Origin of the sequence: Sphingobacterium wenxiniae (genome assembly GCF_900116225.1) — a bacterium.
Lineage (GTDB): Bacteria > Bacteroidota > Bacteroidia > Sphingobacteriales > Sphingobacteriaceae > Sphingobacterium > Sphingobacterium wenxiniae.
In genome coordinates this window covers 1-43656 of the sequence record NZ_FOZZ01000009.1, presented here as the reverse complement: position 1 = coordinate 43656, position 43656 = coordinate 1, and the positions used below count along the sequence as shown (strand labels likewise).

Below are 43656 nucleotides of genomic sequence, written 5' to 3'. Positions count from 1 at the left end.
CAAAACCTACAGGATTCAAGCCAAGGTTCAAGGCTGGCGTCACCAAAACTAAACCATCTGGAGATAACCCTTCAGAATAAACATCATATACATTAATCAATTGACTCATGTTAAAGGAAGAAAGACAAGCCTATATCATTCATCAAATCAATCTGCACAACAAAGTATTATCCTCTGATTTGAGTGTGCAATTGAATGTTTCAGAAGATACCATTCGCCGGGACTTGAACGAACTGGCTGAAAATGGTCAGGTATTAAAAGTTTACGGAGGAGCATTATCCAAGTCCTTTCAATTCCCTTTTCAAGACGGGAACGTGTATGCAAAAGAATCTAAAAAGGAAATTGCGAAGAAAGCCGTATCGCTCATACAAAACGGCATGACTGTACTGGTTGGCGGCGGAACAACGATGATTGAACTAGCACGCCATGTACCCAATGATTTACAATGTACCTTTTTTACTATCAGCCCTTTAGTTGCTTTAGAGCTGGCCGAAAAAGACAATATCGAAGTTGTCCTTATTGGTGGGAAACTCTCCCGAAACACCAATATTGTGATGGGTTCTCAAGTCATCAATGAGCTATCTGATATTCTTGTAGATCTTTGCCTGCTCGGAACAAACAGCATTTCGGTGGAGGAAGGTGTGACCGATTCCGATTGGGAAGTTGTACAGATTAAACGCGCAATGATTAAGGCCTCCCAAAAAGTCGGCTTACTTAGTATTGCGGAAAAACTGAACTCCAATCAAAAGATGCGTGTAACGCCACTACGGGATATTTCTTATTTGATTACTGACCTCGTGCCAACACATCAGCGATTAAAGGAATTTTCCAAACACCTAACGGTTATTTAATCCATTTTCCAAACCTATCTCAGAAAATGAGTAGGTTTGCATACACATGAAGATACCGTCTTTACCCGGCTTTACGCCGGAGGCTTTTGATAAATATTTTAAAAACACAGGCTGGCTAATGCTCGCCCGTGTTGGTTCTCTATTTGTCAAAATGTTGGTTACGGCGATTCTTTTGCCCAATTACTTAGGTTCTGAACTTGCCGGAGCACTGAACTACCCCCTTATCATTCTCTTTACAGGTATATGCACCTTAGGAACCGACTCCTTGGTTACCAGACAGCTATTACAAAATCCCGAAAAAGAGAACGAACTATTAGGCTCTGCTCTCCGTATCCGCCTAATTGGCGGATTAGTTGCTATACCTTTGGTTTTCATCGCATATTATGCCATTAGCCATATCGGTACCAATGCCCCTGCAGCTTCGCCCAAACAGATTGCGATCATGTCCTTAATCTGTATCGTACAGCCTCTGCAGATTATTGATAGTTATTTCCAGGCCAAAACCCAGGGGAAATACATCATGTATGTACAGGTTACGGCAAATATCCTTTCAGCATTTTTCAAATTAGGACTTATCCTCCTAAAAGCGCCAGTCGATGCTTTTATCGTGATGCTCGTTATAGATGTATTGCTTCTACAAATCGGCTATATCCGCTACTATAAGAAACAAGGCCGGTCTATCCTTAACTGGAAATATAACCCTACTGTTGCCAAAAACCTGCTAAAATTAGGTTGGCCCTTAGCCTTCGCAGCCATCTTCATAAGCTTATACATGAAAATAGGGCAGCTCATGGTCGATATGTTTGTGGGGAACAAGGAGTCTGGCGTATATTTTACAGTAACGCAGCTTACTGAAAGTTGGTTTTTCATCGCCGTCGCCATCACGACCTCCCTCTTCCCGGCGATTATGAACTTCCGTAAAAATCAGCCCGCACTGTACCAAAAGCGGATGAGCAACCTGTACGATTTAATGACACTGCTCAGTGTGTCGATCGCCACACTCATTACTCTTTTTGCACCATTCTTCTACACGCACTTCCTAAAACCCGAATATATATCGGGAGCAAAAGCTTTACAGGTGAATGCCTGGGCAGGTGTTTTTGCTTTTTTAGGTACGGCAAGCGGGCAGTACTTAATTGCCGAGGGGTTTACAAAGATCAGCTTAGCACGCACGATGTTTGGAGCAATAGCCATTATCATACTCAATCTTCTGTTTATTCCTGCTTACGGAATCATGGGAGCTGCTTATGCAAATGTCGCCGCCCAAGCTGTAGCAACATTTTCCATTTTATTGTTTCCACAAACCAGACAACAGGGGCTTGTCCTGCTTAAATCATTGTTTTTCATCAACCTTTTAACAGTGATATTTAAACGGTATTCAAAATAATTCATTAGATTAGTTGTTCAATCACTCATCGGATGCAAAAACAAGGCTCATATACATCGCTCCTCAAACCCAGATTATTACGTGGTCTGCTTTCGCTGAGCGTGAAAGGATATTTTGTGCAAAAGGGCTGGATCAACTCCTACCTAAAAAAACAGGCACTTTCTCCGCAAGCAGAGCCTATTCCTTGGCTTACTTATTCTTTTTTGGATTTCATTGATGGACGATTGAACAAATCGCAGACCCTATTTGAATTTGGTGCAGGCAATTCCACCTTATTTTTTGCCGAACAGGTACAACGTGTCCGTTCCATCGAACATAATAAAGAATGGTATGACAAGGTTAGAAGTACTTTGCCCGATAATGTAGAAATCAGCTATATCCCATTAGATGGTGAGCAATACCAAGACACCATATTAGCTGAACAAAAAGATTATGACATTATTTTGGTAGATGGTCGCAGAAGAATCGACTGCATTAAAAACGCTGTCCAAAGATTATCCCCACAAGGGGTTATTATTTTGGACGATGCTGAGCGTCCGAAATATCAAGAAGCTTTTTCTTTCCTAAAAGCACAGGGATTTAAGTGCATTCCGTTTTCTGGCATAGCAATTGGGGCTATTCACGACAAACAAACTGTTGTATTTTATAAAGAACAAAACTGTTTAGGAATTTAGATGCCAAATTTAGCACCTATCGTACTTTTTGTGTACAACCGTCCCAAGCATACACGTAGGACATTGGCTGCCTTGGAGAAGAACCTCTTGGCTAAGGATTCCCTATTGTATATCTTTTCGGATGCTGCCAAAAATGCGGATGCCGTAGAGGATGTCAACAAAGTGCGTGCGATCATTCGTGAGCCTTGGGATTTTAAGCATATTACCATCATCGAGCGCCATAAAAACTGGGGGTTGGCCAACAATGTAATTGATGGTGTAAGTAAAGTTATCCAAGAGCACGGTTCCGTGATTGTTTTAGAGGATGATTTAGAAACTTCTCCCTATGCCCTGACCTATTTCAACGACGGTCTTACCCGATATGCTGCGGAAGAGCGTGTTATGGAAATCAGCGGTTATATGTATCCTGTGCAGCATCCTCGACGCTTACCAAAAAGCTTTTTCTTTCGCGTTGCCAACAGCTGGGGTTGGGCGACCTGGAAGAGAGCTTGGGATCATTTCAATCCCGACATCGAAGAACTCACCAAAAACTTCAAGCGTAGAGATATCAAACGCTTCAGTATTGATGGGAAAGAGAATTTCTGGAAACAGGTAAAAGAATTCAAAGCCGGAAAAATCAACTCATGGGCAATTCGTTGGTATCTATCTGTTTTCAAGCAAAATGGTTTGGTACTGTATCCACGGCATTCCATGATACAGAACATCGGAACGGATGGTTCAGGCACACATTCCGATCTGGACAATGTCTACAAAGTAGAATTAGCCACCGCAAAGGTTAAATATTTCCCGACAGAAATCGAGGAGAACAAAAAAGCCTATGATGCTATCAAATATTTCTACGCACATAGGAAGGGTAATATCGCCGAACGTATTGTTCGTTATCTCATCAAAAGATTCAGTAAAAAATAAGCTGTGCTAACACCGAAAATATCCATTATCACCATCGTCTACAACAATGTTCGCGACATTGAATATACCATACGTTCCGTTATGAAGCAGACCTACGCCAATATTGAATATATTATTGTCGATGGTTTTTCCACGGACGGCACCTTAGATGTGATTGAAAAGTATCGGGAGGAAATCGCTATCCTCATATCCGAAAAGGACAACGGCATTTACGACGCCATGAACAAAGGGTTGAACGTAGCGACTGGCGACTATGTGCTTTTCCTAAACTCCGGAGATGAGCTCTACGAAGACATGACCTTGGAAAAAGTTTTCTCTTCCGCCGACAATGCGGATATTTATTATGGCGAAACCAAGCTTGTCGACGAAGAACGCAATATCTTGGGCGATCGCCGACATAAAGCCCCGAAGCGTTTTAATTGGAAATCTTTCCGCTACGGCATGAGCATTTGCCATCAGGCAATTTATGTTAAAAGAAGCATAGCAGAGCCGTATGATCTGCAATATAAGCTCAGCGCAGATATCGACTGGGTAATACGAGCCGCAAAAAAAGCAGACAAAATTGTCAATGTCAATCAATATGTCGCTAAATATCTGGTAGGAGGTATGTCTCAACAGCGGCATAAACAGAGTTTACAGGAGCGTTTCCAGATTTTCAAAAAACACTATGGCACCCTTCCTAATCTTATCAACCACGGAGTCATCGCTGGAAAATTCTTATTGCACAGGCTAAAAAATGGTAAAACAAGAGATTAAAGAGAGATAGGGATGGAAGAACAAGTAGGAAAGAAGAAAGAAAAGATGGATAAGAACGCGGGACTGCTTGATCCAAATATATTGGTTGAGCTGGCCAATACCGAAATGCCTTTCGGGAAATACAAAGGCTGGTTACTCTGTAATCTCCCCGAGCCATATCTGGTCTGGTTCCATAATAAAGGCTTTCCAGCTGGCAAGTTGGGCATACAGCTCGCTACGCTTTATGAAATCAAACTGAACGGATTGGAGTATCTACTAAAACCTTTGATAAAGAGGTAAGGTCGGAATACAATGTTCATTAAAAGGGACTGGCCGAAAAGTTGGACATCATCGTCCTTTAGTCTCCAATTTTGAAATTCGTGTGGATAAGTTGCCACCACCAATATCAGAACACTTCTTTAACCTTTTTTATTCGGGTCGGCTGTATACTTTCTCCGTACTTTGTTCGCCCCTTGTTCGCCTGTTTACCGTGTTTTTTCTGACCTTTTACCGTGAAGTTACCGTACAACCCCCGGTAATTTCACGGTAAATCCCCGGTAAATGGCCGAAGAGTGACCGAACAAAGGGCGAAGCAGATCCGCAGAAGGTATAGTAGCTGTACTAAAAGTGACCTCTATCAATTCTTGATTAATTTTTATTATTAACTTTGCAAAAAATTAATTTTAAACATTAAACGCCGTTTGCAGCGGTATCAATGAATATGGCACAATATCAAACCCTGCTGTACTATTGTTACAGCCCTATCGAAAATGCAGAACAATTTGCTGCAGATCATTTAGAATTTTGTAGATCTCTTGGCTTATTTGGTCGTATCATCGTTGCCGACGAGGGGTTAAACGGTACCGTTTCCGGTACACCCGAAGCCTGTAAAGCTTACATGGAAGCGGTATATGCTGACGGTCGGTTCAACCATACCGAATTCAAGATTGATGATGTCGAAGAACCTTCTTTCATCAAAATGCACTGTCGTTACAAGCCCGAAATCGTACACTCCGGTTTGCGCGACCCTAAGATTATCAATCCAAATGAAAGAACCGGTGTACACTTGGAGCCTACAGAATTCATGGAGATGAAAGACCGTGATGATGTGGTCATTTTAGATGTACGTTCAAACTATGAGCACAGCGTTGGCCGATTTAAGAACGCGGTTACACTGGACATTGAAAACTTCCGGGAATTTCCTGAAAAGATAAAAGAGCTGGAGCAATACAAAGACAAAAAAATCCTTACCTATTGTACTGGAGGTATAAAGTGTGAGAAAGCATCGGCTCTATTGTTAAAAGAAGGGTTCGAAGATGTATACCAGTTACATGGCGGGATCATTAAATATGGCAAAGAAGCCGGAGGTAAAGATTTCGAAGGTCAATGTTATGTCTTTGATAATCGGGTGACAGTCGATGTGAACGCGGTTAATCCTTCGGTTATTTCTACGTGTAAAAACTGTGGCACAACGACATCAAAGATGATTAACTGTGCCAACCCGGATTGTAACGAGCATTTCACCCAATGTGATGCCTGTGGCTGGGAAATGGACGGTTGCTGCTCCGATACGTGTAAAGAACATCCCCGCAAGCGTGAATATGATGGCACAGGCTATTATGTAAAAGTACCGCAGCCAGTTAACGTAGAAAAAATCAGCAAGAGAAAACATAAGAATTTTCCTCCTAAGGAAAATGTAGAAGCATAAAAAAAGCGCCTTAGGCGCTTTTTTTTATGCTTCTAAGTTTGCTGCCGAAGTCTGTGCCGAACGGTCAACTTTTTTCACCAGGCCTTGCAATACATTACCAGGACCAACTTCCACAAATGCCTCTGCGCCATCTGCCAACATATTTTGTACAGTTTGCGTCCACCGAACCGCTCCCGTTAATTGTGCAATAAGGTTTGCTTTAATAGCTGTAGGATCTGTATATGCTTTGGCATCCACATTTTGATAGATAGGACAAACTGGCGCTTTGATTTCGGTTGCTTCAATTGCTGCCTGCAATTCTACTTTTGCCGGCTCCATCAATGGTGAGTGGAAAGCACCTCCTACATTCAGTTTCAATGCACGTTTTGCTCCCGCTTCGGTCAACAAAGCACAAGCCTTGTCAATTCCTTCGATAGAACCAGAGATAACCAGTTGTCCTGGACAATTATAGTTCGCTGCGACAACGACATCTTCAACCTGTGCACACACTTTTTCTACCGTTTCGTCATCTAATCCTAAAATAGCTGCCATCGTAGACGGCTGTGCTTCACAGGCTTTCTGCATAGCATTCGCGCGTTGCGACACTAACTTTAAACCATCCTCAAAAGACAAAGCTCCTGCAGAAACTAAAGCAGAGAACTCGCCCAAAGAGTGTCCTGCTACCATCGATGGTTGGAACTTATCTCCTAAAGCTTTCGCTAAAATGACCGAATGCAGGAAAATCGCCGGTTGTGTTACCTTAGTTTGCTTCAAATCTTCATCCGTTCCGGAAAACATAATATCCGTAATCCGAAACCCTAAAATATCATTAGCTTGTTCAAATAAAGCTTTTGTCTCTTCATTCAATGCGTACAAGTCCTGCCCCATTCCCACGAATTGAGCACCCTGTCCTGGAAAAATATATGCTGTTTTCATATTGCAAATTAAAAAGTAAAAATTAAAAAGCCAAAAACTGAAGAAGACTAATCTTCCTCAGGCACAAACGTCAACGACGTCAGCTTCTTATCGTCAAAGATATCCTGCGCAATATGCAGCATCTCTTCTTTCGTCAGCACATCGATCCGTTCAAATACATCTTCCAAAGTAATAATCCGATCATAATCGATGATATTCTTCGCCACAGCTATAATCATACTCATACGATTCTCTTCTGCCAGTGCAATCTGCCCCTTGAATTTGTTCTTCGCACGTTGTAGCTGCTGATCCGAAACACCCTTCTCCCGAAGTTTATCCAATTCTTTGAAAACAAGTTTTTTCGCCTTCTTCACCTTCTCCACGTCTGTGCCCAGATAAATCGAGAACAAGCCTGTATCTGAAAAGAGTGTATAGTTAGATTCAATCGTATACGCTATACCGTGCTTTTCACGAACGGATAAATTGAGGATTGAGCTCATTCCAATGCCTCCCAGCATATTGTTGAGCAAAAGCAAGCCGGTTTTCCTATCGTCATGTATACCATAGGCTTGTGCACCCAACATATAATGTACCTGATTGATAGGTTTAGCGATCTCGACATGAGCCGACGAGTTCAGCGTGACTTGTGTTCTTTGATGTAAAGGCGTATGCCGTTGAATCGGTTCAAAATATCGGCGCAAAAGCCTTTCTACCGTCCGCAGATCATAATCCCCTGTAATGCCGATAATAATCTCTTCCGTATTGTAGTTCTTGATCAGAAAATCCTGCAAATCATCTTTTTTAAAACCTATCAAATCCTGTTCAAGCCCAAGAATATTATGCCCCAAACCAGAATTTTGAAAGATTAGGTCTTCATAATCGTCTACAATGGAATCCTCTGGACTATCCAGATAGGACGCCATTTCATCAGCAATCACGCCTTTTTCCTTTTCCATTTCGTCTTCCGGAAAAGTTGAGTGGAAAATAATATCTTCAAAAAGATCTAAAGCACGACTTAAATGGGGTTTTAATACCGATGCATGGATACAGGTATATTCCTTAGTTGTGTAGGCATTCAAATCTCCGCCGACAGCTTCCAGATAATTTAAAATCTGTTGTGTAGAGCGGCGCTCTGTCTCTTTAAATAAAAGATGCTCTATAAAATGTGCTACCCCGAATTTCCCCGATTCCTCATCCCTTGCCCCAGCATTTACAACCAGACAAGTGTGTGTAATCTGTGAAGCCTGACGGTGTAATACCGCACGTATACCATTATCCAATCGGATAATTTCATATTCCATATTATGAATTGTCAAATTTTACTAAACCGCCCACAAAGTTACACAATTAAAAACGAAACGGCTGTAGTGAGACTACAGCCGTTATACTATCTACAAACAGGATTTATATACTACATTCGTGGTCTTCGCATTCCTCCCGGACCACCTTCATCAGACTGGAAAGGATTTAATCCCGAGAACTTTTGGAAACGAAATGTAAACGTCAACATAAAATAACGTCCTAAACGATTCGTTTGGGAGTCTGTTAAAATATCCCCTACGGTTCTGTTGATATTCGTCTGCTCATCCAACAGGTCGAATGCCTGCAGGCGAATTGTTCCACGTTGACCCTTCATCAAGCGTTGCTCAATATACGTGTTGATGATAAAAGGATCTGCCTGATTACGATAACCGCGGTTGAACGTTTTTGACACATCTGCCCCAAAAATAGTTGTTGGCGTGATATTCACCGAACCAATCAATGTTGGTGTAAACGAAGATACATTCCCTTGTGAATATTGCGGAAGCGATGATTTTGTGATATTATAAGAATACCGTGCTCCGGGATTGATTTCCAATTTCTCCGATGGTGTATAGCGAAAGAACAATCCCTGCATCAATACGGTGTTATTTGTTACGTTTTTATCCCCTTCTGTTGCATCGGGATCCTCAGCGATATAGGCAATGTTTTTATTATAATTCACGCCCCCCATATACATAATATTATACGTTTTGTTTTTCAGTGACCGTCCCCAATGATAGAAGGAGTTGATAGAATAAACAGGTTCTGATTCGTTGTGGTAACGCACTTCCTGATACATACCGTCACCTGCTACATTATAACGTTTATTAAAAGATACAATTTTATCTTGCGTGAGATTGGCATTCAACATAGCAAAGAACGTCTTTCCTTTTTGGAAATCACCGCTACGAAAACGCAGTTGTCCTCGGTGGCTGAACTCTGGATCAAGTTCTGGATTACCAATGGTTGTATTTGTACGGCTTGTACTAACTTCAAACGGAAGAACCTGTGAAACACCCGGCTCAGATGCACGAGCAGAATAATTAAACGTTAAGTTTGACTGTCTTGAGAAACGGTACTCAAAGCGAGCGATAGGCACAACATTGAAGTTCTTTCTGTCAATTACTGCTGACTCGGATAAGCTATACGCATTTCCACTCAATACAGTTGGCTGTACCGCTGCTCCTACACTATATTTCACCTTACCCTTATCATAGGAATAATTCGCACCTATACGATGTGATGTAAAGGAATAGTCATAGTCATACGCATAATTCAGATTACCATTGGTCGTAGGCGTACCATTCACATCATAACCATTCTGGTGGTCAAAATTGTCATAGTCATTGACATTAAAATCGTAAGTCACCTCAACACGGCTGTTTTCACCAACAGGCTCGGTATAGGACAAGGTTGTTCCCGCATTCCAGCTTTTGTTCTGTGCTTCACGCAGAGTTTGCTCATAAATAGAACCTATGCTCTCGTCCTGATTGTTCGGGTCATAAACCAAACGATCCAATATCTGATTGTAATCATTTTCGGAAACGGAATTATCATAATTAAAATTGACAAATAGATTCCGTCCTTTATCATTCAGCTTACGGTTATACAATCCGCTAATTCCATAACGTGGAACATTACTTCCGTTTAACTGTGTCTGCAACTGCGTGTAGTCCAGAAGATCATCTCTATACAAAATAGAATTGTTGAAATTTTCAGTGTCATTTTTATTGAAACCGAACTGTGGCGTTAATTTGATATAATCCTTGTCAGAGATGTTCCACTCCACATTCGCCTCAAATCGATGGCTGGTTCCTATGCGGTTATTATCCTGATCGCTATCCTCTCCGATATTCTGCCCGATATATTCAGTAAAAGATTTGGTGAGTGTATTATTATCATCTCGTCCGAAAGAATAAGATCCATACACCTTCAGTTTATCTGAAAAGTCATGGCGCATGTTCAAGCCGATAGATCCGACCTTAGTAATACCGTCAGAGCCACCCCAGCCGCCGCCAGGAGGACGGCCGCCACCACCAACACGCATACGGGCACCGCCTCCCATGGTATTGAAATCAAACAGACTAGCGTTCATATTGTTGAGATTACCCAATACAGAAACCTGTGTTTTATTGGTCATTCCCATCCACATTCCGGTTGTCTGGTACCGTTCTTCTGTACCATAACCCACACGTAATGTCGTCATATAACCCTTATTCAAGGATGGGTCGATTTGGATATTCAATACTTTTTCAGAGTCTCCGGTTCTGTTCCCAGTCAGGTTTGCCATATCACCATAGTCATCTACAACCTGAATCTTCTCGATAATATTAGCCGGAAGATTCTGCGTTGCCGTTTTTACATCACCCCCGAAGAAATCCTTCCCGTTGATGCGCACACGCGTAATTTGCTCTCCTTGTGCTGTTACGTTTCCGTCTTTATCGACTTCCACACCTTGCAATCTTTTCAAAGCATCTTCTGCCAAAGCTCCCTCCCGCAACTTCAAATCCTTCGTCGAATATTCTACCGTATCACCTTTTACCTGAACAGTCAGCACCCCGTCGACGACAACTTCTTCCAACATATTTTCAACGCCTTTTAACTCAAAAGAAGGGATTGTCATCTTCACCTGACCCTTAGGAAAAGTAAACTGTTGTTCAAAAGGTTCAAAACCCAAACTGCTAACCTTAATCGTGAAATTATCGGATTTTACGTTCGTAAAAGTGTATATACCTGCAGTAGAAGCACTCGTTCCCAAAGTATCTTTATCACCAATCAATTGCACAGATGCGCCAGCTACCAATCTCGATTCCTGATCGCGCAACATGCCCTGCACAGTCCTCGTGGATTCGGTCTGCGCCTGCACTCCTAAAAGCATCAAACAAACAACACTAATTAAACTAATTATCTCTTTCATATATATTATATTCTTTTCTTTATTTTAAAACACCTTCCACCACGGTTTCCAATGTGAGCTTATTCTTTGTTTTTGTCGGCCCCTGACGGCGGTAAGCACCTCTTGCATAAGGATTATACGCATTTGTCGTCCTTCGGTTTGTACCCAACGACTGCACCAAAGCGGAAAGCCCATCATTGACTGTTAGTTTAATCTTAATAGCCCCTTCTTGGATTGGTAATTTTTCCTTAGGAATCACTGCTTCGTAAAATAGTGTATCTTGTACAACAACTGCTTTTGCAGCAATTCCATATTGATTTTGAAAGGAAAGAAGACCATCTCGGATAGTTGGAAAACCATCCATCCAATAACCTCTTGACCTTTGTATCAATTCTTCACGATAATCTTTTTCGGGATCAAACTCTTCCTGCTGGATGGCTCTTTTTACTTCCCTGTCCGGAAAAGGAAAAACAAGCTGACTGTCTTTTTTCTTCTTATTACCGGATAGAAAACTAACCAATATACCATTTCGCACAGCCATGTTCTGCAACATCATATCCTGCACACGCACCGCAATATAAATGTTCTCCTTATCCTGCCCAATCTGATAAGCCCAAAGCCCCTCTTGGTTTACATCGTGCAGACTTTCCCATTCGGTGTGTTGCCCATCCACTACGACCTGCTCCATATCAGCAAAGACTACCTGTTGCTTTTTCTGACCCAAAGCTACTATGGTGAACATCATCAAGCCTATACCTATATAGATTCCTTTCATTGTCTTTATCTAAAAAATTTCTTCCTCATCATTTAAACCTATAAGGTTTCCCGGGAGGACAAAATATAATGGTAATTTAATCATCCGCCTGTCCATCACTAAACCTTATCGGTTTTGTAGTTCTGGAAACGAGGTCTAAGTCTTTCATGACAACCATCACTTTTTTAAAATATTCCACAAAGAAAACAAGAAGTAGTGTAAATTAGTGTAAAAGCCAGTGCATCACAGAGATGTTACACTATGGTATAAGATAGAAACAGAAGGATGTTTCTAAAAGGCAGGTGAAATTATCGATGCTGCCCGTCTTAGCTTGGTCAAAGACGGGCAGCATTTATTGTTAATTAATCCACAACCGATTGGTCAAGCAACCGTCTTTCTCGACAGTAAAGTTCCCTTTCCAATTATATTTTGAACAACTTGCGGAGAAACTATAAGTTCCTGGATCAAGGGTAAAATTCGCATTGCCCGAAGAACCACAGGAAGGTGTACCACTGCTATAATAACTTGATATAGTTCCTTGTTGACCAGTATTCAAGGTTACTGTAATATTGCCGCAACCGAGATCTGACGCTACCCAGAAGGCCACTTTACCAGTACCGCTTCCGCTATTATTGCCGTTACTATTACCCGTATTACCACCATTATTAGCCGTGCCATTATTGCCCCCATTATTTGTATTGCCATTACTTCCATTCCCTCCGCTTCCTTTGGGGCATGAACCCACACGAAGTAGGTCAAATCCATAAAATTGTTTAGTCGAAAGCCTGAAGGTAAGCATAGCAATCTGGGGATCGATGGGTTCACCGATACCTTCATGGATCACACGAACTGAGCCATTTCCATCCGATTGGGCATAAGAGCCATCACCATTAACCATTACGCCCCATTTAATATTCATCTCTGCTCCGGGGTGCAAGCCTTTAGCAATAGTTATAATCTTACCCGTCCCATCACCACTATACTGTACGCAAAATCCAAAATCTTCTGAGTGCCATGTGCCATAAAGCTCCGAAATGTGATAATTAGCCAAATGCTTAGCTCCGGTTATTGGCGAGATACATTGATAACCCGACGGCAACACACTACCGCAGGATAAGGATAGGCCTTCTTCCTCATCTTCACCATCGTCAAATAGGTCTTCCAAACAAGATGTAACAAAAAAACAGCCGATGCATAGCATCAAGAGGTAAAACCATTTCTTTTTCATATATTTTAATTTTATAGATTCCTAATAGTCAGTTGAAAGTGGGTCTCCTAAATGGGGAATATAGGCGACCCGACTTTCCTATCGACTAAACTAAACAACTTTTGCTGATTTTCTTCTTTGTAAGGAATTCCCTTTTTAAATTATTACAGCACTATAACTATGGTATAAAGTTAGCAGGGAATTATGGGGAATAAAATACCTAATTGTGGGTATTTTGAAATCGAAGAACAAAGAAATAAGAATGATTTCAAGAGGTTTAGCTCCGCATTCTGAAAAGATTCGTAATTTCGTGTATGTTATTATCCACTTTTCAACAGGATTTTTTGGAGGCTGGTTGTGATGAAGCTGGACGTGGTTGTCTTGCCGGGCCTGTTTTTGCCGCCGCGGTCATTTTTCCACCAGATTATTGCAACCCTTTATTGAATGATTCCAAACAGCTTTCCGAGAAAAAGCGAATGGCACTTCGTCCTATCATCGAAAAAGAAGCATTGGATTTTGCTGTAGCGATGGTTTCTGCTGAAGAAATCGACCGCATCAATATCTTAAATGCATCCTTTCTCGCTATGCACCGTGCCTTGGATCAATTAAAACAAAAAACTGCCTATATCATTATTGACGGGAACCGATTTAAACCCTACAAAGAGATTCCATACCAATGCATTGTGAAAGGAGATGGCAAATACCTTTCTATTGCTGCTGCTTCCATTTTGGCAAAGACGTATCGAGATGAATACATGGATGCCTTAGCCCCCGAATTCCCAAAATATGACTGGCTTTCCAACAAAGGATACCCCACCATTAAACACCGAAATGCGGTATTGACTTATGGATCAACACCGCATCACAGAAAAACTTTTAAAGTAACAGAACCACAGCTTAAGCTGTTTTAGATTTCATAAAAAAGGAGCCTTAAGGCTCCTTTTTTATGAAATCTAAGCTTTTTTCTTCCGTACGGAAAACCAGACTGCCACGGCCAATCCCAAAACTAAAATAATAGATGCGATCAGTGATATCATTTCGCTAATACGCATGCTATCGGGAGCGAAAACAAACTTAATGGTATGGTTTCCACCCGGCACCTGTAAAGCACGGAGAATATAGTTTGCACGAATAATTGGAACTTCCTGATCATCGATGTAAGCTTTCCAACCCTTATCATAATACACTTCCGAGAATACGGCAAATGCATCATTTGGAGAGGTCGACTCATACACCAAAGTGTCAGGATGATAAGAGACCAAGTTGATGTCCGCATTACCAGGTTGCCCTAAACGCGTTGCATTCAGCTTATTTTTAAATTCTTCATGTACAAAAGCTTCTTTCTTAGGATCAAAGCTGCTAATTGCCTGCATTTCCTGTGCGTTATCCTTAACGAAAGTTACTCGTTCTACAAACCAAGCGTTTCCGGAAGCTGTTCCACGGCGTTGAATCTGCTCTGCTCCATTTTGTGGATTTTGTGTGATTAGATAACGAACATTAAACATATCAAGGACATCTTCATTAATAGCACCGTTGAATTGATGTTCCAATATCTCTTGGAACCGCATCAATTTCGCCGCATGATATCCGCCTAAGCTTTTATGATAATACGAGGTCATTGCATCCTGGAACGGACTTCTTGTCAAATCAAAGACACGATAACTCAAATCTTTATCCAATCGAATCAACTGGTCGACTTCACGTTCTGGAATACGGGCTTTAGCAGCAGAGCTATCCACAAAAGAATCATTGTTCAGATAACGCTTGTCCACAGACCATAAATCCGCCAAAATAATTATCCCTAATACGCCTACCAAAACAGGCATACCAAGTTTTTTCTTGATAAAGAACCAAATTAAGCCAAAAGTCAGGACAACGATAAAGAAAGAACGGTATGCATCGGCTGTGGCCAAAGAAGTACGGTCTTTTATCAAGGCTTTGACCACCTCATTTGCAGCACCTTTATCCCCACCGAACACCTGCTCCACCTGAGAGACGAAAGTTTGATGGTTTGACGTTTTAAAATCTAAGAAAAGACTGGGTGCAAAGGCTACTAACAAACAGAAACCACCAACCCCGATAAAGGTATACAGCACCTTCTTGTCCAGCTTAGGGATTGTATCACCTCTTGTAATAAGCTCATTGACCGCCAACACCGCCAATAAAGGAATCAGAATTGCTGGAATAATCAGAATAGATTCTACTGCCCTAAACTTATTGTACATTGGGAAATAGTCAAAGAACAAGTCAGATATCAATGGAAAATGTTTACCAAAAGCTAAAAGGATAGATAGAACTGTTACGCCGACAATCCACCACTTGATGCGATCTTTAACAATGACCAAACCCAGAATAAAGAGGAAGATAACAGAAGCTCCAAAGTACCAAGGACCTTGGGTAAACATCTTCTCGCCCCAATACGTCGGGAACATCCGATCGGCAGCCTGCATAGCCTGCGCCTCCGGGATCCCCAAGCCTACCATTGTTTTAACCACTTCTGCGTCCCTATCCAAAACACCACCGGAACGCCCGCCATACGCATTAGGAATCAAAAACGTTATATTTTCCCCAATACCTTGACTCCAATCATACGCATATTGCTTATCCAATCCCGAGCTATTTCCCTCGTCTACTTTCACAATATTCGATGGTCCGCGGATGGTTAGTTTACTATATTCGTAAGTCGGAAACAATACCGAAGCATTGACCAACACCGCAACAGCAACAGCAACAAGTTGCAAGGCAGATGCTTGAAAGAAACTTTTTAATTGTTTGTCCTTAAAGGCATAATACAGCACAAACAGCACATAAATCAGCATCGCCAAGAACAAATAATAGGTAGTCTGCACGTGATTAGCACGTATCTCCAACGCTAAGAAAAGTGCCAGAAGCACAGGCCCCCACAGTCTGCTCCCCCGATAGCACATAAAGATAGCGCCCATGATAAAAGGAAGATAAGCAATAGCATACGCCCGATTAAGGTGACCAGCTTCAATATACACAAAATTGTAGGAAGTGAAAGCCAGCGCAATAGCCCCTACAGCCGCTAACCACGGACGAATTCGCAACGTCGAAAGCAGAAAATATCCTCCCAAAAGGTAGAGTAACACAACATCCGTAGGTGGCGGGAATACCGCACGGACACCCTTACTGATGTATGTCGTTATGTTATTTGCATGTGCATGCCATATCTGATAAGTTGGCATTCCCCCAAACATCGAGTTTGTCCAAAGAGGTGCATGCCCATCTTTAGCTTTGTAGTCAAATAGCTCCTTTTGGCTCCCTTCAGCTTGCAAAACATCGCTTTGCAATAAGGTTTTTCCGCCAAAAATCGGTGAAAAATAAAAGAATACCAATACCAGAAAGATGCCGATAATGATAAAATGTGATGAATTTTCCTTAAACCAAGTTTTCATTAAAATAAAATATAAGGATTAGTTAAGTGCCAAAAATATGTAAATGATTTGAATTATCAGCATAAAACTCCAAGAGCACATGAAATTGTTCGCCTTCGGTAAAAAGCAGATTCTTACCAACGACCTCCTGCTCCGCCGCCGCCAGAAGAACCTCCCCCAAAGCTGCCGCCTCCTCCGGAAGAAGATCCCCTTCCTCCCGATGAACCAGAACCACCGGAGCTCCTGCTTTTACGCGGAATGGTAAAATGTCCTTTGGAAAGGTAATATTTACAGTTTTGACAGGAGTCAAATTTTTCGCCTTGTCCCGAAGCAGAATATGTGGCCGCCTTAATCGTTTTCGTTTTATTGATTTCCAGCGTATAGTAATGACATTCTGGGCATTCACGGAATTTCTTGCTCTTATCCCACGGAATTAACTTCACCTCCCCGGTCTTCTTGTTTTCCCAAATCTCGTAGCGCAAGCTTTTTATCGTTTCCTCCTTTACGCGCCCACTGTCAAAATATTTTTTCGGTCGACTTTGGATGGTTGAACGGTTGATCCGTTGCCAATCGCCACTATCATCCGGTGGAGAAAAACGTCCTCTATTCTTGTTAAAACGGTTCGCAATCATCCCCAAATCGATCCACGCCAAAGGCGTCAACAACATAGGGATAAACAAATATGCAGCGAATCTTTTCAAGCTGTTCTGTAAGTCTTCTTCATCCTTATAATCGGCCGTGAGCTTAGCCCGCCCGTCGGTAATCTTCATCGCCAAGACCAACACACAGAACACCAGAACAAAGTAAGGGAGGTTTTTGCGCTGATAAACCTCCTCTAAGTTATTGAACACAAAAGCAAAGATGAACAGCGTTAAAAACATCAGTAAAAACATGCAGCCCATTCCCCAGAAAACCGGAACGAACCGCGAGACTTTTTTCCTGCTTTTTTGAGTTTTTACTAAACGTAATGTTATAAAATGCACATAGAGGTAAAGCCCTGCGAAAACCAACAGCACTAATAATGTATTCATCAGTATCGGATTTCGCAAGCTCCAGAAAGACGCGGCTTCTGGCATCATTTCCCTAAGCTCTTTGATAGAATCTGGAGACTTTAAAACATGTATAATAACCTTCGTAGCTTCTAAAACACCTTCGTCATAATTACCTTCACGAAAATTCGGCACTAGATATTTTCCCCCTACCCGTTTCAGGTAAGCGTCTGGAAAGAGTCCTTCCATGCCATATCCCGAAATAAACCGATATTCCCTGCGATTCTTTGCGACGAAAAGCAAAAGCCCGTTATTCGTTTCTTTCTTTCCGATCCCCCAGGTATTAAAAAGGTTCAATGCAAATTCGAAATCACTATCACCAACATAGTCATCAACAACGACAATACTATATTCAGCACCCGTCAAGCTATCGAGACTTTGCAACATTTCGTCCAATATTCCTACTGTCATATAAGATAAAATACCATCTGGATTGCTGACGAAATGCTCCTGTCCTGCTGCTTTTGGGTTGGGCAGATTACCAACTGTATATTGCCCGAACACGTAGGAACAGATAACAATCTCAAAGCAAACAAGTAGATATTTTAAATACGACCTGTACATATTTCTAAGAGCTTTGAATCAAACGCTTAATATTGGATAACTCACCGAAAACCACCAACCAGTCGTTTTCTTCCAGAACCGTTTCCGATCCGGCTATACCCGAGGCTTCTTGTTGCTTTGTTATCTTTCCGTTAACTTCTGTTTCATAACTTTTTACGGTCGTGAGTACGATTACCTTATACTTATTGGTCAGGTTGGCATCTTTGAGGGTCATACCGACATACTTATTTGGAACGCGTGTTTCGATGATACTATAGCGGTCGGACACCTTAAAAGAGTCTATAATATCCGCATTGTCTAAACGCATTGCCAAACGTTCGGCAGCTTCTTCCTCCGGCATAATATATTCATCGATCTGCATCGCCTCCAAAACCGTTTTTTGTAAATCCGAAACTACTCGGCCGATAATCCTCTTTACCTGCAATTGCTTTAGTAGTGCTGTGGTCAGCAAAGATGCTCCCTCATCTTCCCCAATAGCTACAATCACTGCATTTGCATCCTTTAGAGGTAAGGACATGACAGCCTCCCGATCCGTTGTATCCATCGCTACGGTATGGGTAATCTTATCTTTCAACTGCTCAACGATAACCAAATTTTTATCCGCAGCAATAACCTCATGTCCCTGTTCGGTAAGATGTACCGCCAATGATCGTCCGAAATGCCCTAAACCCAATACGATATATTTCATGTCTAAAACAATAATTTTTCTGTTGGATAAATATAACTTTTGTTTTTGGTGTTCTTGATGAAAGCCACCAAAAGTGTCAATGTTCCGACCCTACCGACAAACATAGTAAAGATAACAATGAGTTTTCCGGAAGCCGAAAGCGATGGTGTCACCCCTAAACTCAATCCACAAGTGGTATAGGCCGATACGGCTTCAAACAGCAGATCTTTCATAGACTTATGTGGATCGGAAAAGTTCAGGAGTATAAAACTCAACGCAATGCTGAGGACGGACAGAATAATAACTGCAAAAGCCTTGTTTACAGATTCAGACGCAATCCTTCTTTTATACATTTCAATCGATTCCTTTCCGCGCGCCAAAGCGAAAATATTCAAAATTGCCAAAGCCACCGTGGTAACTTTCACACCTCCGCCTGTAGAACCCGGAGAAGCACCGATCCACATCAAGGTAAAAACCATGATAAGCGTGGGGGAGGCCAAAAAATTCACATTCACACTATTAAATCCAGCCGAACGCGCAGAGTTTGCCATAAAAAAAGAGGTAACCCACTCCCCCCAACCCGTAGAATCTTCCGTCAACGTATACCGTTGTTCAAAAAGATAATAGGATGCCGTGGCCAATACCACGACCACAGCATTACACAAAAGGATAAATTTTGTATTAAAATTCCAAACCTGTGCTTTATGAACAAATGGTTTTCTATAAATAATGGAATGGAGAATAGATTCCAATTTTTGCTTTCCGTATGTGTAGAAGTTATAGACTGTACCAAAGCCCAGTCCGCCTAAAATAAAAATAGATGCCAAACAAAGCTGGAAAGCATAATTAAATCGGTAAGCCTCATTATGTATCCCTTCAGGCAATATCGAAAATCCTGAATTACAGAAAGAAGATATGGCGTGGAAAGCTGAAAAAAACAATCGATCACTTAATGATGCAAACTGATTGGCGTCCAACGATAGAAAGATAAATACACCTCCTATCAGCTCAAACAACAAGGTAATAAAAATGATAGTCAACAAAGTCGAAACAACGGAGTTCAATTTATTCTCCCCCAATATTTCCCCAAACATCAACTGGTTTTTATAAGAAAATCCACCGGAAAAAAAATATCCAAAAAAACCGGTAAAGGTCATGATTCCCAATCCGCCAATCTGGATAAGAATCATGATGACACTCTGCCCAAAGGTGGAAAAATTAGTGGAAATATCGGTCACGGAAAGCCCCGTGATACACACGGCACTGGTTGCCATGAATAATGCGTCTACGAAACTGAGCGGAGCCAGCAAGGTCGTACGGGGTAACATCAGCAACACCGTCCCCAATAGAATCAGCGCAAGGAAACTAATCACAAAGAGAATAGTGGGGTTAAAATAAAAGTTATCGAAAAACAGGCTATTGCGCGAGAGCTCTGACAGAAACATCATTGCGATTCCCAAGTAAACCCATTCCATTTTCGAGAAATAAGCAATATTGTTTATTCGGGAAAAAGCAATGATAAGGAAATATCCCATCAATACGATACCCGAAATATGCGAAACATTGACTTTTCGGCTTGCCATGATAGACACACCCGTACGGAGAATGCCTATCACAAATAAAAAGTAAAACATCCCGACAACTGTATCGTGAGTCACCTCGGCCGTTTCCTTTTCTGTCACATAACCTATATGAGCGATGGTCATAAATGCACAAATCATGCTCAAATAGAACATGATTTGATCCACCAACTTATTTCTGTATTTAAATAAGAATTTAAAAAAGTCGATTATTCCGCCCATTCTAACTATTAAATTAGCGATATGCTATTTTTTATCTTCTTTGTCTTTTTTCTTGAACAACCCCCTGACAAAGCCTTTTGTTTTCTCGGCTCCTTTTTTCGCGCCTTCCACCGTCTTTTGTGCAGACTGTGCAGAGCCTATAAGTCGAGCTTCCCGTTCTGGGCTGATGCCTGCCGTCTGTTTGATTCCTTCCAGCAAAGATTGCCACAGGTTTTTGAAAAATGTATGCTCTGGAACTCTTCGGTAATTCACTTTGCCAACATGATAAACCTCGTTGGCATCCGGGTTGCTATCGTTGATAATAAGCTGATTAACTAAGAAAGAGACTAATTTCTTCGATTTCTGTTCCTCTCCCGCTTTCTTTTCATTGAGCAGTTCCAATTTCAATTCATTATAGTCAAATCTGAAATCGCCTGTCGTATGGTAATCTGTCCCGCTCATATTGAATTTAACCGATTTAATGTTGCCAGATCCTATCCCTACATTTAATAAAGGTGTCAATATCTTGTTGAACGCCGGTGCTTTCATTGTACCCACCGTTCCGCTATAAGTGTATGCACCATTCTTACTCAGCATATCAAAGCTAAATTTAGCATGCAGATTTCCGCTGTTCATAATTTTAGCTCGTAAGTCGGCCTTCATATATTTATCCGAACCCAACGCTACCGAATCATTGGTCACATTGGTCAATACACCTGTTGCTCCATTGAAGGTAATATAGCCATCTCTATGATACTTAGGACTCATCTCTCCATATTCTACATTTACATTTTCCACAAATACCGAGTCAAGGTTCATCAAGCTTTTCATACGCAGCAATTTCTGGTGTGGTGCCTGTCCAATCTGGTTCGTTGGACGCTTGGGGTATCGCTTATCGCCAAAAAGCTTCACATAACCGTTCTTGATCTGTAATTTCTTAGCCAATATCTGCTGCTTATCGATCAACTTCTGGAAATTCAAATGCTCCATGCGCAGAGTATCAAAGTGCAAGGTGGACATCGTCTTATTCTCTCCTCGCTGTTTAAAGTATGCAGAGCGATTCATTTTCGGGCGAAAATCCACATTGGTCAACAGAATATTCTGTTCCTCAGTATTAATCTTCAATCCATCAAATTTCAACACATAGAATCCGTCCGGAAATTCATAGCTGAAGCCCGGCACATCAATATCAATAAGCTTTGTGTAGAAAATCCGAGACGAATCCTGCAAGGCTGTTTCATCAATCAACACATCACGCACCTTAACCTTAATATTCTCCACTGCTATTTCAGACGATTTTCCCTCTACAATCTTTGTATAACGGAAAGAAACATTATCCACATTGATATCCTGCACATTCACCGAAGAAAGCACATCTTTCAAACTTTCGTAGAGTGTCTTTCCCTCCTTAGAGGGCTTTGCAATGGTATCATTATAAGCATGATAAGTATTTACCAAGTGGATGTCCGGACTATCAAACCCAACAGTGCGTATACTCAGTTTTTTGTTGCTAAGAATATCTAATATACCAAACCGCCTTATTTTCAAAGATTTCAACCGAATAGTGTAAATGTTATCAGGAGCAAGTTGTGCTTCCTCCATCTTTCGGTACACAATGGTATCCGGCTGAAGTACCGCATTCTCCAAACTCATATTACCTAAAGCTACATTGAGATCTAGGTCGTCAAATGTGAGTGTATATAAACTGTCCGTTGAACTTTTAACGATATCCATGAGCTTCTTTTCCACGATAGGCTTCCAGTTGTGTGATAAATACCAAGCAACACCCGCTAAGGCGACAAGAATGACAGCCAGAATGCCCAAAATCCATTTCCAAATAGGTTTCATATACTTATGCTTATTCTTCTAAAACAATATTTTAGCACTTATGTTTCAAGTGCAACAGCACAATTGATGTATTATTAAAGTTATGAAAGTGGACGAAGTTACCACCATCATTTTTATACTCGTGTATCTTGGTTATTGTAAATACTTAGATAACTATCATAGCGGGATGGCTCAATATCACCGTTTTCAACGGCTTCCATAATGACACACCCTGGTTCGTTAATATGTCTACAGTTGTTAAAGCGACATTGATTTAACCGGGATCGCATCTCCGGGAAAAAGTGAGAAAGCTCTTGTTGTTCAATATCCACGATACCCAATTCCCGAATACCTGGTGTATCAATGAGTTTTCCTCCAAAAGAAAGATCAATCATCTCGGCAAATGTTGTTGTATGCTTCCCCTTGTCGGACCAACCGGATATTTCCCCTGTTTTCAAACTTGCTGCCGGCTCAATCGCATTGATTAAAGTCGATTTCCCGACACCGGAGTGCCCGGAAACGACGGTAATTTTGTCTTTTAAAAGATTTCGAAGTTCTTCGATATGCGTCCCTTTTTGTGCAGAAACCGTGTAACAGGGATAACCAATCTCCTCGTACATGGTGGTATAATCTTGTAGAATCTCCAATCCCTCTTCCGAAAAAAGATCCAACTTATTGAATACCAAAACAGCAGGGATATCGTAAGCCTCTGCTGTCACCAAAAAGCGATCAATAAAACCTAAAGATGTTGGAGGTGATGCTAAAGTTACAACCAATACAGCTTGGTCAAGGTTCGCTCCAATAATTTGAGCCTGTTTAGATAAGTTGACAGATTTCCGAATAATATAATTTTTACGTGGTTCCAAATGGGTAATGATTCCACTCTGTTGCTCTGGTTCCATTTCATAGTGCACCCAATCACCCACTGCCACTGGATTAGTAGTTTTAATGCCTTTGGTTCGGAATTTCCCTTTAATACGGCACTCTATCCGTTGGTTGTCTTCGCTCAAAACGACATACCAGCTCCCGGTTGATTTCGTAACTAACCCTCGCATAGCCAATTAATATCTGTTTTAAGCCTGTAAACCATAAGCACAAAAGTCGTAAAAAAATTAATAATTCAGTGGTTTATTGATTTTATTAACTTTGTGAAAGACGAACAAAGCAAAATACACGTGAAGAAACTATTCCTTCTGGACGGCATGGCCTTGATATACCGGGCTTACTTTGCCTTAAGCAAAGTACCCCGCTTAACTTCCTATGGACTCAATACGGGTGCTATCATGGGTTTTACAAATACACTTTTAGAACTATTAAAGAACCAAAACCCAACCCATATAGCGGTAGTATTCGATACGGAAGCCCCCACAAATCGCCACCTAGAGTTTGAAGCCTACAAGGCACACCGCGAGAAGATGCCCGAGGATTTAGCAACCTCTATTCCTTATATACACCGTTTGATAGAAGGGTTTAACATCCCGATTATCACTAAAGATGGGTACGAAGCCGATGACATCATTGGTACATTGGCGAAAAAGGCCGAACAAGCAGGTTTTACGGTATTTTGTATGACTCCAGACAAAGATTTCGGGCAATTAGTTTCAGACAATATATTCATCTACAAACCTGCTCGCATGGGCAATGGTGCAGAAACACTCGGGGTGCCGGAAATCCTAGAGAAATGGGAAATAACAGAAGTCTCGCAGGTTATCGACATTTTAGGTCTTTGGGGCGATGCTGTGGATAATATTCCAGGAATTCCAGGAATAGGCGAGAAAACCGCTAAAAAGCTAATCCAGGAATTTGGCTCTGTCGAAAATATTATTACTAATAGTGATAAACTAAAAGGAAAGCAGCGAGAAAATGTAGAAACCTACGCAGAGCAAGGACTTATCTCCAAAAAATTAGCAACCATCTTATTGGACGTCCCTGTAGAATTGGACGAGATAGCTTTAACATTACAAGAACCGAACAGAGAACTTTTAGAACCTCTTTTTGCCGAGTTAGAATTTAGAACCTTAGGAAAGCGTGTATTTGGTGATGACTTCAGCGTTGCAGGACAACAACCACAGCATGGGCAGATGGACCTGTTTGCCGTACCAATGGAAAACACTCAAGACTCCATAGCAGAACCAACTCTCCCACAAGCTACCCTGCAAAACACCCCCCATGAATACATCTTGGTAGACAGCCAAGCCGAACAACAGAAGCTTGCCAAGCTGTTATCCAGCCAACCAAGCTTCTGCTTTGATACAGAAACGACCGGATTGGATGCGCTACTTGCGGATATCGTTGGTATGTCTTTCTCTTTTGAAAAGGGGAAAGCCTATTATGTCCCGACCTCCTCCAATTATGAAGATGCCCTGGAGACAGTAGCCATATTTAAGTCTGTTCTAGAAAATACAGCTATTGAAAAGGTTGGTCAAAATATCAAATACGACATTTTATTGCTCTCAAAATACAACGTACAGGTAAAAGGCCCATTATTCGACACCATGGTTGCCCACTACTTGATAGATCCGGACACAAGGCATAACATGGATATATTAGCCGAAAACTATCTGGGCTATAAGCCGATGTCCATCACAGAGCTCATCGGACCTAAGGGCAAAAAACAAGGCAATATGCGTGATGTAGATATCGAACTGGTGAAAGAATACGCTGCCGAAGATGCAGACATCACTTGGCAACTCCATGAGGTTTTTAAACCGCTTTTGGAAGAGACCCAGACCTATAAACTAGCACAAGAAGTAGAGTTCCCACTCATCTATGTATTAGCGGAAATCGAGAAAAATGGTGTTAAAATTGATGAAAACACGCTTCACGTCTTTTCTAAATCATTAGAAGAAGACCTGAAAAAATTAGAAGCATCCATCTATGAGAAAGCAGGTGTACAATTCAACATCTCTTCCCCAAAACAACTTGGTGAGGTGTTATTTGACAAGCTGCAACTTGATCCCAAAGCAAAGAAGACAAAAACAGGACAATACAAAACAGGAGAAGATGTATTATTGACACTGGCCAATAAATCAGACATTGTTCAGGATATTTTGGACTTCCGCCAGCTGCAAAAGCTGAAATCCACCTATGTCGATGCCTTGCCAAGCTTAATTAATCCCAACACAGGACTCATACACACCTCTTACAACCAAGCTGTAGCAGCAACCGGACGTTTAAGCTCCACAAACCCGAATCTGCAGAACATACCCATACGTACAGAAAAAGGACGCGAAGTTCGCAAAGCGTTCATTCCTCGCCAGGAAGGATATACATTACTCTCCGCGGATTACTCGCAGATAGAGTTAAGACTGATCGCTGAGCTTAGTAAGGATAAAAACATGTTGGAAGCATTTGATGCCGGCCATGATATCCACAGGGCAACGGCAGCGCGCGTTTATGGTGTGGCTTTAGAAGATGTCACTTCCGACCAACGTAGAAATGCGAAGGCTGTTAACTTTGGTATAATCTATGGCCAATCAGCCTTCGGTTTATCCCAAAATCTCGGTATTTCCCGCAAGGAGGCTGCGGAAATCATCGAGCAATATTTTGCACAATATACCGGTATTCGGCAATATATGACCCAAGCCGTTGAATTTGCTAAAGAAAATGGCTACGTGGAAACTATTTTGAAACGCCGACGTTATTTAAGGGATATCAATTCGGCAAATATGACCGTGCGTGGATTTGCAGAGCGAAATGCTATTAATGCTCCTATCCAAGGCTCAGCCGCAGATCTTATTAAAATCGCCATGATCAACATACAACAAGACATTACAAAAAAAGGGTTGACAGGTAAGATGATTATGCAAGTACATGACGAATTGGTCTTTGATGTACCCTTAGGGGAAGCCGAAACCTTCTCCGACATCATATACGAACGAATGAAAAACGCAATAACATTACGCGTACCAATTGAAGTAGAAATAGGAAAAGGAGTGAACTGGTTAGAAGCACATTAATTTATATTATGAAGAAGTTTTTGCTGATAATATGCTTAGGGCTACAATCTTTGGGTTCTTTCGCACAAGAAGAAAAGACAGAGAAACCTGTTTATTTTGAAGCGGCTCCCCAGGGCTTAGTGCGTTTCTTTTTTGACAATTATTATTTTTTGGTCGATAAGGATTGTGCGTTTAAATCCATCGAAAGGGTTACACAATTTATTGTTTCCAAGAATGTGTTCCACGGGGAATTTCGGGATTTTGCCCCAAATGGAAAAGTCATACTGACGGGTTCTTACGAAGAAGGCCTAAAACAGGGTGATTTTAAAGCCTTTCATCCTAATGGCAATCTAAAATGGGAAGTTACATTTCAAAACAACATTCCCCAAGGTTTTTGGAATTACTACTACCCGGACGGGAAGCCTATGTTAAGTGTAAATTATGGAACAGACTATACCCGCATCACGTCTTTCTGGGATCAAAAAGGCCGTCAACGTGTTGTTGAGGGAAATGGCACCTACGAATTTAAGATGCCTTTCGACTTCTATAATGAATACGGCTATCCATTCTTCGAAAGAAAAGGAAAATTGCGGGAAGGCCTCCCCTCTGGCTATTGGACAACACACGTTGTAGACAATAAAGGACGAAAAGAGCTCATGGCCGAAGAGTTTTACAACAATCGGGGAATCCTGCAAGAAGGATACAACCTGTTTGAAGACGAAGAGTACAACCATCCCATGCAAGTCATTCCATACCAGTATTTTTTTACGGCAGAATCACTCACTTTTAAGCAGTGTAATTTTGATGATTTCAGTGGATTCAACAGCTATATTGCCGACTTTCTCGAAAAAGCCTTTGTCGTTTCACCACAGCTCAGTAATTTACAAGATGATTTTGCCTATAACGTGACCTTAAGCAAGGACGGCACACCAAAGGAATTAACTATCACAAAAAGACTGTCCAACGTGGGGCTCAACCCGGTACTGGAGCAGGTTGTCAAAGCCATTCCTTTTTATTTCCCTTCGATGAACATAGAAGGGGAGCCTATCGAGGATAAATTGCAGGTGTCCGGAAAGCTTGTCGTAGATGTTGAAGGAAAATTTGATTTTCATAGTATCCACATTGAGCGAGAAAATCAACCATAGATGTAATGAGTAATAAATTATAATTCATAATTCGTTTATATAATTATATTTGCAAAAACTTTGCAACATGAAATTTCACAAGGAAGGATATACCAGTTTAGCTTTGGTGGTTTTATTTGTGTTTATTATTAACGCAGTAGCCAATTATTACGATGCACCACAGTTTCTAAAATGGTTCCTTTATGCCTTATCGGCATTTTTGGTCATTACCATCCTACAATTTTTCCGGAGTCCTATCCGCAAAATAACAAAAAACGAAGGCGTTATCCTTTGTCCTGCAGATGGCAAGGTTGTTGTCATTGAAGAGGCCGAAGAAACGGAATATTTCAAGGATAAACGCATACAGGTATCGATTTTCATGTCGCCGATTAATGTACACATCAATCGGAACCCATTGAGTGGAGTCGTTTCCTTCTTCAAATATCATCCAGGTAAATTCTTGGTGGCTTGGCATCCAAAATCATCTACTGACAATGAGCGTACGACCGTTGTTGTTCGCAATCGTAATAATGTCGAAGTTCTTTTCCGCCAGATAGCAGGCGCTTTGGCTCGCAGAATTGTATGGTACGTGAAAGAGAATGATGCTGTAGAACAAGGAGAAGAATTTGGTTTTATCAAGTTCGGTTCGCGCGTGGATTTGTTTTTACCTCTGGGCACAAAAGTAAATGTAAACATTGGTGACAAGGTTGTTGGTGGCAAAACGGTTATCGCAGAACTTTAATCTTAATTTAACATACTATTTGTATCTTAGGCTTCGATAATCGAAGCTTTTTTGTTTATATACACCATGAATTTTAAGTTTTTCGTTTTCTTAATCGCAACCGGTATCGGGTTGCTAATCTCCCTGACCGACTATATCCACCGTCAGGACTTGGGCATCGCCATACTTCTGCTTGTCTCCATATCTCTTGTCACTTTCCTGTTTTTACTGAACCTTTTCGAGCGCTTTATATATAAACGTATCCGCAATATCTATAAACTGATCCACAATCTGAAATTAGGTAAAGACCTAAAAGCCGCATTGGGTGAGCAGATCGTAGACGATCCCGTAACAGATGCTGAACGTGAAGTTCGGATCTGGGCTTCACAGAAAGCTTCCGAAATCGAAAAATTGCAGGAGCAAGCAAAATTCAGGAAAGAATTTCTTTCCAACATTTCTCACGAGTTCAAAACTCCACTATTTGCCACACAAGGATATATCGAAACTTTGCAGGATGGTATGATCGACGATGAGCCCGAAATGGCAAAGAACTTTCTGGAGAAGGCATCCCGCAATCTGGACAGGTTAAGTTATCTTATCCAAGATCTTGATGAAATCACCAAGCTTGAAACCGGCATCATCGCCCTAAACATTGAAAAGTTCGACATCAATACCTTAATAATGGAATGTATAGAAGACTTAGAAGACAAAGCCGCAAGAAACAATATAAAAATCAAGTTTGAAAAAAAAGCAAATGTCCCACATATAGTTAAAGCAGACCGCAAGCGAATTCAACAAGTGTTGATTAACCTCATAGACAATTCCATAAAATATGGCAAAAGAGGAGGAGTAACAAAAATCGCTATTTATCAAATTTTTGAACAATTGTTGGTAGAGGTCACAGATAATGGAGTTGGCATAGAAGAAAAAAATCTTCCTCGGGTTTTCGAGCGTTTTTACCGCACTGACAGTAGCCGATCTCGTGAGATTGGTGGTTCTGGACTTGGTCTCGCCATCGTGAAGCACATTGTGGAAGCCCATGAACAAAATGTAAATGTTAGAAGCACAGAGGGGATTGGAACAACTTTTGGTTTCACTGTAAAATTGGCTAAAGCCGACAAAATGATATAAACCTTACAGTAAAGAGGGGTAAACTTAACATTAACTTAACATTCCATTCATATTTTTGTACAAAATTTACAACTATGGGTTTAAATAGTATTTTTCAGTATTTCGTTCCAAAGGATAAAAAATTCTTCCCTTTGTTTGAACAAGCAGGAGCCAACCTTATCGAGATGGCCAAACTACTCCAAGAAACTGTCTATTCTACTGACGCCGCAAAGCGCTTAGAACTTAACAAGCAAATAGAGGACTTAGAACATAAAGGAGATAACATTACCCACCAAATCCATCTGGAACTTGGAAAAAACTTCATCACTCCATTCGATAGAGAAGATATCCACGCTTTAGCCAGCTCATTGGATGATGTTGCAGACTTTATTCATGGTGCTGCCAATCGCATGGAACTATACAAAGTTCACACCCCAAGCCAGCCGATGAAAGAGATCACTGATCTTATCGTAGAAGCTACAGAGCACGTTGCGAAAGCACTTAACGAATTAAAAGACCTTAAGAACATCCGCAATATCACAGATTCTTGTGTACGTATCAATAGCGTAGAAAATAAAGCAGATTATATTTTTGATAAAGCAGTAGCTGAACTTTTTGAATACGAGAAAGACGCAATTACACTCATCAAAAATAAGGAAGTGCTTTCTGCGATGGAAGATGCTACCGACAAATGTGAGGACGTAGCGAACGTATTAGAAAGTATTTTGGTTAAGAACGCATAACCAAAAATCAAGAAAGCATAAAAAATTAATTATGGGTATTACAACATTATTAATCGTTGTTGTTATTCTTGCAATAGCCTTTGACTACATCAATGGATTCCATGATGCGGCCAATTCTATTGCTACGATTGTATCAACGAAAGTTTTAACCCCCTTTATGGCTGTACTCTGGGCTGCAATCTTCAACTTTGCTGCCTACTTTTATTTCACCGACCATAAAGTGGCAAATACGATTGCCAAAACTGTCCTCGAAGAGTACATTACCCTCGAAGTTATCTTTGCAGGGCTTGTTGCTGCTATATCATGGAACCTTTTCACCTGGTATTATGGTATTCCTTCCAGTTCTTCCCACACCTTAATCGGAGGATTTGCTGGATCAGGAATGGCTTATGCCTGGATTATGGGCGCCAATCCTTTTACTGCAGTCAACCAAAGCGCCATCTTGAAAACGGTATCCTTTATTGTGCTCGCCCCAGTCATGGGTATGATCATTTCGATTATCGTGACGCTTATCATATTAAATCTGGCCAAACGCGCCCGCCCTGCTGTGGCAGAGAGATGGTTTAAAATCTGTCAGTTGATATCATCTGCGGCTTTAAGCTTTGCCCATGGTGGTAATGATGCCCAAAAAGTAATGGGTATCATCGCTACAGCTTTGATTGCGCAGCAGGTTATCCCAGACTTTGAATCCATGCCTGCCTGGGTTCCTTTATCTTGTTATATTGCCATAGCTGCGGGGACAATGAGCGGAGGTTGGAAAATTGTGAAGACCATGGGAACCAAAATTACAAAAGTAACACCATTAGAAGGTGTCTCCGCAGAAACTGCTGGTGCTGTAACCTTGGGTATTACGGAGCACTTTGGTATTCCCGCCTCAACGACACACACTATCACGGGCTCCATCATTGGGGTAGGTGTTGTAAAACGCGTTTCTGCCGTTCGTTGGGGAGTTACCATCAGTTTACTATGGGCTTGGGTATTAACAATTCCAGTAAGTGCTGTTCTAGGAGGAATAACATTAGCAATTATTCATTTTATCCTGTAGTACATTTGATACAAGGAATGACTATTTAATAGGTATTTCGATAAATAAAGCAGAAAAATTTGCCAGAACAAAAGAATATATATACTTTTACGCGGATATTTTTGCTGATTGGCAATAAAAGTATCTTTAACATAAAAAAATAAGGGCAAAAATATTTTTTGGCACTGTTCTTGTTAAAGCTATGTTAAATGACAGATTTGAAACAATTAAAAATTTTTAATAACCTTAAAAACAAGAGTATGAACTATTCTACAATTAAAAAAACAGCTGTTGCAGCATCTTTAGTAGCCGCTTTAGGTTTTGCTGAAACTGCGCAAGCACAAACTCCAACTGTATTTGGTGGTAGATCGCAATACAGAACTTGGTCTATCGGTGTACAAGGCGGTATCACTACCCCTAACGTACTTATCGGTGGAAACAACGCATTCGGTCAAAAAGTTGGTTACTTCCAAAATAAAGTTGGTGAGTACTATGGTTTGACTATCCGTAAGCAATTCTCTCACCTTTTCGGTTTGGAATTAGAAGGTAACCGCGGTACTATCAAAACTTACAACCACGATCTTTCAGGTCCTGCACAAGAAGGTCAATTCAATGCTCGTTCAGCAAAAACTTCTGTTAACTGGGCTGGTAGCTTAAACGGTGTATTCCAATTGGGTACTATCGACTTTTTGAGAAGAGAAAATGCAGTTAACTTCTACGCTAAAGTAGGTTTAGGTGCTTTCTCTTACAACCCTGTTCAGTATGCTAACAACGATTTTACTGGAACTGTTGTATGGGATCAAAAAGGTAACTGGGGTGAAGAAGTAATAGGTGACAGAGATCACAAAGGAGATAAAGATTACCGTTTAGGTATGATTGTTCCTGTAGGTGTTGGTGCAAAATTCAAATTATCTGAAGTTGTTGCATTGAACTTGGGTTACACAATGAACTTCACTGATGAGGCTTTATTGTATGGACCAAACAGACACGGTGCTGGTAAACAACGTTACGCTAACGTATACGGTGGTCTAGAATTCACTTTAGGTTCTAAAGACAAAGAAAACTTAACATTTGCTAACCCAGTTGCTACTTTATACGATGAGTTGAAAGATCCATCTTTGCGTAACGAAGTTGAAGCATTGAAACAACGCGTATCTGCTTTAGAAGGTACTGTTAACGAATTGAGCAAAGACTCTGACGGTGACGGTGTATCTGATAAATTCGACAAATGTCCAGGAACTCCTGCAGGTACTGTAGTGGATGGTTCAGGATGTCCTATCAAATTCCCAGAGCCTGTTGTTAACAACGCTACTGAAGGTGCTTACTATGCTCCTATTCAATTCGAATTCGATAGCTCTGTATTGAAAACTGAATCTTACTCAACTTTAGATAAATTAGCTAAAGAACTTCGTGACAACAACTCATCTGTTACTTTAGATGGTTACGCGTCATCAGAAGGTACTGAAGCTTACAACTTGAACTTATCTAAAGACCGTGCTAACGCAGTAAAACAATACTTGGTTAACGCTGGTGTTGCTGCTTCAAGCATCACTGCTAACGGTTACGGTGAAGCTAATCCAGTTTCTTCTAATGCAACTGAAGAAGGTCGTGTTAAAAACCGTCGTGTAGAAATCAAAAAATAATTTTACTTCGGTAATAATTATAAATGATAAGAAAGCCGATCCTATATAGGATCGGCTTTTCTGCTATAAGTCAATCATTTACATTATATTTGCAGGAAGGTTGTGAAAATGTGGAAAAACAACTATACTATATCTCACATTTTCTTGCTAATTTTCTTCTAAAGTAGTGGCATTCGAGGGTTTGATTATTTAAAATGAAAGGAGCGTAATGGAAGAAGATTTTGAATTTGGCTCACCTGAAGAACAGAAAATATCTGTCGACAGATATGAAGAAATGCTTCGGAACCAGGATCAATACTTTTTTGATGCAAAGGCATTTGAAAGTATCATCGAATATTATATTGACAAAAATGATCCGGCTAAGGCTCTCCAAGTAGCGGAATATGCAACTGCTCAGCACCCTTATGAGAGTATATTTCTAAGTCGCAAGGCATTCTTGCTTATGCGCACACAGCAGTATGCAGAAGCATTAGACACCGCCTACAAAGCGTGTATATTAGAGCCTAATAGTGTTGAAATCTGTTTATTAAAAGGAGGTATTTACCTACATATGGGTGAAATCGATACCGCTGAAGAACTTTTTCTAAAAGCTGTAGAATTAGAGCCAGATTCGGCAGAAGCCTATTTTCAGTTGGGCGAACTCTATCAGCTAACAGGTAATTATGAACAAGCCTGTGTTTACTTAAAAAAATCTCTTGAGTTCAATATCGAGAATGAAGAAGCTTTACACGCTTTAGCTTTTTGCTTCGATTCCTTAGGCAAGCCTGAGGAGAGCATTTCATTTTATAACGAATATATCAATAATGATCCTTATTCCTATGTAGCCTGGTTTAACCTTGGCCTTGTCTACGAAAGAATGGAGCGCTTCGAAGAGGCTATCGATGCTTTTGACTATAGTATCCTCATCAATGAATCTTTTGTCTACGCCTATTTCAACAAAGGAAATGCGTTGGTGAACCTACAAAAATATGAAGAAGCCATTGAGGTCTACAAACAGAGTTTTGAATACGAAAAACCATCCGCAGATGTTTACTGTGCCATAGGTGAGTGCTATGAGAAATTGGAACAGATGGATTTGGCGCGTGAAAATTATAAAAAAGCAGTAAAGCTCGATCCGTATTTGGCTGATGCATGGTTTGGCATTGGGGTCACATTAGACTTTGACGACCGCTATTTCGAATCTTTGCACTTCTATAAAAAAGCATTAGAATTAGAAGACGATAACCCAGATTATTGGTTTGCTATTGCGGATGCTCGATACAAGCTGCGCCAATTCGACGAATCAGTCCGTGCCTACAACAAAGTTGTAGAACTTTCGCCCAATGATATCGAAGCTTGGCTGGACTATTCCTCCATATACTTTGAAGAGCAACGATATGATGAAGCGATTGGTGTCATGGCAGATGCCATAAAAACTAACCCTGATGCTCCTGAATTATACTATCGATTGGTTGCTTATCTATTTGCAAACGGACAATACAATGAAGCCTTGAATTTTTTAGAGTTAGGGTTAGCAGCAGATCCGGAGAAGTTTTATATCCTATTTGATTATCTTCCCCAATTGCAGGGAAACAAAATCATTGTGGATATCATAAAAAAATACACTGACAACGCATGAAAAAATTAGGGCTCATCGGTTTTCCACTAGGGCATTCCTTTTCCAAAAAATACTACCTAGAAAAATTCGAAAAAGAGCATATACAAGGGATAGATTATGATCTATATCCATTGGAGGATATAACTTCCTTCCCTAAGCTCTATGAAGGGGACAGTTGTTTCCAAGGTTTCAACGTGACGATCCCACATAAACAACGTGTAATGCCCTTTCTGGACGAACTATCGGAAGAGGCGAAAATCATCGGTGCCGTTAACTGTATTCGCATACAAAGAGATGACAACACCACTAGACTAAAAGGTTATAATACTGATGCCTTCGGCTTTGAAAACTCGCTTAAACCGCTACTACAGCAACATCATAAAACTGCATTAGTCCTGGGTAATGGCGGAGCTGCAAAAGCTGTATTTTACACATTGGATAAATTAGGAATTCCATACAAAATCGTAAGCCGTACAGCTGAAAATGGTGATTTAACCTATGCTGAGGTAACAGATTCTATCATCAAATCCAATACTATAATTATCAACTGCTCTCCTGTTGGCACCTACCCTAATGTAGACGAAGCTCCGGCTATACCGTACCATAGTATTGGAAAGCAACACCTATTGTACGATTTAATATACAATCCAGAGGAAACTTTATTTTTACGATTGGGAAAGGAACAAGGTGCCGTGACAAAAAATGGTCTAGAAATGTTAGTTCTACAGGCAGAAAAAAACTGGGAAATCTGGAATCAATAAAATGGGAAAACACCTATTCTTTTTCTTTGGAATCTTAGTTTCCCTCGCTTCCTGTGGTAACCAAGCATCCGATGCTATGCCAAAGCCAAGAGGTTTCTTCCGATTATATTTCCCTGAAAAAACTTACCAGCCAATCGAACAGGGCTGCCCTTTTTCGTTTGAAATGCCAACATACGCTGTGTGGGCCCCTGACCTGTCTGAAAAGGCAAAACCTTGTTGGAAAAATTTGGATTTCCCGAATTTTAATGCGCGTTTGCACATTAGCTATTTTAACATCACACCAGAGGCAAGTTTTGCAGAATTAACAGAAGATGCTCGCACATTTGCATTTAAACATACGGCAAAAGCAACAGCTATCGATCAAGTGGTGATACATCATACGGAAACGGATGTACACGGTATTCTCTACGAAATACGAGGAAACTCAGCGTCTAACGTACAGTTTTTCGTATCCGACAGTACGAAACACTATCTTAGGGGCGCTTTGTATTTCAACGAAAAGCCCCATCTCGACTCTATAAAACCTATTCTGGATTTTATCAGAGCAGATATTGATCACTTAATTAATACCTTTAGCTGGAAATAATTCCGGGTTTCATAATTACTCATGATGGTAGAGGAGAGCTACACAAACCACGAAGCGCTCGTGAATGTTATGAATAACATTTACGGATGAATAATTCATTTTATATGCCGCAATTATATTGCATATAAAAGTGAATTTCTGTAGGTTTGGGATTATGCTTAAAGTTCAATCATTCGTATTTAACGCCTTCCAGGAAAACACCTATATAGTCTATAATGAAGAAAGTTATTGCGCTATTTTTGATCCTGGAATGTCCAATCCGCAAGAGGAAAAAGCGCTGGTCACTTTTATTGAAGAAAAAAAGTTAAAACCTACTGCTTTATTCAATACACATTGCCATATTGATCACGTTCTGGGCAATCGCTTCATATATGATCAATATGGCCTCCTTCCTCAATTTCATGAGGGAGAGGTGCCCGTGCTGGTGGTCGTAGAAAATATAGCTCCGCAATATGGCTTTCGATACGAAACCTCTCCTATCCCACAGATATTCCTTACCGAAGATGAAAAGATAAGTATTGGTAAGGATGAATTAAGCCTACTATTTGTTCCTGGACATTCGCCTGCACATTTATGCTTTTACTCTGAACAAGATAAGTTTCTGATTGGGGGCGACGTATTATTCCGAAACAGTATTGGCAGAACCGATTTGCCAGGAGGCAACCACCAGCAGTTATTGGACAACATCAAGAATAAACTCTATGTTCTCCCTGATGATACAGTTGTGTATCCCGGACATGGACCTTCAACTACGATAGGCTTCGAAAAAAACACAAATCCATTCGTAAGAGGATAATGTTATGAGACTCCCCCTTTTTTTTGCTAAGCGCTACCTATTCTCCAAGAAATCTGTTAATGCAATCAATATCATTTCTGGCATTAGCGTAGTGGGAGTATTGGTCAGTAGTGCGGCCTTGGTGATTGTTCTTTCATTCTATAACGGAATGGAAAAGCTTATCCTCTCACTATATAGCAGCCTTGCTCCGGAATTACGTATTGAGCCAACGACAGGCAAGGTGTTCTCCACAGCCGATACAAAATTTACTGAACTTCGCCAAAAATCTTATATCAGAAGCTACACAGAGGTTTTGGAGGACAAAGCACTTATACAATACAACAACCAACAATTTATTGCCGAAATTAAAGGGATTGAACCTCAAAGCTTACAGGAAGTTGACCATGAAAATATGCTTTATGCTGGAAGCTTAGACATTGCGCAGGATAGCAACTTCTATGCACTTATTGGGGCACAAATTCAAGCGAATCTACGAATACCGATCAATGGTATAAACAACCATATCCAGCTGTTTTCCCCACGGAAAGGAGCACAATCCAACACGATCAATCCTTTAGATGAAATCAACATTCGGAATATATCACCTATTGGGGTCTTGCAATATGAGCAATCTGTCGATAACTTTATTATTACACCAATAGACTTTGCCCGAGACCTGTTGAATGAGTATGAAAAAGTTTCGGCCATAGAAATTTATACAAGTGATACCCTAGCACTCCCTAAAATCCAGAAACAGATACAAAATCTCTTAGGGGAATCCTATATAGTCAAAAACCGCGAACAGCAGAATCCTTTATTATACAAGACGATACAATCCGAAAAGTGGGTTGTATTCTTTATTCTGACGATTATAGGCATCATTGCTATCTTTAACATTATCGGGTCGCTAACTATGCTAGTGATTGATAAAAAACAAGATATGAACATTCTCCAAAGCTTAGGTGCGAGTAAGACACTTATCCAACGTATCTTTTTCTATGAAGGTGTGATGATTGCTTCTATCGGAAGCTTCGTGGGGATTATACTTGGCTTGTTGTTCTGTCTATTTCAGGAAAGGTTCGGTTTTGTACGAACCGGCGAAGGGGCAAATGCCATTATGGATGTTTATCCTGTGGATATCCGATGGGCAGATTTTATCGTCGTATTTTTAACAGTAATGTGTGTAGCCATTATCGTATCTTATATATCATCTCGATTGAGTGTTAAGGAAATAAAGAGAGAAGTGATCTAAGAATTAATGCTTAATATTTCAATCGTTCACGGCTATAATCTCCTTTAACAATGGAGTTGATAAAAGATCCCCAAGCAAAAGGACTTAGAAGCGGGTTTGCATAACGTTGGTTAACTGCCTTATTGCTCATATTAATATGCCGTTGCATAGCGTTGAAACTCTGTATCTCCTCAGCACTGCGCGGAACTACGGCAGACAGGGCTGCTAAAGCTTCCGGAGAAAGATTCCTACGGATACGTGCTGCATCACCACCGCTCATATCCAGAGACATAAATACCATATTGAACTCTTCGATACTCGCCCAAGGGAAAGGTGTAATCGCAGGAAGCTCAATAACCATGCTTTTCATGCTAATTTTTGCCGTGAATTTGTCGGAGTTGGTCTGTGGTACGACGTATTCCAACGACTCAAATCCCACAGAAGTAAAGAGAATGGTATCTCCAGGATGAGCCACAAAAGAAAAATAACCTTCGTTATCAGCAGCGACGACATGGTTATTATGGCTCTTGTTAGTCACCGTAACAAAAGGAACAGGAAGCTCACCCCCAACAGAACTGATAAGCCCGCTGAATTGAATCAGTTTTTTCTGCTGAGCCTGACTTGACGTCGTTACCAGTATCAAAAAAAACAACCCTATGTAATACCTCAATCTTCCTGTCATATTTCAAATTTATACAAACTCCTCAAAAGGAGCCTGTTAAATTTTGTTAACCATATTATATGATCAAAATTGTTACGGAGTGATTGCGTTCGGGTCATTCATATCGGTTAGATTAATTGCCTCTACTGCTATGATTTCTGGAACGGCCTTTTTGATTGCTTGTTCCAGCCCCGCTTTAAACGTCATAATACTCATCGCACAATTTGCACATGTCCCCAATAACCGTAACCGTACAACATGGTCAGGAGTAATTTCTTCAATACTCACGTTGCCACCATCTGTTGCCAAATAAGGGCGAATGGTATCTAAAGCCTGCTCTACTCGCTCGTGTAATGTCATTTTTCTTTCTAAAATATTTATCTGTGTAAAGATAGTCAATTTATTATTTTTTTAAGATAGATAAAACCTATAGCCCATAATTCAACATTTCATTGACAGATTGTGTATATCCACAGGTTAAAGTATGTTAAAGCTCTTTAAATAAGTCGTTTTCCTCTAGGTTTTGACTTATCTTGGCTCACTAAAAATTAATTGAATCTTATACAGATTTCACGTATCTTTGTAAAATGTTTTTAAATAGACGTATAGTATCCTTATTGGCATGTGTAATAATGCTTGGCTCCTTCACCGGGTGTAAGAGCAAATTTGAGAAGTTGCGCGCCAGCAACAATATTGCCATGAAATATCAGGAGGCAGTCAAATTCTACGAAAACAAAAAGTATACTAAGGCCTTAGTTCTTTTTGATGAGTTGATGACCCGTTACCGTGGGCAAGCAGAAGCAGAAGATCTTTACTATTTTACCGCTTATACGAACTATCGTCTGAAGGATTATACTTCGGCACGTTACGCTTTTAAAAACTTTGCTACAACGTATCCGAACAGCCCTCGTGCAGAAGAATGTCGGTTCATGTCTGCATATTGTTTCTATGTCGATTCCCCAAGAGCATCTCTGGATCAAGAGAATACACGAAAAGCGATCGATGAGCTGCAATTGTTCATCAACCTTTATCCCGATGGAGAGAAAGCACAAGAAGCTGGTGATCTTATCCAAAGCCTAAGGGACAAGCTTGAGCTGAAAGCATATACCAATGCAAAATTGTACTTCAACATGGGACAGCCAGACGATTACCGTGCTGCCGTTATCGCATTTGAAAATATGCTTCGTGAGTACCCAGATACAAAATATGCAGAAGAGGTTGAATTTCTGATTGTCAAATCACAATATCTTTTCGCAGAAAATAGTATGATTCATCGCCAACAGGAACGTTTCAACGATGCACTGGATTATTACAAAGCTTTTACTGAGAATTATCCGGAAAGCAAATTTAGAAAAGAAGCGGACGATCTTCGTGTGGGTGCCGAGCGACAAATTGCTGTGGTAACAAAGCGGATGGACGAATACAATAAAGCGCAGGAAGAGCGCCAAAGAGAATTAGGTATCACTAGTGAAGAAGCAAACGGAACAGCTTCTACATCAGATACCAACAAATAAGTTAATAAGTAAAAAGAATTTTTATAATATACTTTAACAATGAGCCAAAATAAGAACACTTCTATTCCAAACTCAACCGTAACCAGAGATTTGAGACAATTGGATTTGAGCACAGACAATATCTACGAATCTATTGTTGTTATCTCTAAACGTGCTAATCAGATAGCAACAGACGTTAAAGAGGAATTAAACGGCAAATTAGCAGAATTTGCAACGAATAATGACAATTTAGAAGAAGTTTTCGAAAATCGTGAACAGATCGAGATCTCAAAACACTATGAACGCATGCCAAAACCAACTTTGGTTGCCATTGATGAGTTTTTGAATGATAAAGTCTATTTTAGAAACCCTTCTAAAGAACAAGAATAATCCCCCAAGGGTATGTCTTTACTAAAGGACAAGAATATTGTAATTGGTGTATGTGGCAGTATTGCCGCATACAAAATTGCAGTGTTGGTTCGTCTTTTGGTAAAAGAAAATGCACAGGTTCAAGTTATCATGACGCCTGATGCGCACCATTTCATTACTCCGCTTACCTTAGCTACTTTATCCAAACGTCCCGTGTTGTCTGAATATTACGACAAATCCAACGGACAATGGAACAATCATGTCGACTTAGGATTAAACGCAGATATACTTCTTATTGCTCCTGCTTCGGCGAACACCCTTGCGAAGATGGCTAACGGACTTTGCGACAATCTTTTGCTAGCAACATATCTATCCGCAAAATGTCCCGTCCTATTTGCTCCAGCAATGGATTTGGATATGTGGAAACATCCCGCCACTCAGCAAAATATTACGAAGTTACAAGCCTACGGAAATACTTTGCTTAAACCCAATCATGGCGAACTTGCCAGTGGACTGATTGGTGAGGGGCGTATGGCAGAACCAGAGGAAATTGTACAAGCCTTGCAGCAATATTTTAACCCTTCGCTTCCCCTCAAAGGAAAGAAAGCTTTAGTCTCTGCAGGACCTACTTATGAAGCCATAGACCCTGTACGGTTTATCGGCAATTATTCCAGTGGAAAAATGGGCTATGCCATAGCTGAGGCACTGGAAAAAAGAGGCGCACAAGTTACCCTCGTTTCTGGACCTACAACACTGCCTTCACCTACAAACGTAGAAAAACATACTGTAATCTCAGCTCAGGAAATGCTGGATGCCTGTGAACGATATTTTGATGAATCAGATATTGTCGTCATGAGTGCGGCCGTAGCAGATTATACACCGGTTCAAGTCGCATCAGAGAAAATAAAGAAAAAAGAAGACACATTCCGTATTGAGCTGAAGAGGACGACTGACATCTTAGCTTCCTTAGGCAAGAGAAAGACGAATATACAAACTTTAGTAGGATTTGCATTGGAGACCAACAACGAAGTGGAAAATGCTACAGACAAACTAAAACGAAAGAATCTCGACTTTATCGTACTCAATTCCTTGAAAGACGAAGGTGCAGGATTTGCTGGAGATACCAATAAAGTCACAGTAATTAACCGCAATGGTGAGCATCAATCTTTTTCATTAAAGCCTAAAAATGAGGTCGCAGAGGATATTGTCAATACTATTATCCGTCACCAGGAAACTATAAATGCATAATCCGAATTTCTTTCGGATAGTAATTATTGATTCTGTTTGGCAATACCTTCACCCAGCCTAAATTTACACCTTCATACCTCACCAATACCCAACCCCTTTGATGGTCTGTAAAGTGATTCGGATCAAGGTTTTCTTTGCGAAGAAAGTCTTGAGCGACATTTAGGTCAACCTCTTGAAAAGGAAGCTCTTCTAATACATAGTTACTGAGCGCTAGATCATACGAAGGAATCAACTCCCTTCCTGTCCATTTTCCAATACACGTTCCTGCATTCTTTAGGTATAACATCTGCTTCAGAACAATCAAATCCTGGTTATATTGCAATGGAAAGATATGTATATCATCATGCTGCATAAACGTAGTAAACCGACTATCATTTTCAATCCATCTCTCTACAACACCTTTAGGAACATTGGTTTTCTCTGGTTTGATTTTTTTTCTATTGAAAGTCGATTGATCTTTCTTTTTTCGCAAAGCGGCAATAAAAAAACCCTCTCCCTCTAACTTATGTGGATAAAAACGATAAGCCCATCTTCCTTCTCCAGCTATTTCCACAATTCCCCAAGTCCCATCTATCGGAATTTGGATACATTCCATTCCATGCTCCGCCAAAAGCCAGTCTACAACTTCTTCATTTTCCTCTACGGAATAAGAGCAAGTAGAATATAACAATACCCCTCCTTCAGTTAAGGCCGGCAAGCAGTCTGCCAAAATACGTTTCTGTCTATCGCTACAAAGCTTTACATTTGCTAGAGACCATTCATCTACGGCATCCTTATCCTTCCTAAACATCCCCGAACCGGAACAAGGAGCATCGACCAGCATCAAATCGAAATAACCCGGTAAACGTCCAAATGCAGATGGATCATTGTTTGTCACGACAACATTGGCGTTGCCCCATCGCACCAAATTATCGACCAATACATTCGCCCTCGTTTTGATAACCTCATTGGATACTAATAATGACGTCTCCCCCAATGTAGTATTCAATAATGTAGATTTTCCTCCCGGCGATGCACAAACATCTAGGGCTTTAGTTTCACTATCTTTCAACTTCAGATATCGCAATATATGATCCAAGAACATCGAAGAAGCTTCTTGCACATAGAAACAACCCGCATGATAGAGTGGATCCAATGTAAAACTCGGCCGTTCTGACAAGTAATAACCGTTCTCACACCAAAGGACAGGTTTCAGGCAGGAGGTATCCAAAGAAGATTTCTTTGCAGGATTCATACGAATAGATGTTATTCTATCCCCTTGCTCATGTACGTCTATAAAGGCCGCTTCATCAAAGTTATCTTGTTCGGTCAAGCGTCGAATTAATTCATTAGGGAGAAAATTGCTCATACCCAAAAGTAAAGGTAAAAAATGAAAAGTGAAACTCCTTTTATGAGGTTCTTACTGTATCTTTGGATATGAAAGATTTTAAGAAATACTATATCATCCCCACAGATCCAGAAGATGTCTATAAAGCCCTCACTATAGAAATTACCGCTCGATTATGGACAGGAGATGAAGTTCAGATTGATGCACGGGAAGGTGGGGAATTTTCCTTATGGGATGGCGCCATACAAGGAAACTTCATTACACTTGAGCCTTACACAAAAATCGTACAGGAATGGTATTTTGGAGAGCAAGAAGAAAGGTCTATTGTCACCTTCAAATTCCATGAGCATAAAAAAGGGACTTCATTAGAAATACAACAGACCAATATCCCGGATGAGGCTTTTGAAGATATTGTAGAGGGATGGGAAGACACTTATATAGCTTCGCTCATAGAGTTTTATGAGGAAGAGTAGTATTAAGTATTGAGTAGAGCGTATTGCGTATTGAGATTATTCCTATAAGACTATCACCATTGTAGCACCCATATATTTGTTTGACTATAAACAAAAAGCCCCTTTCAGTTTCCTGTAAGGGGCTTTGTATAAGATTATCCGCCAGACGGCGGATCACTCTCCCATCCGCCGCGGCGGACAGTACCATCGGCCCGGCAGGGGGGGAAACAAAAAAGGGACGTCCAAATGAATG

General features: G+C 40.7%; 38 protein-coding genes. 24 read left to right on the top strand and 14 right to left on the bottom strand.

The annotated features are described in order from the left end of the window. Window positions 1–107 precede the first annotated feature (107 nt). The 7 genes from BM375_RS12260 (at window position 108) to trhO (ending at window position 6264) form a co-directional block, all read left to right on the top strand. Window positions 108–851: a DeoR/GlpR family DNA-binding transcription regulator gene (locus tag BM375_RS12260; RefSeq protein WP_093366452.1), complete on the top strand. Its 744-nt coding sequence runs from the start codon at window positions 108–110 to the stop codon at window positions 849–851. Between the two features lie 46 nt (window positions 852–897). Further along, entirely contained in the window at window positions 898–2238 is a 1341-nt protein-coding gene (locus BM375_RS12255) for a flippase (RefSeq protein WP_093366451.1), read from the top strand. A gap of 32 nt (window positions 2239–2270) precedes the next feature. After that, window positions 2271–2912, top strand: coding sequence for an O-methyltransferase (locus BM375_RS12250; protein ID WP_093366449.1), 642 nt, complete (start codon window positions 2271–2273; stop codon window positions 2910–2912). After that, complete coding sequence (locus BM375_RS12245) at window positions 2913–3821, top strand: glycosyltransferase (protein WP_093366448.1); 909 nt, start codon at window positions 2913–2915, stop codon at window positions 3819–3821. Between the two features lie 3 nt (window positions 3822–3824). Further along, window positions 3825–4577: a glycosyltransferase family 2 protein gene (locus tag BM375_RS12240; protein ID WP_093366446.1), complete on the top strand. Its 753-nt coding sequence runs from the start codon at window positions 3825–3827 to the stop codon at window positions 4575–4577. Window positions 4578–4589: 12 nt separating this feature from the next. Then, complete coding sequence (locus BM375_RS12235; protein ID WP_398358182.1) at window positions 4590–4856, top strand: DUF3820 family protein; 267 nt, start codon at window positions 4590–4592, stop codon at window positions 4854–4856. 421 nt (window positions 4857–5277) lie between these two features. Then, on the top strand, window positions 5278–6264 hold the full coding sequence (gene trhO, locus BM375_RS12230; protein ID WP_093366610.1) for an oxygen-dependent tRNA uridine(34) hydroxylase TrhO: 987 nt from the start codon (window positions 5278–5280) through the stop codon (window positions 6262–6264). A gap of 24 nt (window positions 6265–6288) precedes the next feature. Here the strand turns inward: trhO and fabD are convergent, their stop codons facing one another. The 5 genes from fabD to BM375_RS12205 form a co-directional block, all read right to left on the bottom strand. Further along, window positions 6289–7179 carry an ACP S-malonyltransferase gene (gene fabD, locus BM375_RS12225; RefSeq protein WP_093366445.1) on the bottom strand — a complete coding sequence of 297 codons (891 nt, stop codon included), beginning with the start codon at window positions 7177–7179 and terminating at the stop codon, window positions 6289–6291. Between the two features lie 47 nt (window positions 7180–7226). After that, on the bottom strand, window positions 7227–8459 hold the full coding sequence (locus BM375_RS12220) for a M16 family metallopeptidase (protein ID WP_170852658.1): 1233 nt from the start codon (window positions 8457–8459) through the stop codon (window positions 7227–7229). 110 nt (window positions 8460–8569) lie between these two features. Continuing rightward, window positions 8570–11377: an outer membrane beta-barrel protein gene (locus tag BM375_RS12215; RefSeq protein WP_093366444.1), complete on the bottom strand. Its 2808-nt coding sequence runs from the start codon at window positions 11375–11377 to the stop codon at window positions 8570–8572. Window positions 11378–11396: 19 nt separating this feature from the next. Continuing rightward, window positions 11397–12131 carry a hypothetical protein gene (locus tag BM375_RS12210; protein ID WP_093366443.1) on the bottom strand — a complete coding sequence of 245 codons (735 nt, stop codon included), beginning with the start codon at window positions 12129–12131 and terminating at the stop codon, window positions 11397–11399. Between the two features lie 337 nt (window positions 12132–12468). Beyond that, on the bottom strand, window positions 12469–13338 hold the full coding sequence (locus BM375_RS12205) for a hypothetical protein (RefSeq protein ID WP_093366441.1): 870 nt from the start codon (window positions 13336–13338) through the stop codon (window positions 12469–12471). A 293-nt stretch (window positions 13339–13631) separates the two neighbouring features. On the opposite strand from BM375_RS12205, the gene BM375_RS12200 reads away from it, so the two are divergent. Then, window positions 13632–14228: a ribonuclease HII gene (locus BM375_RS12200; RefSeq protein WP_093366440.1), complete on the top strand. Its 597-nt coding sequence runs from the start codon at window positions 13632–13634 to the stop codon at window positions 14226–14228. A 42-nt stretch (window positions 14229–14270) separates the two neighbouring features. Here the strand turns inward: BM375_RS12200 and BM375_RS12195 are convergent, their stop codons facing one another. The 6 genes from BM375_RS12195 to rsgA all read right to left on the bottom strand — a co-directional run bounded on the left by BM375_RS12195 (window position 14271) and on the right by rsgA (window position 23655). Beyond that, entirely contained in the window at window positions 14271–16733 is a 2463-nt protein-coding gene (locus BM375_RS12195) for a YfhO family protein (protein WP_093366438.1), read from the bottom strand. A 113-nt stretch (window positions 16734–16846) separates the two neighbouring features. Continuing rightward, a complete protein-coding gene (locus tag BM375_RS17355; RefSeq protein ID WP_093366437.1) occupies window positions 16847–18325 on the bottom strand; it encodes a TPM domain-containing protein in 1479 nt (492 codons plus the stop codon). Window positions 18326–18329: 4 nt separating this feature from the next. Next, window positions 18330–19013 (bottom strand): potassium channel family protein, encoded by a 684-nt coding sequence (locus BM375_RS12185; RefSeq protein WP_093366435.1) that lies wholly within the window; start codon window positions 19011–19013, stop codon window positions 18330–18332. A 2-nt stretch (window positions 19014–19015) separates the two neighbouring features. Beyond that, a complete protein-coding gene (locus BM375_RS12180; protein ID WP_244525896.1) occupies window positions 19016–20794 on the bottom strand; it encodes a TrkH family potassium uptake protein in 1779 nt (592 codons plus the stop codon). Window positions 20795–20818: 24 nt separating this feature from the next. After that, complete coding sequence (locus tag BM375_RS12175) at window positions 20819–22621, bottom strand: AsmA family protein (RefSeq protein ID WP_093366434.1); 1803 nt, start codon at window positions 22619–22621, stop codon at window positions 20819–20821. A gap of 113 nt (window positions 22622–22734) precedes the next feature. Next, complete coding sequence (rsgA, locus tag BM375_RS12170; RefSeq protein WP_093366432.1) at window positions 22735–23655, bottom strand: ribosome small subunit-dependent GTPase A; 921 nt, start codon at window positions 23653–23655, stop codon at window positions 22735–22737. A 120-nt stretch (window positions 23656–23775) separates the two neighbouring features. On the opposite strand from rsgA, the gene polA reads away from it, so the two are divergent. The 12 genes from polA (at window position 23776) to BM375_RS12110 (ending at window position 37874) form a co-directional block, all read left to right on the top strand. Next, window positions 23776–26559: a DNA polymerase I gene (gene polA, locus BM375_RS12165; protein ID WP_093366605.1), complete on the top strand. Its 2784-nt coding sequence runs from the start codon at window positions 23776–23778 to the stop codon at window positions 26557–26559. Between the two features lie 8 nt (window positions 26560–26567). Continuing rightward, the gene (locus BM375_RS12160) at window positions 26568–27683 is read left to right on the top strand and encodes a toxin-antitoxin system YwqK family antitoxin (RefSeq protein WP_093366431.1); all 1116 of its coding nucleotides are present in this window, start codon (window positions 26568–26570) and stop codon (window positions 27681–27683) included. A gap of 67 nt (window positions 27684–27750) precedes the next feature. Next, a complete protein-coding gene (locus BM375_RS12155) occupies window positions 27751–28404 on the top strand; it encodes a phosphatidylserine decarboxylase family protein (RefSeq protein ID WP_093366429.1) in 654 nt (217 codons plus the stop codon). 66 nt (window positions 28405–28470) lie between these two features. After that, window positions 28471–29514, top strand: a complete 1044-nt coding sequence (locus BM375_RS12150; protein WP_093366427.1) for a sensor histidine kinase — start codon at window positions 28471–28473, stop codon at window positions 29512–29514. Between the two features lie 74 nt (window positions 29515–29588). Further along, a complete protein-coding gene (locus BM375_RS12145) occupies window positions 29589–30236 on the top strand; it encodes a DUF47 domain-containing protein (protein ID WP_093366426.1) in 648 nt (215 codons plus the stop codon). A 31-nt stretch (window positions 30237–30267) separates the two neighbouring features. Then, complete coding sequence (locus BM375_RS12140; protein ID WP_093366424.1) at window positions 30268–31281, top strand: inorganic phosphate transporter; 1014 nt, start codon at window positions 30268–30270, stop codon at window positions 31279–31281. A 239-nt stretch (window positions 31282–31520) separates the two neighbouring features. Further along, on the top strand, window positions 31521–32903 hold the full coding sequence (locus BM375_RS12135) for an OmpA family protein (protein ID WP_093366604.1): 1383 nt from the start codon (window positions 31521–31523) through the stop codon (window positions 32901–32903). A 208-nt stretch (window positions 32904–33111) separates the two neighbouring features. Beyond that, complete coding sequence (locus BM375_RS12130) at window positions 33112–34521, top strand: tetratricopeptide repeat protein (RefSeq protein ID WP_093366423.1); 1410 nt, start codon at window positions 33112–33114, stop codon at window positions 34519–34521. Continuing rightward, window positions 34518–35261: a shikimate dehydrogenase family protein gene (locus BM375_RS12125; protein WP_093366421.1), complete on the top strand. Its 744-nt coding sequence runs from the start codon at window positions 34518–34520 to the stop codon at window positions 35259–35261. The genes BM375_RS12130 and BM375_RS12125 overlap by 4 nt, the downstream gene beginning before the upstream one ends. Window position 35262: 1 nt before the next feature. Further along, window positions 35263–35847: a gliding motility lipoprotein GldD gene (gldD, locus tag BM375_RS12120; RefSeq protein WP_093366420.1), complete on the top strand. Its 585-nt coding sequence runs from the start codon at window positions 35263–35265 to the stop codon at window positions 35845–35847. A gap of 154 nt (window positions 35848–36001) precedes the next feature. After that, a complete protein-coding gene (locus BM375_RS12115) occupies window positions 36002–36643 on the top strand; it encodes an MBL fold metallo-hydrolase (RefSeq protein ID WP_093366419.1) in 642 nt (213 codons plus the stop codon). Between the two features lie 4 nt (window positions 36644–36647). Continuing rightward, the gene (locus BM375_RS12110) at window positions 36648–37874 is read left to right on the top strand and encodes an FtsX-like permease family protein (protein ID WP_093366417.1); all 1227 of its coding nucleotides are present in this window, start codon (window positions 36648–36650) and stop codon (window positions 37872–37874) included. Window positions 37875–37884: 10 nt separating this feature from the next. On the opposite strand, the gene BM375_RS12105 is transcribed toward BM375_RS12110, so the two are convergent. Then, window positions 37885–38535 (bottom strand): peptidase associated/transthyretin-like domain-containing protein, encoded by a 651-nt coding sequence (locus tag BM375_RS12105; RefSeq protein ID WP_093366416.1) that lies wholly within the window; start codon window positions 38533–38535, stop codon window positions 37885–37887. Between the two features lie 72 nt (window positions 38536–38607). Then, on the bottom strand, window positions 38608–38874 hold the full coding sequence (locus BM375_RS12100; protein ID WP_093366415.1) for a NifU family protein: 267 nt from the start codon (window positions 38872–38874) through the stop codon (window positions 38608–38610). A 227-nt stretch (window positions 38875–39101) separates the two neighbouring features. On the opposite strand from BM375_RS12100, the gene BM375_RS12095 reads away from it, so the two are divergent. From BM375_RS12095 to coaBC, 3 genes are read left to right on the top strand one after another with little or no spacing between them, the layout of a single operon-like run. After that, entirely contained in the window at window positions 39102–40028 is a 927-nt protein-coding gene (locus BM375_RS12095; protein WP_093366414.1) for an outer membrane protein assembly factor BamD, read from the top strand. 39 nt (window positions 40029–40067) lie between these two features. Further along, complete coding sequence (locus BM375_RS12090; protein WP_093366412.1) at window positions 40068–40397, top strand: DNA-directed RNA polymerase subunit omega; 330 nt, start codon at window positions 40068–40070, stop codon at window positions 40395–40397. Window positions 40398–40409: 12 nt separating this feature from the next. Continuing rightward, on the top strand, window positions 40410–41624 hold the full coding sequence (gene coaBC, locus BM375_RS12085; protein WP_093366411.1) for a bifunctional phosphopantothenoylcysteine decarboxylase/phosphopantothenate--cysteine ligase CoaBC: 1215 nt from the start codon (window positions 40410–40412) through the stop codon (window positions 41622–41624). Here the strand turns inward: coaBC and BM375_RS12080 are convergent. Continuing rightward, window positions 41611–42972, bottom strand: coding sequence for a methyltransferase RsmF C-terminal domain-like protein (locus BM375_RS12080; protein WP_093366409.1), 1362 nt, complete (start codon window positions 42970–42972; stop codon window positions 41611–41613). The genes coaBC and BM375_RS12080 overlap by 14 nt on opposite strands. 68 nt (window positions 42973–43040) lie before the next feature. Between BM375_RS12080 and BM375_RS12075 the strand changes: the two genes are divergently transcribed. Further along, on the top strand, window positions 43041–43424 hold the full coding sequence (locus tag BM375_RS12075) for an SRPBCC domain-containing protein (RefSeq protein ID WP_093366408.1): 384 nt from the start codon (window positions 43041–43043) through the stop codon (window positions 43422–43424). Window positions 43425–43656: the final 232 nt, after the last annotated feature.

Coding starts and splice junctions, on each gene's coding strand:
- BM375_RS12260 (WP_093366452.1), top strand. CDS start 108: ATGTTAAAGGAAGAAAGACAAGCCTATATCATTCATCAAATCAATCTG.
- BM375_RS12255 (WP_093366451.1), top strand. CDS start 898: ATGAAGATACCGTCTTTACCCGGCTTTACGCCGGAGGCTTTTGATAAA.
- BM375_RS12250 (WP_093366449.1), top strand. CDS start 2,271: ATGCAAAAACAAGGCTCATATACATCGCTCCTCAAACCCAGATTATTA.
- BM375_RS12245 (WP_093366448.1), top strand. CDS start 2,913: ATGCCAAATTTAGCACCTATCGTACTTTTTGTGTACAACCGTCCCAAG.
- BM375_RS12235 (WP_398358182.1), top strand. CDS start 4,590: ATGGAAGAACAAGTAGGAAAGAAGAAAGAAAAGATGGATAAGAACGCG.
- trhO (WP_093366610.1), top strand. CDS start 5,278: ATGGCACAATATCAAACCCTGCTGTACTATTGTTACAGCCCTATCGAA.
- fabD (WP_093366445.1), bottom strand. CDS start 7,179: ATGAAAACAGCATATATTTTTCCAGGACAGGGTGCTCAATTCGTGGGA.
- BM375_RS12220 (WP_170852658.1), bottom strand. CDS start 8,459: ATGGAATATGAAATTATCCGATTGGATAATGGTATACGTGCGGTATTA.
- BM375_RS12215 (WP_093366444.1), bottom strand. CDS start 11,377: ATGAAAGAGATAATTAGTTTAATTAGTGTTGTTTGTTTGATGCTTTTA.
- BM375_RS12210 (WP_093366443.1), bottom strand. CDS start 12,131: ATGAAAGGAATCTATATAGGTATAGGCTTGATGATGTTCACCATAGTA.
- BM375_RS12205 (WP_093366441.1), bottom strand. CDS start 13,338: ATGAAAAAGAAATGGTTTTACCTCTTGATGCTATGCATCGGCTGTTTT.
- BM375_RS12200 (WP_093366440.1), top strand. CDS start 13,632: ATGTTATTATCCACTTTTCAACAGGATTTTTTGGAGGCTGGTTGTGAT.
- BM375_RS12195 (WP_093366438.1), bottom strand. CDS start 16,733: ATGAAAACTTGGTTTAAGGAAAATTCATCACATTTTATCATTATCGGC.
- BM375_RS17355 (WP_093366437.1), bottom strand. CDS start 18,325: ATGTACAGGTCGTATTTAAAATATCTACTTGTTTGCTTTGAGATTGTT.
- BM375_RS12185 (WP_093366435.1), bottom strand. CDS start 19,013: ATGAAATATATCGTATTGGGTTTAGGGCATTTCGGACGATCATTGGCG.
- BM375_RS12180 (WP_244525896.1), bottom strand. CDS start 20,794: ATGGGCGGAATAATCGACTTTTTTAAATTCTTATTTAAATACAGAAAT.
- BM375_RS12175 (WP_093366434.1), bottom strand. CDS start 22,621: ATGAAACCTATTTGGAAATGGATTTTGGGCATTCTGGCTGTCATTCTT.
- rsgA (WP_093366432.1), bottom strand. CDS start 23,655: ATGCGAGGGTTAGTTACGAAATCAACCGGGAGCTGGTATGTCGTTTTG.
- BM375_RS12160 (WP_093366431.1), top strand. CDS start 26,568: ATGAAGAAGTTTTTGCTGATAATATGCTTAGGGCTACAATCTTTGGGT.
- BM375_RS12155 (WP_093366429.1), top strand. CDS start 27,751: ATGAAATTTCACAAGGAAGGATATACCAGTTTAGCTTTGGTGGTTTTA.
- BM375_RS12150 (WP_093366427.1), top strand. CDS start 28,471: ATGAATTTTAAGTTTTTCGTTTTCTTAATCGCAACCGGTATCGGGTTG.
- BM375_RS12145 (WP_093366426.1), top strand. CDS start 29,589: ATGGGTTTAAATAGTATTTTTCAGTATTTCGTTCCAAAGGATAAAAAA.
- BM375_RS12140 (WP_093366424.1), top strand. CDS start 30,268: ATGGGTATTACAACATTATTAATCGTTGTTGTTATTCTTGCAATAGCC.
- BM375_RS12135 (WP_093366604.1), top strand. CDS start 31,521: ATGAACTATTCTACAATTAAAAAAACAGCTGTTGCAGCATCTTTAGTA.
- BM375_RS12130 (WP_093366423.1), top strand. CDS start 33,112: ATGGAAGAAGATTTTGAATTTGGCTCACCTGAAGAACAGAAAATATCT.
- BM375_RS12125 (WP_093366421.1), top strand. CDS start 34,518: ATGAAAAAATTAGGGCTCATCGGTTTTCCACTAGGGCATTCCTTTTCC.
- gldD (WP_093366420.1), top strand. CDS start 35,263: ATGGGAAAACACCTATTCTTTTTCTTTGGAATCTTAGTTTCCCTCGCT.
- BM375_RS12115 (WP_093366419.1), top strand. CDS start 36,002: ATGCTTAAAGTTCAATCATTCGTATTTAACGCCTTCCAGGAAAACACC.
- BM375_RS12110 (WP_093366417.1), top strand. CDS start 36,648: ATGAGACTCCCCCTTTTTTTTGCTAAGCGCTACCTATTCTCCAAGAAA.
- BM375_RS12105 (WP_093366416.1), bottom strand. CDS start 38,535: ATGACAGGAAGATTGAGGTATTACATAGGGTTGTTTTTTTTGATACTG.
- BM375_RS12100 (WP_093366415.1), bottom strand. CDS start 38,874: ATGACATTACACGAGCGAGTAGAGCAGGCTTTAGATACCATTCGCCCT.
- BM375_RS12095 (WP_093366414.1), top strand. CDS start 39,102: ATGTTTTTAAATAGACGTATAGTATCCTTATTGGCATGTGTAATAATG.
- BM375_RS12090 (WP_093366412.1), top strand. CDS start 40,068: ATGAGCCAAAATAAGAACACTTCTATTCCAAACTCAACCGTAACCAGA.
- coaBC (WP_093366411.1), top strand. CDS start 40,410: ATGTCTTTACTAAAGGACAAGAATATTGTAATTGGTGTATGTGGCAGT.
- BM375_RS12080 (WP_093366409.1), bottom strand. CDS start 42,972: ATGAGCAATTTTCTCCCTAATGAATTAATTCGACGCTTGACCGAACAA.
- BM375_RS12075 (WP_093366408.1), top strand. CDS start 43,041: ATGAAAGATTTTAAGAAATACTATATCATCCCCACAGATCCAGAAGAT.